Raw genomic sequence first — 57,487 nt, forward strand, 5'->3', positions numbered from 1 at the left:
ATCCCTGCCATAAGCGAACCCGCCATGATCGTAGAACGGTTGCCCATTTTTTGTGCCACGCCCGGCGCGACCAGTGTCGCTATCATGATCGCGACGGTGAGGGCCATCATGTGCAGCCCCGTTTCAGTCGCAGTCAAATGATTGACCTGCTGAAAGTAAATCGGTAGCAGAAACAGCGCGCTAAAAACACCGAACAAGGACAAAAAGTTGACCAAGCAAGCAGTCGTAAAAATCGGGCTGCCAAACAGCGAGAGCGGCAGCATCGGATCGTCAAAACGTTTCTCCCTCCACAGAAAAAGGCTAAAGAACAGGACAAAGCCCGCCAATGCACCGATAATCGTCACCGAACTCCAGCCCGCGGCATTCCCTTCGATCAAGGCATAGGTCAGTTCAAAAACAGCCGCTATAAAGAGGAGCTGGCCCACCACATCGATTTTTCGCCGGCGCATCGCGCTCCCTTCCGCCCGGAACAGCGTGAGGACAAGCAGCGTGAGCACACCGATCGGTACATTGATCCAGAAAATGCTTTGCCAGCCGAAATGATCAATGAAAAATCCGCCGACAGCAGGGCGGGCAGCCAGCGCAATCGCGCTTGCTCCACCCCAAATCCCGATAGCCCGCGAGCGCTCGCGCGGATTTTCATACAGCTCGGAAATGAGCGCAAGCGAGACTGGAATCATGGCAGCCGCACTGATGCCCTGCAAGATTCGACCGACGATCAACACCTCGATGGACTGGGCCAGCGCGCACAGCACAGAGGTAACGGTGAAGCCAATCAGCCCGGCGGCAAACACGTGCTTTTTGCCGAGGCGGTCCCCCAACGTGCCGGCTGTCAGCAAAAGGCACGCATACGTGAGCGCGTAGGAATCAAAGACCCATTGCAGCTTGGTGAGCGATGCGCCAAGATCGTTTTGAATCGAGGTCAACGCCACATTTACGATGGCCGTATCCAAAAAAACGAAAAACAGCCCTACACATAAGCATGCCAGAAACAAATCCGGATGTTCTTTCATTGCCAATCGGTTCATTTGTCAGATCCCCCTTGATCCTCTGTCATCCGGATCACCGCTCTGATCGCTTCTGCGACCGCTGACGGTTCATCTCGCTGCATGCTGTGCCCGCTCGATTCGACAATGAGATGGCGGCTGTTATGCGAAAGTGCCGCGATATCGGCATGCAGCTGGCGCCACATCGCAAACGATGTATCCGAATGGAATTCCTTGCGCCCGGCGGAGAGGACGATCAGCGGCAGGCTGCCGAAATGCTTTCGCTCTGCTTTCACCTGATCCAGGCTCTGCAAAAAGTCGTCGTACGTCCCTTCGATCGCAAACTGCGCCAAAAAGGTTTTGCGAAAATCTTCCTCGACAAGCGGCAGCCATTTTTCATGCTGCTCCTCGTGCGACGGTTCCGCCAATACAAGCCCAGCCACTTCCCCGGGAAATAGATGCGCGTATAGACGAGCGTTGAGCGCACCGAATGAATGCCCCACCATGATATAGGGCGGCGCAATGTTTTCTGCAGCCAGCAATCGGTGCAGGTTCTCCACGATCTTCCGGCTGTGCATCGGATGCGTTCCCCGCTCGCTTTGACCAACCCCCGCCCTGTCATAGCGGAACACATTCGCGATGCCGCTGATTTCGCCGCACACCTTTGACCATGTACGCAAAGGGGCGCCGTATCCCGATTCAAAAATTACAGTCGGAAGATTCTGACATATATCTTCGTACATACAAAACAGTGCGCCGCCGTCGATCGCTACTTTCTTTTCCGTTGTCATCTTGTTCTTGAGCCTCCATTCCCGCTTCTGTATCGCTTCTTCCTATGGCAAGTATAAATTGCCCCAAAAAATTCCATCAATCGCGTGTTTCCGATTATAATGAGTAGTGCGAGCGATAACTGGCGTATTTGAGAGGAGAATCCCATGGAACTGAGGCAATTGGAGTATTTCATGGCTGTCTGTGATGAGCTGCATTTTTCCCGCGCCGCCGAAAAAATGTGCACGACACAGTCGAATTTGAGCCAGCAGATCAAGCTTTTGGAGGGCGAGCTCGGCGTCTTGCTGTTTGACCGGCTGGGTAAGCGAATCGCCATTACGGAAGCGGGCCGTTTGCTGTATGAGCAGAGCCAGCATGTTTTTTCTCATTTGCAGTATGCGCGCGACGCCATTGCAGCATTGCAAACCGCCCAGGGCGGAACATTGTCGATTGGCGTGCTTCCCGGCGATGCCGACCTGCTGTTCAACGCCCTGCTCGTCGAATTCCACAAAACGTATCCGCAGCTCTCCCTGTCCGTGCTGGAAACGACCAAAATTACGGAGCAAATTCTCCAAGGGACGCTCGACATCGGCGTAACCACAACGCCGCCGCCCGATGAGCGGATCACCCGTATCCCGCTGATGCATGAAGAATTCGCACTGGCGATTTGCGCCGACGACCTCTTTGCGAAAAGAAGCAAAATGTCGTTTGCGCAGCTGCAGCACCTCAAATTGGCGATGTTCCCTCCGGATCATCAAGTGCGGCAGGTCATCGACCATTACTGTGCAGAAGCCGGGTTCCGCCTCCAGCCAGGGATTGAAACGACAACCGTTTCCACGCTGCTTTCGCTGGTAGAGCAAGGGATCGGGGCAAGCATCCTGCCTCGCCTGCTGCTCGAAAACCTGGGCAACAAGAAGATCGCAACCATTCCGCTCGTCGATCCTACCCCTAGTCAGGACATTTGCATCATTTACCGCTCCGACCGCTATATGAGCTTCGCTGCGCAAGCCTTCATCGAGACGCTGCAAGCCTATATCCAAAACGCCATCCAGCATGCGGCCCAAGCCCGGGCATAGCGTCCGCAGCGAACAGCCAAACGTGTTACACTGATAAAGGGATTTCGCGTTTTCATCGACGAAAACGACTGTAGATAGGGAAAAATCAGAACATTTCACAAATAAAGGAGGAATCGCAAGTATGAAAGAGAGAGTGACGCGCGAACAGGTTCCGGTAGAACAAACCTGGGATTTGACTGAACTGTTCGCAAACGTGGAAGCATGGGAAAACGAGCTGCAAGCGATTGTCCTGGACTTGCCAGCCATTACCCAATTCAAAGGACAGCTGCACAACGGAGCGGAAGAGCTCCTCGCCACGTTGGAAGCGGAAGAGACCATTGCAATCCGTCTCCAGCGGCTCTCCTCCTATGCGCGCCTTCGCACGTCTGAGGATGGAACCAATCCGGTCAATCAAGCGAATTCCGCTCGCGTAGGGGATGTCGTTTCACAGGTCAATGCAGCACTGTCGTTTATTAGCTCGGAAATTTTGGCGCTGCCGGACGGTACCGTCGAGCGCTATTTGCAAGAAGAACCGGGATTGGCTCCGTTCCGCAAAAATCTTGAGGAATTGCTTGAAACCAAGCCTCACCGTCTGTCGCCGGAAACCGAATCGGTGCTTGCCTCCTTGGGCGAGGTGCTGGGCTCCCCTTACACGGTCTATCAGCGCAGCAAGCTGACGGACATGACGTTCGCTTCCGTGGAAGACAGTGAAGGCGTGACGCGCCCGGTTTCATTCGCACTGTTCGAGACCAACTACGAAATGTCGCCTGACACGACACTGCGCCGCGCAGCCTATGAATCTTTCAGTAATACGCTCCATGCCTACCAAAACACGTTTGCTGCCGCATACGCCACAGAAGTCAAGCGCCAAACCGTGCTGTCCCGCCTGCGCGGCTATGAATCGGTCACCCATATGCTCCTCGCCCCGCAGCACGTGACGATCGACATGTATGAAAACGTGCTGGGGATCATTTTCAAAGAGCTGGCGCCGCACATGCGCCGTTATGCCAGCTTGAAAAAACGGGTGCTTGGCCTCGAGCAGATGCGCTTCTGCGATCTGAAGGCTTCGCTTGATCCTGCATTCAGCCCCACCGTTACTACGGAAGAAGCGGGCGAGCAAATTTTGGCCGCTGTTCAAATCATGGGCCCTGAATATGTGGAGATCATCGAGCAAGCCTTGGCCAATCGCTGGATCGATTACGCCGACAACGTGGGCAAATCGACGGGCGCCTTCTGCTCAAGCTCCTATGACATCCACTCCTACATACTGATCACGTGGGCAAACAATATGCGCAGCACGTTCACGCTGGCGCACGAGCTCGGCCATGCTGGACACTTGATGCTCGCGGCACGTAACCAGCGCTATGCCAACTATCGCCCGTCGCTTTCGTTCATCGAGGCGCCGTCTACAATGAACGAGCTGCTGCTGGCCCAGCACATCACCGCTCAGTCCGACGATCCGCGTCTGAAGCGCTGGGTGATTCTACAGCTGTTGAACACGTATTACCACAATTTCGTTACTCATCTGCTGGAAGGCGAGATGCAGCGCAGAGTCTATGAGGCAGCTGAAGCGAATAAACCGCTCACCGCGAAAAAGCTGTCCGAGCTAAAAGGCCAAGTGCTCGGCGAATTCTGGGGCGATGCCGTAGAATTGGATGCCGGAGCGAGCTTGACCTGGATGCGACAGCCGCATTACTACATGGGGCTTTATCCGTACACATACGCAGCAGGCTTGACCACCTCGACTGCTGTTGCCGCTCGCATTCGCGAGGAAGGCCAGCCTGCAGTCGACCGCTGGCTAGAGGTATTGAAAGCGGGCGGATCGTTGAAGCCGCTTGAGCTGATGAAACTGGCTGGCGTCGATATGTCCACGCCTGAACCGATTCGCACAGCTGTCGCCTATGTTGGCCAGCTGATCGACGAGTTGGAGAAGCTGTTTAACGAGTAACAGCTACTATGCAAAAAGGCTGCCGACCTTGGCAGCCTTTTTTACGTGTGCGGCCCTTTCACCGCATTGTTTTACGGATAAGGGAATAAATCGATTACACGGATGCTTTGTCCGCTCTCATTCGTGAAAACAACATGCTCTCGGTTCAACTCGCGCGGGCTCTCCAAGCCGCAGGCCGCCGCCAGCGAAAACAAGCCTTCCCGCAACTGCAAAATATAGTTCATCACGCGCCACTGCTTCTCCTCAGGCGCTAGTGCCTCCTGGTACTTGGAATCCGTTGTCGTAATCCCGGTCGGGCATTTGCCGGTGTGACATTGCATCGCCATGATGCAGCCATTTGCCATCATGAAGCCGCGTGCGGAATTGACCAAATCCGCCCCCATCGCCATAGCGATCGCCACCTTATCAGGGGTAATCAATTTGCCGGACGCGAAAATCTTCATACGGTCGCGCACGCCGTATTTCCGCGCCGTGTCGTCGAGAATGAGCAGTGCGGGATACAGCGGCAGCCCCATTCCGTCCGCCATCGCTTTGAACGTCGCACCCGAGCCGCCCTCGGAGCCGTCCACGGTGATGAAATCAGGGCAAATATCCAAGTCGACCATCGCCTGAAAAAACGGCTCAAGCCGCTTTGGATCGCCCACGACGATCTTTACGCCTACAGGTTTTCCCCCCGCTTCCTGCAAGGTACTGATGAAACGGAGCGCTTCCTCTGGATTGGTGAGGAACTCGAACCGGTTCGGCGAATTCACCGTTTTGCCTACCGGAACCAAGCGGGCCGCCGCGACTTTTTCCGTAACCTTAGTGCCTTCGAGATGCCCACCGCGGATTTTCGCACCCTGATGGAATTTCAGCTCGAACGCCTTGATATTCGGCATGCTTGCTTTGTGCTTGTACTCTTCAATGGAAAAATGACCGGAATCGTCACGGAAGCCAAACATGCCCGGCCCGATCTGGGAGATGATGTCTACTCCTGTTTCCAGGTGGACTTTGGCGACCCCACCCTCGCCCGTATTGATCCAGGAGCCGCCCGCCATCCGCGCGCCGTTTCCCGTCGATATGATATAATGCTCCCCCACGGCCCCGTAGGAGGTCGCGGAGGCACCGAACATCCCTTTCACCCGCCACGGATGCGCGCGTCTTTCCCCAACGACGATCACATCGTCATCATGCAGCAGCCACGGCTTCACCTGGTCGTCGATGAATTTTTCCCTTCTGGTAAACAGCCCTTCATCCGTAATTTCATACTTCTTCCCCTTGAGCAACGTGTCGTTATCAACCCGAAGCTCACTCGTCAATCGCGGGAACATGGCATTGGACAAGTAGAAGCCCGGTTCGTCAAAATCTCGCTTGCCCCCGAATGAAATCAAATCGGTACGGTATTTCGCTGCAAGCACGAGCCCAACGAAATCGTCCCGCGAAAACGGCTTGCTTTCTGTATCGCTGTCAAACCAATACTGGCGCAGCTCCGGTCCGAGTTTTTCAAGCAAATAGCGCACCCAACCGAGAAACGGGTGAGAACGAATGATCGAATGCTTAGGCTGCTTGGATAGCGCGTACATATAGCCGAAAAAAACAAGCGGCGGTACCAGGATGACCACCAGCACAATGACCAACAGAACATGAACCATCTAGCCTTACCTCCCGAAACGCATCAATCGAATGGAAACTCGCTATAGCATCCCACAAACTGCCAATTCCCATTCGAGCTTAGAAAACCTGGCTACGCCATGCTTTTTGGCGGAGCTGCGGTTGCACTTCTCTACAACCAAAAACGACGGCCACGCCACTTGTTGGCGCAGCCGCCGTCTCCAGCGTTTTCGTTCGTATCCGTCCTCTGTTCCGGCAGACACCCTCTAAGCTTTCCCTCTTACTGCGCGCCACACATACAATTGCGGAAGTAGTCTCACTCTGGTTCGCATTTGCAGGCGCCTTCTCGCAATCGCCTTGTATCTCGTCGTATGCCCAATGACGATATGCTTCCGGTTCAACAGCTCCTGGTCCGTGACCTTCCAAGTATGCCCAGTCCTGTTCGGCCTTCTGATATACACATAGTCGAAATGGTCTGAAGCGTAAATCCGCAGCCCTCTCGCTCGGCATTTCCGAAGGAAACCGACATCCTCGCCAAGCGATCGATCCGGGAAAGGAACGTTCAGGAATAAGCTGCGCCTTGCCATAATCGTGCCCCCAGCGATCCATTTGACGAACCGGTTCTCCTGATGGGGCCGCTGGATCACCAGCAGCTTCCTCCCCTTCAAATACAGGAAATGGGCCAGTTTGCCAACGACGTGCGCTTTTGTGACGATCAACGCACGCAGCTGCCTGACTAGGTAGTGCGGTCCGTAATAGTCATCGTCATCAAACTTGGCGACGAACGGGAAACGCGCCTGCCTGGCACCAAAATTGAGGCATCTGCCAAGTGAGTAAGATTGAGGCAATTGGTACACTCTCACGTTTTTCATAGGCCGGACGAGCGCCCGGTACTGCCCGAGACTCATGCGATCGTTATTTAAGATGATAATCAGTTCTTTATACGGCAAAATTTGATTCTGATAGTTTTCCAGCAGTCTCTTGAAAAATTGCGGACGATTTGTGCAGGTCACGACCGAGACGCCCACCCTGCTGCCTTGCCCTCCTACACTAGTTTTCGCCATCGCGCTTCCCCCTGGTCCCAAGCGCGACATCTGCCGCTTCGGTTCGCAGCACCTTCATTTTTATCAGTCCTCACCTTTCGATAAGCAGCTATCGTACATGCTATTCACGAGAAGGTGGATGTGCGTAGATGGATGAACAAGCGGGAGAGCGGAAATTGATTTATAAAACCGTCTTCCTGAGCCAATCCCCCACGCGAGAGAGCGCTTCCTCTGTTTTTACGATTGAGTCGTGATTGTGACCTGCGATGACGCGGACTTCCGCCTTGCAATGTTTTTCATAAAGCGGTTGATACGCATCAGCGTCGAAAACCTCATCATCAGCCCCGATCATGACAAAGGTAGGCTGGGTCAACCTCGCCAAATAGCTGCCATAATCGTTCCCTACCATGCGCGACAAGGCAAGCCGATAGCTCAGCTGGCACGATTCCGTTCCGTGCAGTTTTTCTACCGGGGTCAGCCTGCGGTAAACGACAGCATGGTTGAAGCGGCGAATGCCGAGCGCATTGAGCAGCATCAATGACAGGTAACGCGGGATGCTCACCTTGGATTCATTGCCGGAACCGTCCTTTCGATCGAGCGGTGCATTGGGGCTCAGTGCCGGTGCAAGCAGCAAATAGGCAAAAATCTCTTGATGGATCGGACGCATGGTTTGCCTGATGGCGGTTGCCCCTCCCGCAGAATGTCCCCCTACGATGATCTTTGCGCCGGGGTGGCGCGTTTGAACGAACCGGAACAAGTCCTCCAAATCATCATCCAGCTGCCCGATGTAATCGATGTCGCCGCGACGAAGGGGCTGATTTCCATACCCGCGTAAATCCGGAAGATACACAGTGGCAAGCCTCTGTTGGGCGATCCATTGGCCAAACTCTCGCAAATACAGGCTCGGTTCTGTAATGCCGTGCAAAAAGATCAGTACGACGTCAGAATGCCCTGCAAAAAATCGGTATGGAAGCTGCGCCCCATCGCGAGCGGTATAGGTTTGAAAGTCTTCTAGGTATGTATGCATAGTGGATGCCCCCTCTCTGAAACTATCATATATGAGGCAGGCTGGGATCGGAAGAAGGATATCTCTCGCTACCGGGTAATGACACGCAGGAAATTTTCAAAATGCCGACGAACCATGTACCTAAATTGGAATTCGTGGAAAGGATCGTCCGATTCGTGGATATTCGCGTTGTTTTTGATGGTTTCCCAGTGATAGAGAGCCAAAATCTAGTCTTGAGCAAGATTGACGTCACACATCTTGAAGAAGTTTATGACATTTACCGCAATGACATCGTATTTACCTATTGCGGAATCATCCCCAAACATAATAAAGAGACGGTTAAAACGATGATCGGTCATTTTGACCGGGATTTTCAAAAAAGGTCACGCATCAAATGGGGCATTTTCACCAAGGAAGCCCCCGGCATTCTGGTCGGGATCATGGAAGCATTTGATTTCAATCAAAAAGTGGATATGGTGACAATCGGTTACTTTTTGGCTGAGTCGCATTGGGGAAAAGGCATTGCGACGGAAGCTGTACAAGCATGCATCGGATTTTTGTTTGACCAAGCCAAGGTCAATCGGATACAGGCGGAAGTCATGCCCCCCAACGAACAGTCAAAAAAGGTCTTGCTCAAAAACGGCTTTTTGAAGGAAGGCACTTTGCGCCAAGCCGCAATTTGGTCTGGAAAAGGAATTGTCGATCTGGAGATTTACGGCATGCTCAAGCAAGATTACCGATAGCGGTACGTTTCCAATAAGAAAAACTTCATTCAGAAGTCCTTTCAAGAAGCAGATCCTTCGATTTGGGGAAGTTTTTACCGACGCCTATGCTGGAAGTGACGCTGAGGTACTCCGTCTTCCGCTCCAGAATTTATAAGCGCATTCACTTATAAATTCTTATACGATCAGAAAAGGAGCAGCTTGCCCTGGGCAACTGCTCCTTGTTTTTCTTGCTATGATCGACCCGACGCTAGCTTGTTTTCCGTTTCTTCACCGGCCGTTCGTTCTCCCGAGCATCCTGCGCAATCTCCCCGAATCCAACAAACATTTTCCGCTTCTCGCTCCACAGGCGGTAGCGCAATGCTTTTAAGCTGGAGAGGATCGTCACGCTGGGAACATCTTGAAACAGCGCGCTTTGTGCGTGAACAGACGGTAAATAGTAGTTGGGTACACGCGGGCTCAAGTGGTGGATATGGTGAAAGCCGATGTTGCCGGTAATCCAGTGCAGCACCTTGGGCAGCTTGTAAAACGAGCTTCCTTGCAGCGCCGCTTTGACATAATCCCATTCTTCTTCGTTTTCAAAATACGTCCCTTCAAACTGATGCTGAACGTAAAACAGCCAAATGCCTGCCGCACCGGAAATCAGGAAGATCGGCCCCTGCACCAGCAAAAACTGCTGCCAGCCAATCAGCATGCTGATCCCTCCCGCCGCTGCGACGATTCCGAGGTTGGTCAAGTACGTATTGAACCGCTCCTTGCGCGAAACGCGTCTGCGGTTGAAACGGTAATCGATCAGAAAAATGTAGATCGGCCCGATTACAAACAAGACGAACGGATTGCGGTAAATACGGTAGTACATGCGCTTCCATAGTGGCAGCGCGACATATTCGTCGACCGTCAGCGTCCAGACATCGCCGACGCCTCTTTTGTTCAAATTGCTGCTCGTTGCATGGTGGACCGAATGCGTATGCTTCCATTGCTCATACGGGCAGCACGTCATGACGCCGGTGAAATAGCCCACGATCGCATTCGCCCGCCTGTTTTTGAAAAAAGACTGGTGACAGCAATCGTGGAAAATAATGAAGATACGGACGAGAAATCCTCCGGCTGGGATCGCCAGCGCAAGTGTAAGCCAATAGGAGACAGACAAGCAGAGATAAGCTCCGTACCATAACAGAAAAAACGGCACGAGCGTATTAAACATCTGCCAGACACTGTGCCTCAAGTTTGATTTTTCGTAAGGAGCGACATTTTTTCGCCAATTCGCTGGTTGGTGGGGCATGCTGATGATGATCTTCCTCTCTTTGATTACTTTTTTCCGTACGTGACACATGGATTCCGAATCAAAGTAGAAGGACCTTCCGATTCATGCCCATATTGTGCTAATTTTTGATTGAACGGCACATAAGACGATGCGCATATTCACTCGTGCGCTCCCACGAGTCTATCACGTTCCGCTGCCGTCTAGAAAGATGTTTTTCGCATTTTTGTCGCAAAATGAAGAAATTTTGGCGAATTATTGATTTTTTCCTGTTCAGGATGCCGTAGTCCAAAAGAAAAGAGGAGATGCGCAAAATCCATCTCCTCTTTTTCTATCTCACTCATCTTACCGCTTACAGCCGCTCGGCTAAATCCTCTACAAACGCCACGATCAGGTTCACAGCGTTTTCCAAGTCGTCCAGATGCACTACGCCGGTAGCGGAGTGTATGTAGCGGGACGGCAGCGAAACGCAACCGGAAACAGCGCCACGGCCTGCAAGCGAAATCGACCAGGCATCGGTGCCGCCATTTAAGACGACTTCACGCTGATACGGTATGCTGTTCTTTTCCGCGACCTGGATCAGACGGCGGGTCAATTTTTTCGGAACGTTGTTGCCGTGCCCGTTGCTTGGCGTCCAGTCGTACATCTTGATCGCAGGTCCACCGCCGAGTACGATCGGCGCCACTTTTTCATCCATGCTTGGCGTGCCCCCAGCAAAAATCACGTCGATCGCCAGCCCCACATCCGGCTGGATGTCAAACGCAGCGGTCGAAGCACCACGCAGCCCAACTTCTTCCTGAACGGATGCGACACCGTAGACGGTCGGAACTAGCTGTTTACCTTGCAGCCGCTTCATTACCTCGATCAGCACCGCGCAGCTTGAGCGGTTGTCGACCGCCTTGCCGGAATAAACCTTCGTCCCGTTGAGGAACTGGCCTTCACGGTCAAACGTGATGTAGTCGCCGACCTGTACGCCTAGCGCCAGCGTCTCTTCGCGGCTTTTCGTCCCGAGGTCGAGGTGCAGCTCCTCGAGCGGAATCGCCTGCTTCGCTTCCTCCGCCGTCACGATGTGGGCAGGCTTGCCGCCTGTGATCCCTTGCACCAGGCCGGTTTCCGTCTGGATCACCAGCACCTGGTTCATCACCATCCGGCTGTCATGATAGCCGACCGGAAAGAAGTACACGAATCCGCGCTCATCGATATGGCGGACGATGAAGCCGATCTCGTCCATATGTGCGGACAGCATGATCTTAAGGTCGGGATTGCTGCCTTTTTTCACATAAATCTGGTTGCCGAGCGGATCGGCATAATGTTCGTCCACCACCGGGGCGATGTATTCGTTCATGTACTGGGCGACACGCTCTTCGTCTCCGGAAACCCCGTGGATCGCGTCCAGTTCGACAAGGTGTTGTTTCAATGTACTCATGTGCTTTCCTCCCCTTCTTCCTGTATCAAAATAACGAAGCGTCCAATTGGTTCAAAATGCGTTTCGGCACGACGAAGCGTGCAGTCATCAAAGGGTCAACCACTTGGCAGATTTGGGTCTGGCCGACCGCGCTCATCAGCATGGTCAGCTCAGCCAGCGGCAAACCTGTTGTCGGCAAAAGCCGATCGACCATCTGCTCCACCGCGATCTTCACCGCTTCGTCCAGCGTCGGAGCTGACACGATGGAGACGACCGAATCTGCATTTTCCAAAAACGGATGGGCGATCGCGAGCCCTTTGATCACTTCCACTGTGACCGTCACTTTGCCGGGGATCTCGATGCCGGACACGCCGACCTCGCCATCCCCCATCGCAGCGTGCAAATCGCCCAGTCCGAACAGCGCGCCTTCAACCCCGACTGGGAAGTACAGCGTCGCGCCCTCCGTGATCATCGTGTTGTCCATATTGCCGCCGTGCGCCCCCGGTGTTCCGCAGGATACCTCGCCTTCCGCCGGGGCGACGCCAATGACACCGATCATCGGATTGAGCGGGATTTTGATCTGATTGAAATGGGCATGACCATCTTCGATCGGAATTAGCTTCACCTCGAACTTCTCGATGCGGTGTCCCATCACGCCAAGCCCCGGGCCTGTGGCCATTACGCCTCGGTCCGCTAGCTCGATTCGCTCGATATGCACCTTCAAGACATCGCCCGGCATTGCGCCTTCGACGAAAATCGGTCCTGTCGCCGGATTGATCCGGTTCCAGTCGATTGAGTCAATCGCCGTCGCTTCCGATTGGATCTGGTTCGTAAAGCAGTCATACGTTTCGATCGTCAGTCGCGTACCCGATGCGATCCGCAAAACCGGATCATGCTTGCCGCTAAACGCATAGATGGAATCTTTGCACAAGACTTGGCTCATCACAATCATCCTCTCCGCTATTGGTCATATAAATGACAGGCAACGAAATGGCCTGGCGTTACTTCCTTCAACACAGGGGATTCTTCGGTGCAGCGTGAGAAGCATTTTTGGCAGCGCGAGGCAAAGCGGCAGCCAGCAGGAGGGTCGATCGGGCTCGGGATGTCACCTTCAAGCAAAATCTCGGTCTTTTTCCGCTTCGGGTCCGCAACCGGTATCGCCGCCATCAGCGCTTGTGTGTACGGATGGCGCGTATCGTTGAACAGCTGCTCCACGTCGCCCATCTCGACGATTTGGCCCAAATACATCACACCGACGCGATCGCTGATGTGCTCGACCACGCTCAAGTCATGCGCCACAAACAGCATCGTCAGCCCCAGCTCATCGCGCAGCTTCGCCATCAGATTGAGGATTTGCGCCTGAACCGACACATCGAGCGCCGATACTGGCTCATCGGCGAAAATGAAGCTCGGCTCCACGGACAGCGCACGTGCGATCCCGATTCGCTGAAGCTGCCCGCCGCTGAACTCGTGCGGGTGGCGGTCCATCGCATCCGCTGGCAGCCCGACCAGCTCTAAGAGCTCGGCGATGCGCTCAGTAGCCTTTTGACCGGTGGCGATGCCATGCACAGCCAGCACCTCTTCCAGCGTCTGGCGAATCGTCATGCGCGGATTGAGCGAGGAGTACGGATTTTGAAACACCATCTGCATCTCACGGCGCAGCTCTTGCAGCTCTTTGGGCGAAAATTCCGTAACTTCGCGGCCCGCAAACTGCACGCTGCCGCTCGTCGGATCATTCACGCGCAAAATGCAGCGGCCTGTGGTCGACTTTCCGCAACCGCTCTCGCCGACCAGCCCGAAAATCTCCCCTTTGTTAATCGTAAACGAAACATCGTCCACCGCTTTCAGCAGCTGCTGATGTTTGCCGAAGAAATTGGTTTTGCCTGCGGGGAAATACTTTTTCAGATTCTCAACCTTTAGCAGCGCTTGCATAGCTGTTCCCCCTCTCTTTCACAAGCTCATCGGCATGGTGGCACGATACATAATGGCTCGGACGCAGCTCGGTCAATGTCGGCTTTTCGCGGTCACACAGCTCCGTGCGATACTTGCAGCGCTTCGCGAACGCGCAGCCCTGGATTTTCTCCGCCAGATTGGGCGGTTGCCCTTCAATCGGCTTGAGGCTGCCTTTTCGTTCGCCAAGCTTGGGGATCGATTCGATCAGACCCCATGTGTACGGATGGAGCGGTTCTTCGAAAATGCTTGCTACATCCGTGCTCTCCACGATTTCACCGGCATACATGACCGACACTTTGTCGCATACTTCCGCCACCACGCCCAAATCGTGCGTGATCAAGAGGATCGCCATGTTGTATTGATCCTGCAGCTGCTTCATCAAGCGCAAAATCTGTGCCTGGATCGTCACGTCCAGCGCCGTTGTCGGCTCATCGGCGATCAGCAGCTTGGGCTTGCAGGCGAGCGAGATCGCGATCATCAGCCGTTGCAGCATCCCGCCGCTGAACTCGTGCGGGTATTGGTCATACCGTTTTTCTGCGGATGGGATCGACATGTCTTTCATGATTTTGATTGTCTCTTCTTTTGCCTGCTGCTTTGAGTATTTCTTGTGATAGCGCAGCACCTCGGCGATTTGCTCCCCCACCTTGATCAGCGGGTTGAGCGAGGTCATCGGGTCCTGAAAAATCATCGAAATGATGTTTCCGCGGATTGCCCGCATCTCTTTCTCGGATTTTTTGATCAAGTCATCGCCCTCAAGCAAAATTTCGCCCGAGCTGATGCGGCCGCCCTGGTTTTCGATGATGCGCAAAATCGAGCGGGCCGTCACGCTTTTGCCGCTGCCGCTCTCGCCGACGATGCCCATCGTTTCGCCCGGCTCCAACGAAAAATTGACCTGGCGCACAGCGTGAGCGATGCCGCGTTCCGTTTTGAATTGCGTCGACAGATTTTTCACTTCCAGCAGTTTACTCAAGCCGAAATCCCCCTTTCTCGCGTTTCATAAAGATGCTTAGCAGTCCCATTATGCTAAACGAGACGGCAAAGTCGATGATGATGCCTAGAGCCAAGCTTGCATGAATCGTATAGTAAATCCCCGTGCCAAGTCCGATCGCTGCCGTCACAAGCGCGCTGATTCCGTTCAGCTCTCTGCCCCACAGGACAGCCGGTGTGACCGCTGCCCAAATCAGGGCAAAAACGAGCATCGTATCAAGAATCGTCAAGTGCGGAAAAAGCAGTGCAACGAACGCCGACACCAAGATGATCAGCGCCCGCGTCAGCAAATCGGTCGCCTGCGCCGCTTCCGTTCCTTCTGAAAGGTAACGTGCCATCGTCACCAGCAAGATCAAGATCAGCGTGACCGTAAACAGCACGATGCCCAGCTGTCCGCCAAAGTGGCTGACGATTAGGATGCTCACCTCGTCGGCGAATACCGGCCAAACCGCTTCTGCCTTCGCTACGAATGATAGCGTGCCGATGGACAGCGGCAGAAACGCCCAAATGAGCGGCGCCAGGCTGAAGCTGAGCCCCCGGCGCGTTTCCTTGATCTGGCGGTAGATCGTGCGGATCTGGGGATTGACTAGGCTGTGCGAGGTGAACCGGATCATGAGCGCCGCTGTGAGCACCCAGCTCATCGTGTTATCGAGCCGCAACATGTCCGTCGCCAAAAATTTGACCCCGGAATAAACGGTCGGGACGCTCACCTTCAGATAGACCAGCGTCGGCAAAAGCACGGTGGAAGCCATCGACAGGATCACGATGACGAACGAAGTCCGGTTCGGTTTATTAAAGCGAATCAGCAAGATCAGCCAGAAAAAGACCGTCACGATCCCGATGGATAACAAAGTATTGACCTCGTAGACCAGATGCAAAATCATTTTGCCCGCCATCAATGCGACGAGCGTACCTTCCAGCCGATACAGGATCGAGAGCAGCTGCGGCGGCTGAACTCGCCGCTTTTTCTCCTTGTCGATCCACAGATAGACGAACAGAAAACTGACGATCCCCGCTGCGCTGTAGCCAACCATGCCGACGATCCCGTACTGATACGACACTTGTGAGGAGGCGAGAAAGGCGTACAGCCCGATCCACTGGCCGAGCAAAGCGACGACCCCTTTGCCGAGACCGAGTGATTCCTCCTCCCATTTGGAACGGTTCCGTTCGGTTACATAGATGACCAGCAGGCAAGCAACGAGCGAAAGCAGCGTGAGCCATTGGATGTTGTCAAGACTCATAGCCGCCTACACACCTTGTGCCAGACGGTATTCACGCGGCGACTGGCCTTCCAGCTTGCGAAACGTGACGGCAAAATAGTTGGGGCTGCTGAACCCGACGCGGTGGGAGATGACCTCGACAGACAGCATTGGATTGTCCAGCAATTCCTTCGCCTTTTCGATGCGCGTCTTCGTCAGAACATCGACGAATGTCAGTCCCAGCTTCTTTTTGAAGACACGGCTGAGATGGGATGGGCTCAAATGAACCTCGACCGCCAAATCATGCAGTGTCACCGCATTGGCGTAGTTGCTTTCGATATAGTCGAGACATTGCTGCATCAGCGCTTCTTCCTTGTTTTGCGCCGCATTGACCGCGGCATAGAACGATTTGCGCAGCGCTGTCAACGAATCCACCCGCTCTCCGATGCCATAGGACAGGTTGAGCTTTGGCGTGGACCGCTTCCCTTGGAGCTTCAAGCGGGAAAAGACCTCCCGGATTTTATCGAGCTCCCCGTCGCTTTTCACCTCGACCAAATACACCCAATACCCTTCCACTGTCTGCGGGGCGATGATGCCGCCGGTGATTACCTCGGATACAGCCGCAGCGCAATCGGAGAAATCAAGCGGGTTCCCCAGACTGTCCTCTACCTTCGCCACGACGACCAGATTAGGTTCGAAGGCAATATCCGCTTTCCAAGTCGCCTCCAGCACATCATCGCTCAACGCTTCCAAACCCAGCCACTTTTCTATCACCGCCTGCAGCAGCAACGGCTTCACATTTCGTTTCGCTTCCAGTTCCTTGCACATTTTCTGATACATTTTAATCAGTTCTTCCGGGACAACCGGCTTCAAAATATATCCCGATACGCCGAGCTCCATCGCAGCCTTGGCATAATGAAACTCCCCGTACGCGGAGACGAGCGCCACTTTCATATCGGGCCATCGCTCTCTGATCCGTTCCAGGGTTTCGATGCCGTTTAGGCCAGGCATGGAAATATCCAGACAGACGATGTCCGCCATTTCCTGCGCGAGCAAGTCCAGCGCTTCCATGCCGTTTTCCGCAAATCGAATTTGCATAGCTTTGTCATGCCCAAGCAAGATACTTTGCAAATTCAACAACTCCAATGGTTCGTCGTCTACAAGCAACACTTTCATGCCTCCACCTCCCTGTAGCAGATTTTGATTTGGCTGAGCGTTCCGCTTTGCAATCGCCTGATCGTAAGGCCGCTGTCATGACCGAATTGATGAATCAGACGGGAATGCACATTGCGAATGCCGATGCGCTGCATTTCTTCCGATTCCTGCCGCGTTTCCTTCCACGCCTCGAAACGTTCAATCACCTGTTCGCTCACGCCCTGCCCGTTGTCTGTCACTTCGATCAGAAGCGTATGTTGTGAGTAGCCAACCCATACCTTGATCTCGCCCCCCGCAACGGAAGGCTCGATCCCATGAACGCAGGCGTTTTCCACCAGCGGTTGGATGGTCAGAAGCGGAATCAGCATGGTCAGCGCTTCCTCGGATGTATGGAAGCTCCACTGCAGCCGCTTGCCGAACCGCAGCTTCTGGATCGTCAAGTAATGTTTGACGTACTCCAGCTCCTCTTGCAGCGTGACCAGCGGCTCGCCCTCCTTCAGGTGATAGCGCATCAGCGACGCGATCGCAAAGGTCGCCTGCTCCGCTTCTTTCTTCATATCCAGGCGAATGAGCGTAGAAATCACGTTCAATGTATTGAATAAAAAATGCGGCCTGATCTGGGACGACAGATGCAAAAACTTCGACTCGTTTAACAGTACTTCCAATTCGGCGCGCTTTTTTTCCACTTCCAAATAATCAATCTCTTTTTCCGTGATCAAAATAACGACGACCGCCGTCAGTCCAATAACCCCGCCGACGATACCGAGCACAATGAAAAATGTGAACAAATTTAACGATAGCAGCATGATTCCTCCACAAGGTTAAGCACTTTGCTCCATTATAGAAGGAAAATAAGGGAAACGGCTATTTCTTCCGCTGCTTCGGATCGAGATAATCTTGCAAACAGTCGCCAAACACGTTGAACGAAATGACCGTGACCATGATGGCGAAGCCGGAGGCAAGCGCTGCGTTCGCCGAAATCAGCATGTACTCGCGTCCCTCGGAGAGCATGTAGCCCCAGTCAGCCGTTGGTGGCTGCACGCCGAGACCGAGGAAGCTGAGCGCGGCCAGATCAAGAATCGCGTAGGCTAGGTCCATCGTCGAGTTGACCAAAATCGCCGAGTAGCAGTTCGGCAAAATATGGCGGAAAATGATGCGCGTATGGGAGAGCCCCAATGTCCGTGCGGCCTCGACATACGATTGAGATTTTTCCACCAGCGTGACCGAGCGGACGATCCGCGAGATCATCGGCACGTAGACGATCCCGAGCGAGATGATCGCATTTTCAAAGCCACGCCCGAACGTCGCCACGATGATGAAGGCGAGTAGAAGTGACGGAAATGCCAGCAGGACATCCCAGATGCGGTTGATGGTGCTGTCGATCCGCCCGCCGAAATAGCCGGATATCAGCCCAAGTGGCACGCCGATCAGCACGGAGATCAACACTACGAAAACGCCGCCCAACAAGGTGGTCTGTGCCCCGTACAGGACACGGCTGAACAAATCGCGCCCCTGTTTGTCAGTCCCGAACCAATGATCGCCCGAGGCCGACTGCATCGATTTGGCCAAATCTTGCGCATCCGGATCGTACGGTGCGAGAAACGGCGCGAACAGAGCGATGAAAATGATGATGAGAATCATGATTCCTGATGCCACCGCCATCTTGTTGCGGAAAAACGGCGAGGCCAAGAGACTTTTTTTCTTTCTCACAGCGGGGGCGATACTGCCCGGCGCGGTTTGTGTAGGAGCGCTCATCCTCTTTCTCCTCTCATATACTATTGATAGCGAATCCGCGGATCGATAACGGCATACAGGACATCAACGAGCAGGTTCAGCACCAGGAAAACGATGACCATGAACAAGGTCGTTCCTTGTACAACCGGATAATCGCTGGTCTGCACGCCATTGATGATCAAGCTGCCTAGGCCGCCGAGACCGAATGTGTACTCCACAAGCACTGTCCCGACCATCAAAAAGCCTACCTGCAAGCCAGTCACCGTCAAAAGCGGGATCAGGGCGTTGCGCAAGCCGTGCTTCAAAATGATGATGTGGCGCGGCAAACCTTTGGCGATCGCCGTTTGCATATAGTTGGTGTTCAGCACGTCGATCATCCCAGTGCGTGTGATCCGCGAGCTGAGCGCGATCATGTTGACTGCAAGCGCGAACGATGGCAGCAGCAAGTGCACCAAGTTATCCGCGAATCCGGTTCCCGCACCGAATGCAGGGAGCCAGTTGAGCTTGAAGGAAAAGAGCAGGACCATCAGCACGCCAGTGAAAAAGACGGGCGATGATACGCCTGCGAGCGCAAAGAGGGATGCCGTGTAATCGACCCATGTCTGCTTTTTAATGGCCGACATGATCCCGAGCGGAATTGCCAAAATCAGCGTCATGATGGTACTCATCACGACCAGCTGGAGCGTCAGCGGCAGTCGTTCCTTAATCATGCCTGTCACGGATTGCTTCATTTTGAAGCTCTCGCCCAAATTCCCGCCTAGCGCATCTTTGAGCCAATAGCCGTACTGCGTCCAAATCGGCTCGTTCAAATGGTACTTAACTCGGATATTTTCCAGCACCTCTGGTGTCGTCTGGTGACCGCCCACCATGATCAGTACCGGATCACCAGGTGCCATCCTGGAGATGCCGAAAATCAGCACCGACACAAAAAACATGATCGGGATAAGCAGGAGCAATCGCCTTACCACATAATTGAACACGTCAGTGCACACCACCTTCATCGTCGTATTGTGCTGCTACAGGCTCCGCCGCGATAGGCCTTGCCTTCATGCTTACTGGAAAGGGCAGGGACGTCCCCTGCCCTTGTGCATTGTCTATTACTGCGTCAGCTTGACATCCTTCATGAAGCCTTCCCAGAAGTAAAGCGGGTCGATGTCGTACCCTTCTACATTTTTGCTCATCGCCAGGAAGTTTTTCTGATGGCTGACCACGATCCATGGCGCATCGTTGGCGATCAGCTTTTCGGCCTGGATCATCAGCTCGGTCCGCTTCGCCGGATCGGTCAGGCGGTTTTGCTCATCGAGCAGCTTGTCAACTTCCGGATTTTTGTAGTTGGCGAAGTTTGAGCCTCCGTCAGCCGTGTTGGCGGAAAGGAACAGCGGCACCATGTTTCCTGCTGGGTCCGGGAAGTCGGAGCTCCAGTTTTGCACGACGATGTCGTAGTCGCGCGCGCCGCCCCATGCCCGTGTATTCAGCTCTTCGCCAGTTACTTTCTCAATCTCCAGGTTGATGCCGAGCGGTTTTACCGCGGCTTGCAGCGCCAGGGCGGTGTTCATCCGAAAGCTGTCGCTGTCCGTCAAGATTTTGCCATTGAAGCCTGTCGGCACGCTCGATTCGGACAAAAGCTGCTTCGCCTTGTCCGTATCGAAGGCGTAGTCCGGAATTTCGCTGTACGCTTTTTCCCACTTGTCTTTCTCAAACGTCCACAACGCCGGCGGGATCGGCACGGTTTTACCCGCAATCCCCGCGTCCTTGATCAGCTCGGTGACGATTTTTTGCCGGTCCAGTGCATGGCTGATCGCCTGGCGCACCTTCACATCGTTAAACGGCTTGCGCTGTGTATTGAACGCGATGAAATCGCTCAGGAAGCTGTCGGAACGACTGATTTTCACATTGTCCATCTTCGCGACCACTTCCTGCAGATCGAGCGGCAAGTTCAACGCCATGTTGATCTGGCCCGTTTTCAAGCCAGTGATCCGGGTCATGCCCTCTGGAATGACTTTGTAGACGATTTTGTCCAAATAAGGGCCGCCTTCTTTGTTCCAGTAATTCGGATTCTTTTCAAGCACCAATTCGGAGCCTGTCTGCCAGCTGACGTACTTGAATGGGCCAGTTCCCATCGTGCCGCCGTCCGGCTTGCCGAAATTGGCTTTGTGCGCTTCATAATACGCTTTGCTAATCACGTGCCCCGCGGAAGTTGCCATCGCGTACTGCCAGTTGGCATCCGGCTCTTTCAAGGTCACTTTGACCGTCCAATCGCCGGCCTTTTCGATCTTGTCCACATTCGAGAACATCCAGCCGACATAGGAAGCTGTTTTCGGATCGCGCGTCCGCTCCAGTGAGAAAATCACGTCATCCACCGTCATCGGCGTGCCGTCGGAGAACGTCACTCCTTGGCGGATCGTGTACACATACGTTTTCGGATCGGGATTATCGACCTTCTCTGCCAGATTCGGCACTACGCTCTTGCCTTTTTCGAAGCGCATCAGCGGCTCTGTGATCTGGTTCACGACAGGCCCTGTGGAAAAGTCATAGGAAAACGCTGGGTCGAGCGAAACGACCTCATGCTCCAGTGCAAACGTGACGGTGCCGCCCGCCTGCGCCTTTGCCTCGCCCCCTGCATTGGACTCCGAACCTTTTGCACTCTCTCCCCCGCTTTGAGTGGAAGGAGAGCCCGAACAGCCTGCTGCCAGGACGGAAAGCGAAACGCCGATTGTAAGCAACGCCTTTGTAAGCCTTTTCTTTTTCATTTGTTATACCCCCAGTTAGCAATGAAGCTCTTGATGTCCAAATTATAAATAATATTCAAACAAATTAGCGTTGGAATTCTATCATCTTATCTTTAAAATATGATCTTTTTTTATATATGAGAGAATATTGAAGATTAATCATCCCACTTGCGAAACAGTGGTGCCGCATCCAGATTCGATGCATATGGCATCGCCGGCTTGAACAAACGCAGATGCTTGAGCAAGTGATCTTTGTACATCGTTCCATGCTCGCGGCTGCGGCGAACAAGGCCGAGATCGAGCGGAACCGTGACAAAGCTGTCTTCCTTCCCAGCTTCCCACAAAAAATGAGCCTCGGGATCGACGATGGCGGAATGCCCGTAGTTCGTGGAGCTGTCATAGATGCCGCACGCATTGACGGACAGGTAGTACGCCTGGTTTTCTACCGCGCGCGCAGCAATGACATGTCGATACATGCGGTATAGTGGCTCTGGATCCATCGCCGGCCTGATGATCACCTCGGCCCCCATGAGCGCCAGATTGCGCGAGATTTCGGGAAAACTCAAATCGTAGCAGTTGGACACGCCGATGACCGTATTTTTTTCCGGAATCGGGAAAACCACATACTCGTGACCGGGCGTCGAGGTTTCCTCTGGGTACCACGGGCAAATCTTGCGGTACACGGCGATGATCTCTCCCTGCGGATTGATGACCGGAATCGAATTGTACCATTCGCCTTGCCCCAGCTTCTCATCCGTTTCGGACATGCTTCCCGGCACGAGGTAAATACCATGCTTTTTGGCGATCGCACAGAGGCGTTCGGTCGTCGGGCCAGGGATGGGTTCCATCACGTTGTAGCCGATGCCCCCTTCCACCCCGATCACCAGCTCCGGCTTGTGGAAGCTTTTCATCAAGGCATTGACGTAATGCTCGAACCGTTCGATGTTGGTCGCGGTATCCTTTGATACCGCCATTTGGACCACGCCTACATGCAAAATGTCTTTCATTCCTACACGCTCCTTCTCCCTAGCGAATGCAATGCGCGCTTGCAACGACCTCATTATACATAATTTTCTGAAAGTAAAGAGCGAGGATATTGGCTTTTCATCTTTAAATTTCATGCATGGAGGATGATTTCGTAAAAAAACCGCCAGCACAAAGGCTGACGGTGAATCGTCCAAACGGTTATTCTCTTTTATGTGCCTGCGCTTACAATTACTGCGCCGTATAACCGCCATCGATTACGATCGCTTGGCCGGTAACACCCTGCGCCTTGTCGCTCGCCAAAAATACGGCATAATTGGCGATCTCCTGCACAGCCAGCAGCCGCTTTTGCGGCACGAGCGGGTAAATGACCTCTTCGAGCACTTTTTCCAGCGGCACATTGCGCGTTTTTGCCAAATCAGCCAGCTGATTGCGCACGAGCGGTGTATCCACATAGCCCGGGCAGATCGCGTTTACAGTAATTCCGTCCGCAGCCCCCTCGAGCGCCGCAACCTTCGTCAGGCCGATGACGCCATGCTTTGCGCTGTTGTAAGCCGCTTTGCCGGCGAAGCCGATCAGCCCGTTGATCGAGGCCATGTTGAGGACGCGGCCAAAGCCATGCTGCTTCATCAGCGGAAAGGCATGCTTGATGCCGATGAACGGCGCGGTCAGCATAATTTTGATCATCTGCTCGAATTTTTCCGTCGGGAACTCCTCGATCGGCGACACATGCTGCAAACCGGCGTTGTTGATCAAAATATCCAGTCTGCCAAACGCCTGTGCTGCCATGTCGATGCTTGCCTTAAACTGTGCTTCGTTGGTCACGTCGCATGGGACGCCAAGCACTTCATGTCCCGCATTTTGCAGCGCTGCTGCCGCTTTCTCCAATGATTCGCGGTTCAGGTCGGTCAGCACCACCTTTGCCCCTTCCTCAGCGAAGGTGCGGGCGATCTCCAAGCCGATTCCGCTTGCGGCTCCTGTAACCAAAGCCACTTTGTTGTATAGACTCTTCTCCACTTCTATCCCTCCGTTTGTTGCTTCTAATGTATGTCTACCGTTGTTCCTTCACCGTTATGCGAAAATCGAAGCGGCGAAAGCGAGAATGAAGACGGTGAGCGTTTTGATGACGGTCACGGCGAAAATGTCTTTATACGCCTGGCGGTGCGTCAGGCCGGTAATCGCGAGCAGCGTAATGACGGCACCGTTATGCGGCAGCGTATCCATACCGCCGGATGCCATAGAAGCGATCCGGTGCAAAAGCTCGGGCGAAATCCCAGCTGCTTGTGCCAGCTCCAAGTATTGCTTGCCCATGACCTCCAAGGCGATGGACAAACCGCCGGAAGCAGAACCAGTAACCCCGGCAAGCACGTTGACGGCCAACGCTTCCGAGACGAGCGGATGGCTGCTTGCCCCGAGAATCCAGCCTTGAATCAGCTTGAAGCCAGGCAATGTTTTCACAACGTTTCCGAAGCCAACCTCTGAAGCGGTGTTGAAAATGGCGAGCAAAGCGCCCGCTGCTGCAGTCGTCAATCCGGCTGCGAGCTTGTTTTTGACTTGATTGACATTGATCAGGAGCGCAGCGATGACCCCGATCGTCAGCGCGATGATCAACGACCACGAAGACACAACCGTTTTTACTTTATCGATTTTGAACGTATCTTTCAGCATTTGCGGATCATACCAGTTTTCGACGGTCAAAAAGCCTCTGCTGAACAAATAGTTGCAGATCAGGACAAGTACCAACGGAATCAGCGCAATCCAGATATTCGGAAACTTCTGTTCAGCCGAAGCGCTCTCCGGCTCGTTGCGGTGTCCCTCGCCATACCCTTCGCCAAGCGCTGCCGCTTTGCGCCGTGCGCGCTCTAGCCAGTACAGACCAGCCGCCAATACCATGATCGCGCCGATCGTACCAACCACGGGTGCCGCATACGCGTCTGTGCCGAAATAAGCGGTAGGGATAATGTTTTGAATCTGTGGCGTTCCTGGAAGCGCATCCATGGTAAAGGTAAAAGCACCCAAGGCGATCGTACCCGGGATCAGTCGCTTCGGAATGTTCGCTTCACGGAAAATCGCAGCTGCGAACGGATAGACGGCAAACGCGACGACAAACAAGGAAACCCCGCCATAAGTCAAAATCGCACAAGCGAGCACGACTGCTAAAATCGCCCGATTGGAGCCAAGCGCCCGGACGATACTATGGGCGATGGAGGCGGCTGCACCGTTCAGCTCCATCGCTTTGCCGAATACGGCTCCCAGCAGGAAGATCGGGAAGAACGACTTGATGTAATTGGCAGCGTTCGTCATGTAGATTTCCGTATAACTTGGCATGAGTGCGAGGCCGGACAAAACGGCTGCAAGAAGCGTAAAAATAGGGGCAAAAACGATGACCGGATAACCCCGATACGCGAAAAACATCAAAAGACCGAGCGCCACGATAATGGCTAAAACCTCAATAATCATACTTTTCCTCCTCCTTCAGATGTTCGGTGACAATGCATGTGTACCGCACACGCATTCCTACATGAGTCTCTGGTATAAGTAAGCGCTTTCTTAAAATTGCATGGATCGTGCCAACCGAACCTGAAACAGGAAAAGAGCGCCGCTTCACACTTTTGCAAGCACTTCCATCGTCTTCTCTTCCACAATTCCGGAATTTCAGTCCAGAATTCTGGAATAAGAAAGGACCGAAACCCCGCCTGCCGTTTCAGTCCTTGCCGATGTAGTATTTCTCCAGCTTCGCGTACAAACTGGACTTGCTGATGCCAAGCCGCTGGGCGGCGGCGAGCTTGTTGCCTTTTTCCTCCTTGAGCGCTTTGCGGATCGCTTCTTCCTCCGCCTCGTGCAAAATGTGCTGCAGCGTTTTTTGATGGTACGCAGCTGGGCTGGCTCCCGGATTGCGCGTCAAATATGCCCGCAGCTCCTGCTCTGTAATCATGTCGCCCGATTTCACATACATCGCGCGCTCCAGCACATTGCGCAATTCGCGCACATTCCCTGGCCATTCATATGCGAGCAGCATCTCAAATGCAGCAGGCTCGATCCCGCCGACCGGAATCCCCGTCTCGATCTCCAGCTGCGTGACAAGGTGCTCTGCCAAAACAGGAATGTCTTCTTTCCGCTCGCGGAGCGCCGGAATGTGCAGTGCCACGACATTGAGGCGGTAAAACAGGTCTTTGCGGAATGCCCCTTGCTCCACCAGCTCCTCCAAGCTCTTGTTCGATGCGGCGACGATACGCACATCGATCGGCTCGGGCATTTCGGCTCCGACCGGCTCGATTTCCTTCTCTTGCAGCACGCGCAGCAGCTTCACTTGCATAGACATCGGAAGCTCGCTGATTTCATCAAGGAAGATCGTGCCGTTGTTGGCAAGCGAGAATTTGCCTTTTTGTCCGGATTTTTTTGCCCCTGTAAAGGAGCCTTCCTTGTAGCCGAACAGCTCGGACTCGAACAGCGATTCCGGAATCGCGGAACAATTAACCCGGATCAGCGGCCCATTTTTGCGGTGGCTTTCCAGATGGATGGAATGGGCGAACAGCTCTTTTCCCGTGCCGCTCTCCCCGTTAAGCAAAATCGTTGAATCGCTCTTGGCCACTTTTTTGGCGAGCGCCTTCACATCCTCAATGACTTTGCTCGTCCCGATGATGCTGTCAAACGAGTACTTGGCGCTAAGCCGCTTGTTTAATTCCTGCTTGTAAAGCTCCAGCTCCTTTTTCAGCTTCTCGTATTTGGCATTCAGCTCGAACAGCTTGCTGACGTCTTGAAACATAACTTTGCCCACGACCGCAGCAAGCTCGCCATCGGAGAAAATCGGAATGCGGCTGGCAATCATTTGGTGTCCGTTGATTTTTTGTAGCTGGGCAATCTCTGCCTTTTCCGTCTTGGCGACGATATGCATCCGCGTGTTTTCCACAACTTCGGTGACATGCCGTCCGATCATCTGGTCGAGCGTCGTGCCGATGAAGGTGGCGTACGACTGGTTGGCAGAAGTGATGTACCCTTGCGCATCCACAATGATGACTCCTTCATAGGCCTGATCCATCGCTGTCTTGACGATATGCATTTCCTTGGTGACTTCCGCTTCATTGTTCACTGCCGTACGCAGCAACCGATGAACCCAAGACCCTTTGCGGATTCGCATGACTGAACGCTCCCTCGCATTTTTTTCAGAACTTATCCACTTTTTTTAATCGTACAGGAAAACGGGCAAAATCACTAGAGGCATGGGCGGCCCGAGGGGCTATCCCATGCCCCTTTCGGTAGCGCTGTCCAGCTTTTCGGAAAAATTTTTTCACCTTGTACCATTCCATTCCTTTCCAATACGTGCTATGATAACATACGAACAAAAGTTCCTATTCTATTTTTCTGCTAATCAGCAGTTTTACACGTTCAGACGTGCAGGAATTTTTGGAAGAGTTGTATAAAATAATCAGAATGTGGCTACAAAAATAGTGTTATGCGCTGGTTGCTATTTTTTTGCCCGAAACAATCGTTACGCGAAAGAAGGTGCGCGAGTTGTGATTGACCGGTACGCCGAGATTGATGCGGTGGTCGCCTATATTCATGAAAATCTATACGAACCGCTGCCTCTGGGCCGATTGGCAAATTATGTGGCCTACAGCCCCTATCATTTTACCCGAATTTTCAAGGAACGCATCGGTCTTTCACCACTCTACTATGTATCGTCACTCCGCTTGCAAAAAGCGAAAGATTTGCTGCTGAACACCGGCCTGAGCGTCCGGGATATCGGCCTCGAAATCGGCCAGCAAAGCATGGGGACCTTTTCCACTCGCTTTACCGAGCGCGTCGGGATGACGCCGACTGATTTCCGCAATTCAGCGGAGCAGGCAGACCAGCACTTCCGTACGCTAAAGACACTGACCGACTGGCGCATGTCGCATCCTCTGCTCCGTCACGACCTGTTTGGCACTGTGGAAGGGACCATACAAACCGAGCATCCATTCCAGGGGATCATCCTGATTGGCTTGTTTGCCAAACCGATACCGGAAGGCATGCCGATTCACGGCACCCTGCTCTCGTCGCTCGGCCATTTTAGCTTTACAGGTGTTAGGCCAGGCGTCTACTACCTGATGGCTACCTCGGTGTCGTGGGGAATGCAGACAATGGATTTTTTGCTGCCACACTCGACGCTGCGAGCACGTTCGCGGGACCCGATCGTCGTCGAACCGGGCAAGCCTGTGCCTTTTCAGCACGTCACCTTGCACCCGCCGCGATTGGATGATCCGCCGATTCTCATCTCCCTGCCCGTATTGATGGACAATTTTCTCAATCGGGTCAAAAAACATAGCAATTGATAAGAAGCGCGTCACCTTGGTTGCTGCTAGAATTGAGATTGTCAGATTGCATGATTCAACCGCGTCTATCAAGCAGGTGAAAATGGGCATGATAGACACGGATGACTATAAAAACCATTTTAAGGAGCTGATTTGAACATGGCATTGAAATTGACCGCCTATTTGATGATGAACGACGGTAAGGCAAAGGACGCAATCGCCTATTACGAAAAAGTGTTGGAAGGTAAGGTACTTTTCCAACAATCGTTCGGCGAAATGCCGGCAAATCCTGAGTTCCCATTGCCAGAAGCAGCCAAAGACCTGGTCGCGCATGCGATGATGCAAATCGGCGAATCCACACTGATGTTCTCTGACACGTTCCCTGGCCAAAATGTGCCAGAAGGCGGCAACGTAACCATCTGTATCAACATTCCGACCAAAGAGAAAGCTGAGCAAATCTTTGCAGCCCTACAAGATGGCGGTCAAGTGATTATGCCATTGACAGAAACGCATTTCAGCCCTGGCTACGGCATTGTGACGGACAAATTTGGCATACCATTCCAGATTTTCACTGAATCCCAACAAGGATAAGCTTTCCTTGTCGAACGACATGTTAAGTAATCCTTTCTAAAGCAAGCATGCATCCCCTAGGGGATGCATGTTTTAGCTTCGGCACACGTCTAGCTGTAACCTGACATGCGATTCACTTGAATATAACCGCTTCCACCCCCTATACTGAGTGAGGACTTTCTCACGTTCAGGCAAGGAGGACATTATCATGTTGCGCTGGATGTTACTCGTGTTTTTAGGTGCATGCAGTTATGGAATTTTATCCACATTCGTCAAATTGGCCTATGGCGAAGGCTTTGTTGTGCAAGACGTGGTTGGCAGCCAAATGTTTTTGGGAGCGGTCATGCTTTGGGCTCTCGCCTTGTTTGCGCTGCGCCAAAAGCGGCAGTTAAGCGGCAAGACCGGCCTGTATTTGCTGATAGCCGGCGTTCCTGCCGGACTAACCGGTGTTTTGTACTATGTGTCGCTCCAATACATTCCCGCATCGCTTGCCATCGTGCTGCTGTTTCAATTTACTTGGATGGGCGTGCTGATCGATGCGGTACTGGAACGGAAGTGGCCCGGCAAGGAAAAGCTGCTGGCGCTTTTGCTGCTGGTGATCGGGACGCTTCTCGCTGGCGGCGTTTTCGAGCAAGATTTGCACGAGCTGCCGCTGATGGGTCTGCTTTTCGGCTTCCTTTCCGCGATTTCGTACTCGATGACGATTTATTTTAGCGGCAAGGCAGCGCCGCACGTGAACTTTTGGGTACGCAGCGCTGTGATGACCACAGGCTCGATGCTGATTGTCTTTTTGATCTTCCCGCCCGCCTTTTTCGTCAACGGTTCGCTTACACACGGATTGCTTCCGTACAGTCTGCTGCTTTCCATTTTTGGGGCTGTCATCCCTCCGCTGCTATTTAATCTGGGCATTCCGCGCATCGGGGTCGGCTTGGGTACCATTCTCGGCGCAGCAGAGCTGCCAACAGCCGTTATCATGTCCAGCCTGCTCCTTAGCGAGCACGTAAGTCTGCTGCAGTGGATCGGCGTTGTTATTATTCTGCTGGGGGTCGCCATTCCGGAGATGCTGAACCGTTGGCAGAACCAGAGGAAAAACGCAGGATCTTCTTGAATAATGATGCATGAGAGCGTCCTGGCTATTACACAGGACGCTCTTGTTATCCATGAACTATAGACTTCTCTCCAGCAAAGCCCCGACTTGCTTGGCCATCACTTGCGGCGGATACGGCATCCCCTTCCGTATCCACCACTCAATTACCCCTACGTAGGCGTACCCAGCATATTGCAGCATAACATCTTCACTTAAATCATTATTCCTGCCGCTTTCTCTGTCAATTTCACCTTTAAATCCCTCAATAAAAGAAGCAAAGAGTCGAGTCTGGTATGGGAGCAAATTTCAACTAATACTGGATTACGTCGGAAGCTCCGGAGGCTCCTGAGTTTGCGAATGGATTGTTTTTAACATCCGCAAACTTAGGAACAACAATGGGTACTACTGTTTGCGGTTTTTTTATCTCTGGCATTGGCATACAGTACGTTGTATTTGGAGGATTTTTATTTTTGATAGCAAGTTCTGTATCCCTATTTCTAAGGAATTCCACTAATCGTTCTATAAAACAATTCTCGTGAAGCTTTGCCCGCATAAACAGACTCGTTTACGGCCTTAGCTGCAGGTGTTCCTTCACGCTTACACTGTCAGCACAAACTGACATCACGATAAAATATCGCACAGCCGCAGCTCCCTAATGCGGAAGGCTCTTGCTGGCCAGCTCATGCATGTAAGTCGAGACTTACAGTGGCATGAGCTTTTTTATTGTAGATTCGCATGTTGCAAGGCTGGCACGGTAGTTGCTATTTTAAGTGGGCATACACCACTATCTAAGCCGTTCGATACAGGAGGAGACAAAGCATGAGTCGTAAAAAACGTGGACGCGAGTTAGGACTGCCGTTTCCCGGCACACCGGGTGCCTTCAACACCATCACCGATATTCCGGGCGTGGAGGTTGGCTTCACGACCTTGATCGAAGGAGACGGACCGGTAGAAATTGGCAAAGGTCCAGTGCGCACCGGCGTGACGGCGATCCTGCCTCGTGGAAAGGAGGAGCGCCTGCGGCCGGTCTGGGCGGGATTTTACAGCTTGAATGGCAATGGCGAAATGACGGGAACGCATTGGATCAACGATGCCGGTTATTTTGCCAGCCCGATTTGCATCACCAATACACATGGCGTCGGAATCGCGCATCATGCGACGACCAAATGGATGATCCGGCATTACCACGAGCAGTTCGCCAACCAGCATCTGTGGGCAATGCCGGTCATTGCCGAGACGTATGACGGCTCCCTGAATGACATCAATGGCCTGCACGTCAAAGAAGAGCACGTCATCGCCGCGATTGAGTCCGCATCGTCGGGACCGGTTGCGGAAGGCAACGTAGGCGGCGGCACCGGCATGATCTGCTACGAATTCAAGGGCGGCACCGGCACCTCTTCACGACAGGTCGAAATCGACGGCAACACCTACACCATCGGCGCATTGGTGCAAGCCAATCACGGCATCCGCGAATGGCTGACTGTTCTCGGCGTACCGGTTGGCAAGCATTTGACCGAAGGAGCGCACATGAAGCAGGATCGCGGCTCCATCATCGTGATCATCGGCACCGATATCCCCATGCTGCCACACCAGCTGAAACGGGTGGCCAAACGTGCAGCGATCGGGATCGGCCGCAGCGGGACGCCCGGCGGCAACAATTCTGGCGACATCTTCTTGGCCTTCTCCACAGCCAATCCGATGGAACTGCCGCAAAACGCTCCGGCCCGGCTAGCGATGGACTATGTGAATGACGAGGTGTTTGACCCCATCTATGAAGCCGCCTGCCAAGCCGTCGATGAATCGATCATCAATGCGATGCTTGCGGCAGAATCGATGACCTGCATCAAGCCGCATGGAACGACAATGGAAGCGATCGACCACGACCAGCTTCTGGCTGTCATGCGTCAGTACAATCGCATGTAGTACCCGGAACGGACGACCGGCCTTGTAATCGACGACGGGGCCGGATTTCCTTCCGCAAAAAAGAAAGGGCTTTCATTTTTTGACTAGGGGGGATTTCTATGCAAACTCATTTCAAACGAACGTTGACTTTGCTCCCGCTGATCATACTTGGACTAGCATATATGGCGCCGATGGCGGTCTTCTCTCCATACGGGATCGTCGCGCAAATGACGAACGGGATGGTAGCCGGGGCGTACGTGACGGCACTGATCATGATCCTTTTTACGGCATATAGCTACGGTAAAATGGTCAAAGCCTTTCCGTCATCAGGTTCCGCCTACACGTACACGACGCGTGCGATCAACCCTCATCTCGGCTTTCTCGTTGGCTGGTCCGTTCTGATGGATTACCTGTTTCTGCCGATGCTTAACAACATGGCCGCCGGTATCTTCCTTTCCGCTGCCTTTCCGGAAATCCCGATCTGGGCGTGGGTGCTGCTGTTTACTGTCATCGTTACGATCATCAACATTTTCGGCATCCAGGTGAATGTGAAACTCAATGGCCTTTTGCTCATCTTCCAAACACTTGTCACGCTGCTGTTCCTCATATTCGCCATTCGCGGCATCCATAACGGGATGGGCATGGCTACCCTATTTTCCACGCTCCCGTTCTACAATCCTGACGCTTCCTTTTCTGCCTTGTTCGCAGGCGCCTCAGTCGTCTGCCTGTCATTCCTCGGCTTCGACGCCGTCACGACACTATCCGAAGAAACCCTCGAGCCGACCAAAAATGTCCCGAAAGCCATCTTTTTCATTGCACTGATCGGCGGCGTCCTGTTTATCGCCGTCGCCTACTTTGCCCAGCTTGTCTACCCGGAGTACAAGTCCTTTACTGTCGCCGATTCCGCTTCCTTTGAAATCGTGCAAGCGATCGGTGGAACGCTGCTGTCCGCCATTTTTACAGCCGGCATCATCACCTCTACCTTTGCTGCTTCGCTTTCGTCACATGCCACTGCCGCCCGCCTGCTGTACGCGATGGGTCGAGAAGGGGTGCTGATGCGCAGCCTGTTCGGCTATCTGCACCCCCGCTGGAAAACTCCTGTTTTCAACGTGTTAGTCATCGGGGTGTTCTGTCTGCTCGCGCTCTTCCTGGAATTCGCTACAGCTGCATCTTTCATCAACTTCGGGGCATTGGTTGCCTTTACGTTCGTCAATCTGTCTGTCATTGCCCATTACTATGTTTCTGGCAGAGAGCGCGGGGCGCGCGGGGCGTTTTTGTTTGTGCTTCTGCCGATCGTGGGCGCTTGCTTCAACATCTGGATCTGGGCCAGTCTCGATCGGCATGCGATGCTTTTGGGCTGCTCCTGGATTGCGATCGGGCTCATCTACCTGGCGATCCTGACCCGTTTCTTTCGGCAAAAGCCCCCGCAGCTTTACCTGGAAGAGGTGGAACGGCAATCCGGCGCGTTTTCCGAGTGATGCGGCTAAGGCAGTCAGGCTCCGCACAGCCTGCGTACCTGTGATACAATGAATCAACATCACTATTCGGGAGTGAATTCGCCTGATATGCTGACCGCAGAAGAATACAAAACCATCCTCGAACATATCGAAGGGCTGATCGTCGTGGACGCCGACGCCCGCATCACCTACATCAACAAGCGGCTCGCCCAGCTGGTCGGCATCGATCCGGAAGAAGCGGTTGGCCAGCATGTCCGCGACGTGATCCCGACGACCAAGGTGCACAAAACCGTCGAAACGCGCGAGCCCTCGCCTGCCGATTTTTACTTTTTAAAAGACCATACGATCGTCAGCAGCCGGTACCCGCTCTACGTGAACAATCAGTTCAGCGGCGTCGTCGAGTACGACCTGTTTGATAATTACACGGCCTTGAAAGATTTTTTGAAAAAGGTCGACAGCCTGTCCAATGAGCTGAACTACTACAAGCAAGAGCTGAAGCGGCTGCAAGGGAACAAATACTCCATCGACAACATCGTGGGAGAAAGTCCCGCAATCCGACAGCTGCGCCAAGACATCCATACCGCTGCTCGTTCCAATTCAACCGTGCTGATCACCGGCGAATCAGGGTGCGGCAAAGAATTGGTCGCCCACTCCATCCATGCGCTCGGCGAACGGAGCAAAGGCAGCTTTGTACGGCTCAACTGCTCGGCGATCCCGCTGGAGCTGTTTGAGTCAGAATTATTCGGCTTCGAGGAAGGCACGTTCACCAACGCGCGCAAAGGCGGCCAGACGGGCAAATTCCAGCTGGCCAACAACGGCACCCTGTTTCTTGACGAGATCAATCAAATGCCGCTCAAGCTCCAGCCAAAAATACTGCGTGCCCTACAAGAAAAAGAGATCGACAAAATCGGGGCCAAATTCCCCATTCCGGTAAACGTGCGGGTGATCGCCGCCGCGAATCAAGAGTTGCGAGAGCTGGTGGCTGGCGGCGCATTTCGCGAGGATCTGTATTACCGCCTAAATGTGATCCCGATCCGCATCCCGCCGCTACGCGAGCGCAAGGAAGACATCCCGCTACTCGTGCTGGCCTGCATCGAAAACTTGAACCATTTTTTGCAGCGTTCTGTTACCGAAGTGGCGGATGAAGTGTTTGGGCTTTTGCAAAGCTACGACTGGCCTGGCAATGTGCGCGAGCTGCAAAACACGCTCGAACGAGTCTTAAACAGCATCGCCGTTGATGTCACCCGGCTGGAGGCACATCATTTCGAGCGCTTTGCCACCGAGATGCTGGCGGCAACCAACCTCTCGCCGCTCTCCTCCGCTCACCAAAATCCGCTGGAGGAAGTGAAGCGACAGGCGGAACGGCAAGCGATCCTGCAGGCGCTCACCCTATGTGGCGGCAACAAGTCGGAAACGGCCAAGCTGCTGAAAATCCCCCGTCCGCTGTTATATCAAAAAATGAAGCGGCTTGGAATCGAGCAATGACCAGCTGGAAAAATGACCGAGCTGGAAGGATTTTGCACCGAACGCGAAGAATGTAGGTCCTTCAACGAAAACATCCGGGCTGCGCCAAAGAAGGCGCAGCCTTGGTTGTACGTAGACAAAAAAGCCCAAAGGAGCGTCGAACCATGAACCCATTGCTGATCGATTTCCCCACCCAATTCACCACCGACCGCTTGTTGATACGCATGCCACAGCCAGGTGACGGCGCGGTTGTCCTTCAAGCGATCCTGGCCTCGCAGGCCGAGCTTAAGCCATGGATGCCCTTTGCCCAAAAGGAGCAAACGCCAGAGGATGTCGAGATCAACATCCGGGAAGCCCATATCCAGTTTCTCAAGCGAGAAGATTTGCGGCTGCTTGTCTTTTTGAAGGAAACAGGCGAGCTGGTCGCCTCCTCCGGCTTGCACCGCATCGATTGGGAAGTGCGTAAATTCGAGATCGGCTATTGGATCGACACTCGCCACAGCGGCAAAGGCTACATGACCGAGGCGGTCGAAGGTATCACCCGATTTGCATTTGAACACTTGCATGCGCGTCGCGTGGAGATTCGCTGTGATGCCCGAAATGTGAAAAGTCGGGCGATTCCGGAACGATTGGGGTTTGTTCTGGAAGGGATTTTGAAGCACGATGATCTTGCAATGGATGGAATCGAGCTGCGGGATACTTGCATTTTTTCCAAAGTCGTATAAACCAGGAGGAGAATAATGAGCTTCGAGCCCATTATCACATACAAGCGATTGGCGCCGAAAGAAATCGGCCCCGACCTGCTGCAGCACTTTACCCGCTATCAGGTGACGACCGAGGTTTGGGTGAAAGAAAACGACCAGTACAAAACGAAGGCCGATTCGTTCATCGATCATTGGGACGATGCCAAAAAGCAGCAGGTCATCAGGGATCTGCAAGTGTGTGTGCAAGCTGGTGGACGGGTCGTAGCCGCCATCACCGAGGGTCGCGTCATCGGCTTCGCCAATGTGGAAAGCACCCGATTCGGCAGCCAGAAGGAGTATGTCGAGCTCCCGTACATCCATGTTTCAAACGATTTTCGCAAGCGCGGGATCGGGGTACAGCTGTTTACCCGCGCCTGTGAGGAAGCGCGCCAACTACAAGCCAAAAAGCTGTACATTGCGGCACACCCCTCTGTCGAAACCCAGCATTTTTATCGGGCTGTCGGCTGCACTTACGCCGCGGAAGTCAATCAGCAGATTTTTGAAAGAGAGCCGCTCGACATTCAGATGGAATATGTGTTGTAAGTCCCCCCCTCCTGTTATGCAGCGAGGGGTTTTTTCTATCCAGCTACAAGCCGGTCAGGGCAACCCTTTCCTCAATCGAAAAGTTCGATTACTCGATCAGATTTCTCTATCGCCCTGCGCATTGACGATGGCAGTTGACGATGATACCGTAAAGGAAGAAGAATTCCGATATAGCTTATAGGTTTTATCAGGTATGTGCGTTTGGGCGATAAGGATACGTGAGGAGTGAACGACGATGACAAAAGTAGTTGCTGCAGCAGAAGATGTGCGCAGTACGGATGCGACCCTGCTGATCAAAGAGCTGAGCGCTGAGCTTGCCACTCTTTATCAAGTTTCGGACGGCAGCGCGGGATTCGCGCCGGAAGACGTGGAGGTACCCCGCTCAGCCTTTATCGTCGCACGTCTGGATGACCATCCGGTCGGATGCGGCGCAATGCGCCCTTTGGATGAAGACACCGTGGAAGTAAAACGAATGTATACGCGGGCCGACTTCCGGCGCAAAGGCGTGGCCCAAGCGATCTTGATCGAAATCGAACGGCTCGCAGGCGAGTTCGGCTACAAGAGCATCAAGCTCCAGACTGGCCCGCTGCAGCCGGAGGCCGTCGCACTTTATGAACGCGTCGGCTACTACCGCATCCCGATTTTTAGCGGCGATTGGGATCAGGTACTTGCCTTTCAAAAAGATCTGCTGCTGGTGCACGACAGATAAACAAAAAAAGATGGAGAAGCGGCTGAAGGAAACTGCTCGCTTGCTCCATCTTTTTTGTTTTGCTTACGCTTGCGCTTGGGACTCCAGGAACTTCCGACCATATTCGCCGTGATTATGGAACGATGCGTGCTCCGTTTGAATCGTCGCGTGGGTAATCCCGTATTTTTCTTTCAGCATTTCATTAATCGCCAGAACTACGCAAAACGTCTGGATGTTTTGATGGACGAACACGTGCGCCGTCAGCGAATAATGCTCAGTCGAGATGGCCCACAGATGCATTTCATGCACGTCCTCGACACCTTCGATCTTGGCGATTTCGCCGCGAATTTCATCGAGGTCGAATTGCTGCGGCACCGATTCCATCAGGATCAGGTACGACTCGCGAATGATTTTTGCCCCCCCGATAAAAATGATGACGGCAATTACCATACTGATCAATGGGTCGAAGAAATACATTCCGGTGAAGTAAATCAGAACCGACGAAATGATGACACCGATAGAGCTTAGCAAATCGCCGATAAAATGCCACAAAGCGCTTTGGACGTTCAAATTTTCCTCTTCTTTCATGCTGCGGGACAGCACGATCGTCAGCACGAGGTTGACGATGAGGCCGATCGAGGAAATGATCAGCATCAGCTTAAAATCGATCGATTGCGGCTGGATAAAACGATGGATCCCCTCAATCAAGATTCCGATCGCAATGATCGCAAGCGCAAGCCCATTCAAGAAAGAAGCGATGATCTCAAACCGCAAATAGCCAAACGTATGGCGAGCATCCGGTTCGCGTGTCGCCATATAGATGGCAAGCATGCTGAGTCCCAGTGCCAGCACGTCGGAGATCATGTGAGCCGAGTCCGACAGCAGTGCGAGCGAGTTGGAGGCGATCCCTCCGATAATTTCAACAATCGTGAAAAAAAGCGTCAGGAAAAGCGTAATCCACAGCGTCTTTTTCGATTTTGATTGTTCCTTTTTGTGTGGGAGATGATGATAATCGTACATGGCGCACCTTCTTTCCATTTTCTGCTTGATTGGAGAATGAACGAATTCGCAGAGAATGATTCTTAATTAGAATAATTTTAATCAAATATTTATTTTTATTATATGCGCTCTTGCCTTGTTTTACAATTGGACATTTTGTGGATCTTCAAAGTGAAAATCATTATCTGTCAAGGGGTTTTGAGAATTATTATCGACAAAAATGTTAACAGAAAATAAGCACAGTTCGGCGCTCCCCCTCTCCTCCCCCCGGCATATGTTGGTTGAAGAACAGTTGCTCCCCTACGCTTGCTTGCATCAACGCGTTGTGACAGTTATGCGCGAACTTGCAGGGTGCGATTGTTTTCATTATTATCTGAACAGTCAAACCTAACGGAGCGGATGCAAAGGAGTGGAACACGTGACAGACGTAATTAAATTTTGCCCCTGCAATTTTCCCGACGAGATCGCTGATGTGCGCGAGCAGCTGAAACGACTACCCGATTTGACGGTGGTCGATGATTTTTGCCTGCTGTACTGCGGTCAATGCCTGGTCCAGCCCTTCGCCTTGGTTAACAAGAAAAACGTCATAGGCGACACTCCGAAGGAGCTGCTGGACAATATTTTGGCAGCGCTTGGGCGTGCGTGACGCTCTCCCCTGTGGTGGAGTGCTTTTTTGTGCATCCACAATTCATCTCTGTACAGGCGCACGCCAACCCATTATAGTGAGTATAGAGCTAACCACTAATAAGCGAGGTCCCTTTATGGAAGATATTTTCAAGGAATTGCAGAAGCTGGGTTTCTCCCCGTATGAATGCAAAGCGTACACCACCTTGTTGAAAACGTCCCCGATCACCGGGTATGAGATCAGCAAGCGTTCCGGCGTCCCTCGCTCCATGATCTACGAGGTGCTTGGCAAGCTGCTGGATAAAGGTGCTGTCAATACGGTTCCTTCCGATCCTATTACCTATGTGCCGTTAGCCGCCAAAGAGCTGGTACAGCGGCTTCGTGCCAGCTTTGAACAGTCCTTTTCCTTTCTTGAGCAAAATCTGTCTGCATTGGAAGGCGAACGTGAAACCGATGTCATTCGCCGGATTCAAAGCGATGGTGCCGTCATGGACGAAATGCAGCAAATGATCGCGGGTGCCTCGGAAGAAATTTGGCTGTCGGTCTGGGAACCGCAGGCGCAAGCGCTTAGCAACGCTATCTCCAGACGTGAGGCGGAAGGTGTGCTGGTCTACTCGATTCTGTTTGGCGATGCCCAGACCCGCGTCGGCGTTACGTTCCATCATGACTACATGGTTCCAGAAGTGGTCGAGGAACGAATGGGCGGGCGTTTGACGATTTTGGTGCGCGATCAACAAGAGGTTCTGATCGCCAATTTTTCCGCGCAGGCTGCGGCATGGGCTGTGAAAACAGAAGACCCTGCGCTGGTTTTGGTCGCGCTGGAGTACATTCGCCATGACATCATGCTCGGCGAGGTGACCAAAGCGCTTGGCCCCGATAAAGTTGAGGCAATGTGGAAAACGAAGCCGGATTTGTTTCATATCGTGACAGGCCGACGGTTCAAATAGCTCGAACCGTATTTTTATTCACCTTTTTCTAGTCGTTAGTACCATAACACCTAAGGAGGGCATTCGAATGGGGCAGGAACAAGCCCAGTACGAATCAATTGTCGTTGCTCCTGAAAAGGAGAACCATTTTTTACGCGGGGTCAAAGATTGTATCCCGACATTATTAGGTTATTTAAGCATTGGATTCGCTGCTGGTGTCGTGGAAAAAACCGCGGGGCTCAGCGTGCTTGAAATCGCCCTGCTCAGCTTGATTCTTTATGCCGGCTCTGCACAGTTCATCGCAGCCGGCATGATTGCCGCGAACAGTTCACCTACCGGCATCATCGTCACGATTTTATTCGTCAATTTGCGGCATATCTTGTTGAGCGCGGCGCTCTCCCCACATTTTCGCCACCTCACACCGATGCGCAACATGCTGGTCGGCTCCCTTTTGACCGATGAGACGTTTGGCGTAGCGATCAATGAAGCCGCGCGCCGTAAAAATCTTGATGAGAAATGGATGCACGGATTGAACATTACGGCTTATCTCAACTGGTTCATCGCCAATCTGGCCGGAGCCTTTTTGGGCCAGTGGATCGCCAACCCAGAAACGTTCGGACTTGATTTTGCCTTGCCGGCCATGTTCATTGGCCTCTTGATCCTCGCTATGCTCAGCCGGAACTCGATCCGGCTCGATGTCATCGTCGCCGTGAGCGCCGTAGTGATCGGAGTGGCGGTCAGCTGCGTCGCCTCGGGCAGCCTCGGCGTCATCGTCGCGACGCTTGTAGCCTCTACGATCGGAATGGTGGTGGAAAAATGGAAGTGAGATGGGGGATTTTCCTTATTATTATCGGTTCCGCCCTGGTTACGTTTCTGCCTCGGGTCATTCCACTGATGGTACTGAGCCGCTTCGAACTGCCTAGCTGGGCGATGCGTTGGCTGCATTACGTGCCAATCTCGGTCATGGCTGCGCTGATTGGCCAGGAGCTGCTGCTCCATGATGGTCAGCTTGCCGGTTTGCGCGACAACATCGAGCTATTTGCCGCCTTGCCGACCTTTTTCGTCGCGATAAAAACGCGCAGCTTGCTAGGTACTGTCGTGGTGGGCGTGATTTCCACAATGGTTTTGCGATTTTTCTTTGCGCTCTAGCTTTAAACGTAAAAACAACCGCCAGGCTTTTTCTGGCGGTTATTTGCGTGTGCTACTATTCGTTTTTACATAAATTATTCAAATTAGAATAAACAGACAGCTATTGATTGGAATTTTATCCATATTTCACTGTTTTTTCTCCAACTTCATCATTGGCATATTACTTGCTGAATCTATTATGCAGAAACGACTTATTGGAGGAGATCATTATGGAAGCCGTGTTAATCCGCCCTGCAACCCAATCCGATTTGCCTCAACTGCTCGATTTGCTCCATCAGTACATCGTCGATTTTTACCAATCGCCCGATCCAGGAAAAGAAGCCCTTACAAATCTCGTGAATCATCTCATCGCTGATCCCTCAGCCGGAATCCAGTTCGTCGCTGAAGCAGATGGACAGCGACTCGTCGGGTTCGCAACCTTGTACTTTACCTTCAACACCCTTGAAGCCAAACGGATGGCCTTCCTCTATGACTTGTTCGTCGTGCCGGGCACACGTGGACAAAAAATCGGCGAGCGGCTGTTCCAAACTTGTCTGTCCCACATTAGGAAAAACGGCTATTCCCATATGATTTGGGAAACCGCACACGACAACCATACTGCCCAAGCGCTGTACGACAAAATGGGTGCCCAAAAGCAAGTTTGGCTCAACTATGAAATCAAGTGACCACAAATGGTAAAAGGTTATTTGTACGCACTGCTTTCCACCTTTTGCTTTGCGCTGCCGACCGTGTTCACCGTTTTTGCCTACCAGGACGGCTTGACCCCGCAAAGCCTTGTCTTTAACCAAACGTTGATTGCTGCCATCTTGCTTACGCTCTATATCAAATGGATCGGTGTTCCCCTTCCACGTCCGACCTTGCGCAGCACAGTCGATTTCTTCCTAGCGGGTGCGGGCAAAGCCATAACCGTCATGGCCATGTTTATGGCGATCAGTGTGATGGACGTTTCGCTGGTGATGACTCTGATTTTCATGTATCCCGCATCTGTCGTGCTGCTGGAGCTGTTCATCGACAAAAAACGGCTGAACCCCCAGCAAATCGCGGGTCTGTTCTGCACGCTAGCTGGGGAGCTTTTCGTCTTGGAGGTGTTCCAAGGCGATTTCTCGCAGCTATCGGCAATCGGCATCCTGCTGGGGCTAGTCTCCGGGCTTGCCTGGGGCTGGATGATCTATTGGAGCAACAAGCAGCTCGGCGCATTTCCACCGCTCATCGTCACCGGGTATACCACTATTGTAAGCGTTGTTCTTTATCTAATTATGATGCCTCCGCTTTACCTGTTTACGACACCAATCACGTTGCCAATGATTGGCTGGTCACTCTTTTTCGGGGTCATTGCTCAGGTGGTTGCACTGCTGTTCATGTTTACCGGAATCAATCGGATCGGCGCCGCACGGTTTTCCATCATCAGCGTCTGCGAGCTGCCGATTACCGTGCTACTCGCCTTTCTTCTGCTTGGCGAGCAAATGGATGCATGGCAGCTCATCGGCGGAGGGCTTATTTTATCAGGGATCGTGCTATTCGACTGGGCGCAATTCCATGCTGCACTCGTACGGAGCGAGGCTCTGTAAATAGGAAAATCCGCCAGCTTTCTGTTGGCGGATTTATTTCCGTAATTATTCTTCCGTCTCTCTCATGCCGTGCTTGCGAATCCGATACTGCAAGCTTTGCCTGCTGATTCCCAGCTCGCGTGCCGCTTTGGAGACGTTTCCTTTATGCTTCTCCAGCACTTTTTCCACATAATATTGTTCGAACTCGTCCATTTTGCTTTTCAAATCCATCTTGCCGTTATCGACCGCGACATCGAACTGGGTAGGCATCACGCTCGGCAATGGCGCCAGCTGCTCTTCCTTCCATTGCGATTTGCGTCGGAACTGATACGGCAAATGCGAAAACGTGATATGCGGCTCATCCGTCATCATGTTCATCGCGCCTTCCACGACATGCTCCAGCTCGCGCACGTTGCCCAGCCATTCATAATCGAAAAAGCAGCGGCGCACTTCTTCGGACATCGACTCCACCGACATTTGGAACAGGCGGTTGTATTTGTGGATGAATTTTTGCACCAGCTGCGGGATGTCGCTTTTCCGCTCGCGCAGCGGCGGGATGTACAGTGCGACTACGCTCAGGCGGTAGTACAAGTCTTTGCGCATCCGGTTTTCGTTGATGGCGTCGATTGGGTCTTCGTTGATCGTCGCGATGATACGCACATCCACATCGATGTCTTTCGTATCGCCGACCCGGCGCACCTTTTTCTCCTGCAGCACGCGCAGCAGCTTCGCCTGCAGATGCGGGCTGAGCGAGTTGATCTCATCGAGCAGCAACGTGCCTTTGTTGGCGAGCTCGAACAATCCAGGCCGCTCGATCGCCCCGGTGAATGCCCCGCGCTTTGTCCCGAACAGAATCCCTTCGATGAGCGTGTCCGGCAGTGCTGCGCAGTTTTGCGCGATGAACGGCTCGGCTGCACGGGAGCTTTCGTTGTGGATGCTCTGGGCAAACAGCTCCTTGCCTGTCCCCGTTTCCCCGATGATCAGAACGGAGGACGATGTGCGTGAAGCACGCTTCGCGTTTTCGATCACTTCCTGGAATGCCTGGCTCTCCCCGATAATTTCATCAAACGTAAAACGGGTGTCTCCCTTCAGGATGTTCCCGCGTAAAATTTGCTCCATCTTGGTAATATCATTGGCGATTTCCATCGCGCCGATAATCTCGCCATCACCATCTGTAATGGGAAAGGAATTGGTCGCGATCGTAATTTCTTTCCCTTTGTCATTGAAATAGGTTTGCTTGACGTTTTTGGTTACCTGGCCTTCCTGGAGTGCCGACAGCAGCGTGCTTTCCTCATTTTCAAGAAATTGGAACACTTCATGAATGTTTTTGTTCAGCACCACATCCCTGCTCATGGATTCAATCTCCGCCATTTTGCGGTTATAGATGATTGATTTGCCATTTTCATCGATGACATGGACGCCCTCGTTGATCTCGTCCAAAATGTACTCGAAAATTTTGCGAAACCGTTTTTCTTCCATCATCTCAGCCATGTTTTCGTCTCCATTTTCCCTGCCAAAAATTTTTGCCATTCAGCGCCTTGCAAATTGGCTTAGCACCTACCTGCAAAATTAATTACCCATTCATCACAAAATGTAAACGGAAAAACTTGATTTTGCAAGGATTTTTAGTTTGGCATCAGATTTGCAATACTAATACAGCATAACAGCGCGACAGTCTTTTACCTAGAAAGGGGAAGCTAACATGGCAGATACAAAATCGATTATCCAAAAAGCAGAGAAATTCGGTGCACATAACTACCATCCATTGCCGATCGTTATCGCGAAAGCAGAAGGCGTTTGGGTTTACGATCCAGAAGGAAACAAATACCTGGACATGCTGAGCGCATACTCCGCTCTCAACCAAGGCCATCGTCACCCACGCATCATCAAAGCGTTGAAAGACCAGGCTGACAAAGTAACTCTCTCCTCCCGCGCGTTCCACAACGAGCAACTGGGTGAGTTCTACGAAAAACTTTCCAACCTGACTGGTAAAGAAATGATCCTGCCGATGAACACTGGCGCGGAAGCTGTTGAAACCGCAATCAAAGCTGTTCGCCGTTGGGCTTACGACAAAAAAGGCGTTGCCGAAAACAGTGCGGAAATCATCGTTTGTGAAGGTAACTTCCACGGACGTACAACGACTATCACATCGTTCTCTTCCGATCCTGACTATCGCCGCGGCTTTGGTCCTTTCACACCAGGCTTCAAAATCATTCCTTACGGCGATATCGAAGCGCTCCGTGCAGCGATCACGCCAAATACCGCTGCGTTCATGTGCGAACCGATTCAAGGTGAAGCAGGCATCCTGATTCCAACAGAAGGCTTCCTCAAAGCGGCGAGCGAGCTGTGCAAAGAAAACAACGTGCTGTTCATCGCTGACGAAATTCAAACGGGCTTTGGCCGTACAGGCAAAATGTTCGCTTGCGATTGGGAAGGCGTAACACCTGATATGTACGTAATGGGGAAAGCACTGGGCGGCGGCGTACTGCCAGTATCCGCAGTAGCAGCGAGCGAAGAAATTCTCGGCGTGTTCGAACCAGGCTCCCACGGCTCCACCTTCGGCGGAAACCCGCTGGCGTGTGCAGTAGCTGTTGCCGCTATGGACGTATTGAAGGATGAAAACCTTGCTGAGCGTTCCCAAGAGCTGGGTAGCTACTTCAAAGAGCAATTGCAACAAATCAACCACCCTGACGTCAAAGAGGTTCGCGGTCGCGGTTTGTTCATCGGCCTCGAATTGAAAGGCAAAGCTCGTCCATACTGCGAGCAATTGAAAGAACTCGGCCTGCTGTGCAAAGAAACGCATGAAACAACCATCCGTTTCGCACCGCCGCTCGTGATCAGCAAAGAAGATCTGGATTGGGCAATCGCTCAAATCAAAAAAGTGTTCGCGCAATAAGTTTTTGCACATATACGATGCATCAGCCGCCAATCATTTTTGCGGCTGATGATTATCAAAAAAGAACCGCCGGGCTTCCCCGACGGTTCTTTGCTGTGTTTATCAAATTTTTTCATATACCACGTCCGGATCGGGCCCGGTTCTTTTGTCTTGGTTCAGTGCATCGATGCTTGCCATTTCTTCATCGTTCAGTGCAAAGTCGTAAATCGCAGCATTTTCGGCGATTCGGCTTGGTGTGGCCGATTTCGGGATCACGATCAGATCCCGCTGCACATGCCAGCGCAAAATGATCTGCGCCGCTGACTTGCTGTGCACCTGTGCGATCTGGGCAATCACCGGATCTTGCAGAACCGCACCTCTGCCAAGCGGACTCCACGCTTCGCCTTCGATGCCGTGTGCGTTCATGTAGTCGAGCAGCGGGCGCTGAGTCAAGTAAGGGTGGCACTCGATCTGATTGACCGCAGGCTGTACATTCGCCCGGGTTGCGAGCTTTTCCAAATGCTCGATCTGGAAGTTGCATACCCCGATCGCGCGCACTAGCTTTTCTTCATACAAGCGCTCGAACGCGCGCCATGTCTCGAAAAAATGTGTTTTGGATGGCCAATGCACAAGCAAGAGGTCGAGCTGCTTCAGCTGCATCTCCTTCATCGACTGTTCGAATGAGGATAGCGTCTGATCGTAGCCTTGCTTTTCATTGGTGATTTTGGTGGTGATGAACAGCTCGTTTTGCGGAACCGAACTGCGATGCAAGAGCGAGGCTAGCAGACCTTCGTTCTGATAAAACTGCGCCGTGTCAAACGAGCGGTACCCGACCTCCAAAGCTTTGCCGATCGCAACCTCCGCTTCGGCCTCTTCCTTGATCAAATAAACGCCAAAGCCATGCTGCGGCATCAAAACGCCATTGCTCAACTTGATGCAATCTTGTATGGATCGTTTCATCACGCTTCCTCCTCCATTTGTTTTAGCGCGGTTCCCCCGTTTTTTTGTCCCAGACAAAGCTGACCAACGCAAGTAGCAATCCGCATAACGACAACAGCGCGCCAAACCACGGCAACGCAGCCAGCCCAACATAGTTGATCACCAAACCACCGAGAAACGCGCCACCGGCATTCCCCAGATTGAGGGCGGAGTGATTCGAAGTAGATGCGAGCGCAGGTGCGTCTTTTGCCAATGTCATAATCCGTACCTGTAGGCCGGGAAGCACGCAAAACGAAGCAACACCCCAGATGAAAATGATGACCACTGTCGCGACCGGAACATGCTGGACGAGCGCGAGGATAACCAACACCACAACAAGTATGGCAAACGTTCCGATCATCGTCGGCATCAGCTTCCAGTCCGCAAGCTTACCGCCGAGAATGTTGCCGATGGTGACTCCGAATCCGAACAGGACCAGGATCCATGTCACGCTATGCTCGGCAAAGCCTGTCACTTGCTCAAGAATCGGCGCAATGTAGGTGAAGACCAAAAAGAGGCTGCTGCATCCAATCGCACCTGTCCCCAGCACCAATAGCAGCTTCGGCTGCACCAGCGCGCGGAATTGGCGGATCAGGCTCGAGGACTGCCCCTGACGCATTTTGGGTATCAGCATAGTGATCCCAATAAACGAAATGATTCCCATAATGACGACTGCACCAAACGACGCCCGCCAGCCAAGATGTTGGCCGATATAGGTGCCAAACGGGACACCGATGATATTCGCCACGGTCAATCCCGCCATCATGACGGAAACCGCGGCAGCCCGCCGATGCGGCGAAACCAGGTTGGCCGCAATCACGGAACCGACGCCGAAAAACGTTCCGTGAGCGAGTGCGGTAAACAGCCGCGCTGCCATAAGCACGGCATAATTCGGTGCAATCGCCGCGATGCCGTTGCCGATGATAAAGAGTACCATCAACAAAGAAAGCAGCAGCTTCTGAGGAAGCCGGTGCGTCGCGATGGCCAAAATCGGCGCGCCGACTGCGACACCGAGCGCATAGCTGGTGATCAGCTGCCCGGCCTGCGAAATCGTAACATGTAAATCATGCGCCACATTGGGCAACAGCCCCATGATGACGAACTCGGTCATGCCGATGGCAAAAGCGCCTGCCGTCAGCGAAAAGAGCGAAACCGGAAATCGCGCTCTCGCTGTGGAAGTGCTTGCCATCTGCTGTAACTGTTCCATTTTGTCGTACCTGCCCTTTCGATTGTGTAGAAGAAAAGCCGGCACGGCCATCGTACACGTTAACGTAAGCGAGGGACAGTTTCCTCCTGCCTTATGACAGCTGGTTGGAAATGCTCGCGGCACATTCGCGCACAAGCTGGCTGTGCAGTGGATCTTTTTCCTTGCTCACCCGCAGGGAAGGGCCGGAAATCGCGATGGCCGCAATGACGTCCCCATTTTTGCGAATCGGTGCGGCGATGCAGCGCAGACCCACTTCCCCTTCCTCGTTGTCCTCCGCAAAACCATTTTCCCTGATCCGCTGCAGCTCCGCTGTAAACGCATCCCTGGTCACAATCGTATTCTCCGTTTTTTGCACCAGCTCGATATGATCAAGCACCCACTGCTGCTTTTCTGGTGATTGAAAAGCGAGGATGCACTTACCGATGGCATCGTGGTGCAAAGAGTGGCGATCGCCGATTTTTGCATGGGTTCGTGCAGCATAGTTTCCGTCGATGACGTGCGTGGTGACCATTTCCGTGCCGCTGATGACACCGCAAAATACCGTCTCATCGGTTTTTTTGCTCAGTGCAAGCAGCTGGGGCACCGCGATCCAGTCCATTTCAAAGGATGCGCCGCCTTTTCCCTTGAGCAGCTTTTGGGTCAATGCTTCCGCTGCCTCGTAGCGATTGTTCTCGTTCCGGGCGATGAACTGCTGCTGCTCCAGCGTGCTGATCAGCCGATAGGTCGTGCTTCTGTTGATTTGCAAGGTGTCAATGATTTCCTGGATCGACATGTTGGGACGCTCCAGAATAAGCGCCAAAACATCCAATCCTTTTTTTAACGTGCCGACTTCACTTTTCAATTGCTTCACCTCAAAATGTACCGCGATGGTGGGAATCGAATCGTCTTACCCTTTTTCTGTCAGTTATTATAGTGCAAACGAAGAATTTGTGTCAATTATAGAGAATATATGATTAAAAATCTCATATATAGGGATTTTTCGTTATAGCTGCGTGAACATGAAAAAACAGCGGTAGATTCGGACTCGAAATCCGGTCTACCGCTGCTCTCTTTGCATTTCCTATAAGGTTGAATACTGCCTTGCTTTCAGACATGTGTGCCCCGTCATGGGGTTTCTTCTTCTTTTAATTCCGTGGCCTTCATGCCTTTTACACTCGTTCACACGTGAAATTTACTGACGGTTTCTCGCAGCTCTTTGGCCAAGTCACTCAAGCCAGTGGCCGAATGCGAGAGTTCACGCATGGAGTCCAGCTGATTGCCAGCGGAGGCTGCGGCGTTCGAGGCGCTGGAAGCGGACGCTTTGGAAATCGTCGAGAGCTCGACAATCGAGGCCGTCACCTGCTCTGTCGCGGCTGACATCTCTTCCGCAACTGCAGTGATTTCCTGAATCTGATCAGCCACAAATCGCGTTGACGTCTCGATTTTCCGGAATGTATCGCCAGTGTCTTGCGCTACGCTGATGCCTGTATGTACTTCACGCGTCCCTTCATCCATCGCGCTCACGGCCGATGCTGTTTCCGTCTGGATTTCCGCAATCAGTCGCCCGATCTGGCTAGCTTGTGCATTGGACTGCTCCGCGAGCTTCCTCACCTCGTCTGCCACGACAGCAAACCCTCTTCCTTGCTCGCCGGCCCGGGCCGCTTCAATTGCTGCATTAAGGGCGAGAAGATTGGTTTGCGATGCGATGCCGGCAATGACTTCAGCGATGTGCGAGATTTCTTGGGATCGGCTGTACAGTGAATTCACGATCTGTGTCGAATGGCTGACGGAATGATGGATCGCATTCATTTGCGCCATCATCTTTTGGATGGACCCATTCCCCGCCTCCGTGTATTCAGCCATCTCGGTGGAGGACTCCGCCAGCGTCGAGGAGGCTTCGGCCACCCGCTGGATTCCGATCGCCATTTCTTCCATCGCCCGCGCGCTTTCTTCCGCGGAATGCTGCTGGTTGTCCATTCCGCTGGCAACATCCTGGAACGATGCGGCCACCTGGTTGAATGCCACTTTCGCTTCACTTGCTTTCTCAGACGATTGCTGGGAAACGTCATCGACATGCAGAGCGCTATCATTAATCGTGCGGATGATCCCGAGCAGCTCCGCAATAAAACGATTGAGGGAGGATGCTACGCTGCCGATCTCGTCTTTTCGGTGAATGGCAATCTGCTTGGTCAAATCCCGCTCCTCTACCAGCTTGTCAATGCCTTGCTTCAACTGCAGCAATGGCTTGGCCACTTGCCGGTTGATGAACCAGTAGAGCACGATGAGAAAGACAACGATGCTGACCGCGAATATGGTTAGACTCGTCGAAAACAGACGGTCGATCGGCCCCATAATTTCTGCTGTCGGCAAAACGGTGACCAGCGTCAATCCCGTATCTCCGATTGGAGAGTAAGTGACCAAATTTTCGTTTCCGCCAATCGTGGTAGTAGACATTCCCGGCTCTTTTGCCTCGAGGATGGTCTTGCCGAGCTGATTGAGCCCTTCTTCAGACGAATCGGTAATTTTGGCCGCCATGTTTTTGGCACTGTCTCGATGTGAAACATATGTCCCGGAAGCCGATACAATAAATCCGTAGCCCGTCTGGCCCACTTTCAACTCCTGGATTCGCTTGCTCAAATCCGCCAAGGCTACATCCATCGTGGTTACGCCTATGATTTTTCCATTTTTGCGAATCGCGCTGACCGCTGTGGTCATCGGTACCTTGGAGACAGCATCGACATAAGGCTCCGTCCAAACATATTTCTTGTCCACGAGTCCTGCCTTGTACCAATCCTCCTCCAGATAATTGTAGGATTCATCGTTGTATTGTGGGTCGATCTTGACGTCTCCTTTGTTGTTGAGAGCGTATCGGGCCAGCATTCGTTTTGTCGGGTCAAGTGCATTCGGCTCCATCCAGAAGCCGCCGCCCACGATTAGCGAATCCGATCCGACAATTCCAGTGACTGCGCCTTCCAGCTTGCCGATATCACCTGGCGCCGCAAACGAGATCGGATACGTCAACGTTTCCGTCAATTTACCGATGCGGTCCAAAGTTCCGTAAAACTGCGCCGCTTCCTTTTCCACCTGAAGCCTCAATTTGCCCTGCTCCTCGTCAAGCACGATGCGTTTCATTTGCGTGAAGCTGAAGGCAGATTGGGCAACAAAAATAATGATCGTGATAAGGGCTAAAAGCAAAACCAGGACGCTTTTGATGCTTTTCATTCTTCCCTCACCTCTTTTCATAGATTTATAGGAATCGTTTGACTCCGTTCTAGCTGTTATTTATCGAGTACCCGAAAAGTGGAATTGATAAACACGGATTGATCGACAGCTTACATAGCCGGGTATTTTCACATGCAAAAAAAGCACTCGATTGATAGGCCCGAGCGCTTTCCTATTTGTCTGCTCATACTTTCAAAACCCCTATTGTTCCTGGCTATTACGGTCTGTTTCTCGCATTAGCTGCTCGATCTTTGCTCCTACAGACAAAAAATCCCACAAGCCATCCAAATGCAGCTTGTGGGCCATTTCCGCTATTCCTTCCCCTTCAAATGCTTCCACAAATATTTCAGCTTTTCCAGATGGAACGCCGGCATGGTCTCATGCCCGAAATAACGGTATACTTTGATCTCTTTGACTTCCGTTTGCAAGTGGTTATACGCCGCGAAGACGGTCGACGGCGGCGTGATATCATCGATGAGCCCGATGGAAATAAGCACGGGGCACGTGATCGCTGGCACATGGTTGATCAGGTCGAAATAGCTGAGCGTCTCCATCGCTTTCTCTTCAACCTCCGGAGCCGTATTGCGGCGGAAATACTCATTAATCTCCAGGTACGGCCCAGTTGGCGTAATGTCGATCGCTCTGCGGAAATCGCTGAGGTATGGATAATCAGCTACCGCAATGTGCGGGATGTCGGACAGCGCCGCTGCTGCAAGGGTTAACGCGCCACCTTGGCTGCCGCCGATCACACCAATGCGAGCGGAATCCACTTCCTCGCGTGCTGCCACTACGTCGAGCGCGCGGATCGCATCCATGTAAACGCCACGATAGTAGTACGTTTCTTTTGATAGAATCCCTTTGGTCATCCAGCCTGTCGTATTGCCATGCGGCGCGATGCTGTTGTCCTCGCTGAGCTGTTGGCCGCGCACAAGCATGCCATAGGTGGCATAACCGTGCAGCGCCCAATTGACCACGTCATGAATTTGCCCGTCGTGGCTCCAGTTGTAGCCGTGGTACATGACCAGTGCGGGATGCGGTCCAGCCGTATTAGGAACGGCATAATAGCCACGGATACGCGCCCCACCAAAACCCGCGAAACTAAGCTCATACAGCGTGACGCCATCTACAGGGTAATCGAGCGGCTTAAGCTCTGCATTGATCGGTGTTTCCGCCAGTATCCGCTTGCTTTCATCCCAAAATGCGGCAAAATCATCGCGGCGCGTCTGCTCCGGTCGATAGGCGCGGAGCTGCTCCAACGGTAAATCATAAGGCTGTCCCATGGTTTCCCCCTGCTTACGCTTTATTTTTACATGCTTGCCAAAAGCGTGATCAATGCTTGTGTACCTTTGTTCTCCCCGCCCTGCGCTGCCAGCTCGTCATAGAGCTGCTTGGACAGTGCGAGCCCTGGTGTCATCAGACCCATTTCTTGTGCTGCTTCCAGCGCAATCGTCATGTCCTTGATGAAATGCTTCACGTAAAAGCCCGGTTCGAAATTGCCTGCGATCATCCGGCGGCCCAGATTGGACAACGACCAGCTTCCGGCCGCTCCCGCTTCAATGCTCGTCAGCACACGCTCGGGATCGAGCCCAGCTTTTTGCGCGTACAAAATCGCTTCGCATACGCCGATCATATTGGTGGCAATAGCGATCTGATTGCACATTTTCGTATGCTGCCCCGCGCCCGCCGCGCCTTGCAGCACGATGTTGGTTCCCATAACGGCAAGGATTGGTTTCACTGCTTCAAACGCTTCCTCTTCGCCGCCGGCCATGATCGTGAGCCGTGCCTCACGCGCGCCTACGTCCCCGCCCGATACCGGCGCATCGAGCGCATGCATGCCGTGCGCTTTCGCTTGCGCATAAATTTTTTGGGCCAGCAATGGGGACGATGTCGTCATGTCAATGAAGTGACTGCCTGGTTTGGCATGGGCGATAATGCCTCCCTCACCCAAATAAACCTCCTCGACATCCGAAGGATAGCCTACCATCGTAATGACTACATCCGATTCCTGCGCAAGCTCTGCCACTGTTTCCTTCCAAACTGCGCCCGCTGCCAAGAGCTCGTCTGCCTTTTGTTGCGTGCGCGTATAAACCAACACAGAATAGCCTGCCTTCAGCAGATGCGATGCCATGCTTTTTCCCATCACGCCAATTCCGATAAAACCGATGACTGTTTTTTCCTGAATACTCATGTTTGCGTTCTCCCTCTCTTTACTGATCGTTTCACGTTCCGCTCGGATACAGACCGTCCCATACGATTTTGCGGTAATGTACCGGTTCCGTATCCCCTTCCGTATTGAAGCACATCACTTTTGACTGCAAGGCGGACAGCATCGTCATATTTTAGATCAGTGATCGATGCCTCTGCGCCCGTTGCCTGAATGTTCGCCAAATGGATGGCAGACAAGCCGCAGCATGTAAACGACGGCTTTCAGCCCCAGCTGCTGCAAACCAAGAAACATCCGCCTTTGGACGTGCTTCGCGTGCACTACCATTATACTTCCATTTGATTGCTTCCTTCCATACCCTACCTTTCTCACTCTTCACGCTTGCCACACTTCGGCTGCCATCAATCAGCCAAGCGGGGAACGGTGCTGATCATTTACAGTTCGATCCAAACCGAATCATTAGGGATGTACACTTATGACAACAAAAAAGGAGGTCTTCCCAATGAAACAACTTCAATCCGAACCAACTGCCATCCGTGAGATTTTCCCCAGCATCTTGTATTACGGCACCCCAGTCATTTTGCTTTCCACTCGGAATGCGGATGGAACCACCAATCTAACGCCGCTCTCCTCCTCCTGGGCTTTGGGTAAAATGGTCGTGCTTGGTGTTTCGACCATCGGCCAGGCGCTGGAAAATATGCAGCGCCACCCTGAATGCGTCATCAACGTGCCTGCTCCGACGCAATGGGAGCAAGTCGAAAGGCTCGCTCCGACCACTGGCCGCTTCCCCGTTCCTGCGCAAAGAGCTGCGATGGGATTTCGCCATGAGCCTGATAAATTTGCGACAGCCGGCTTCACGCCGCAAGCAGCCTCTGCCGTGCAAGTCGAGCGTATCCGCGAATGCCCGCTGCAAATCGAAGCGCGCGTCGAGCAAATCAATCTGCGTGAAGACGGATTTGCCATCGTCGAAACGACCGCCCTTCACGTATATGCCCATGACCAGATCATGCTTGAGCAAGGCGCACAGGTCAGCGACCGTTATGTCGATCCGCTGAAATGGAGCCCGCTGATCTATAACTTCCGCCATTATTTCGGCTTGGGCGAGCGGGTCGGGAAAACGTTCCGCGCCGAAACCTAACCCGCCTTCTGTAATCATACTGGTGTACCCGGTTTAGCCCTGCGCCGCAATCCATTTCATGACAGGCCCCAAGGGCTGCTTCTTCTTGGCATCCATAAAATCGGCAAACGGACAGCCAACCGTTGCCAACCGCTCCTTGATCGTCTCCAGTGGAAATTGCGTCGGACGTAGCGAACGGGTTACCTCATGCCAAAACAGCGGCGCTGCGAGAAGCGCTTCCTCATTTCCCCGCAGCGAGTAGGGGGAGATGACCGTTTTTCCGCGCGCATGCTGGACATAATCGACATACAGCCGATTGCCTCTGCTCGCTTTGAAACGCTCGATCGTAAACCAGTCCGGCTCCCTCGCCACCAAATAATTGGCGAAAAACTGTGTGAAGCGGCGCGTTTCCTCATAGCTGAACGTTCCGGCCGCGAGCGGGATATATAGCTGCAAGCCTTTGTTTCCTGATGTTTTGACGAAGCTTATGAGCCCGAGCCGATCAAACATCTCCTTAAGGATCAGCGCGGCTTCCACTGCCATAACGAATTCCTCGCGAGATGGCGGATCGAGATCGAAGACGATTTCGGCTGGCCCTTGATCATCAATCCGATTAAACGGGATATGAAATTCTACCGCAGCCTGATTTCCCAGCCACAGAAGCGTCGGCAGATCGCCGCACACCACATGCTCATTTCCGTCATGTGATGTGGTGCAGACAAATTTCGGCGCTTGCTGTGGCACATTTTTTTGGTAAAACGATTTTTTGCCTCCAACTCCATCTGGAAAGCGAATCACCGTCAGCGCACGCTCCGCCAAAAAGGGGAGCATATGCGGTGCAATCATGCTGAGGTAGTGCAAATAGTCAATTTTGCGTATGCCTTTCTTGGCCCACAGCTCTTTTTCCGGATGCGTGATTAACACCGTTTTTCCTTCCACTTGGATCTCATGACGATCCGCTACTCCTACTCCCATTTCCACCTCTCCCATTCAGCTTGTGATTCTTCCCTTACTATCGTTTGGCAATCCCTGCAATCCTATGTCGACCACGCGCGATTTGTCGTGTTTTTTCCTTGCTGTTCGGGAACCATGACGAGAGTGAAGCGAATGCGGAGGCGATGCTATGGAAATAAAGCCTGTCATTCCGTTTGAACCGGTCACGGTCAGTGCGCTGCCGACAAGCTCTGACTGGGTGGCGCAAATCAAGTGGGACGGCGTCAGGATGTTGACTTATTTTGATGGAAAGGAAGTTCGGCTGGTCAACCGCAAAGTAAATGACCGTACCATGCAGTACCCCGAGTTCCTCGACATATCCCGGTATTGCCGCGCATCATCGGTCATTCTCGACGGGGAATTCATTGCGTTTGACAGCAGCCGTCCCTCATTTCACGAAATCATGAAACGGGACAGCCTGCGCAAGGAACAGAGAATCCCGCTGGCGGTCAAGCAAACACCCGTTACATATATGATCTTTGACCTCTTGTACGCAAATGGCGACTGGGTGACGGAAAAGCCGCTGAAAGAACGGCAGCAGCTGCTCGCAGACATTATCATCCCTCAGCCGAATGTCCAGGTCGTGCAAAACGTGACGGACGCAGAGGCGCTTTACACGGTGATGAAACAGCATCAGATGGAAGGAATCGTCTGCAAAGATTTGAACAGCACATACATGATCAACGGGAAAGATAGGCGCTGGCAAAAGAAAAAAATCTTTCTGGACCATTATGCCGCAATCGGCGGATTCACCAGGCGCAATGGCATGATGAACGCGCTCCTGCTCGGGCTGTTTGACGCAAAAGGAGATTTTCGTTATATCGGCAGTGCGGGGATCGGAAAAATCGGCAAAGACGAGTGGCGCAAGCTCGAACAAGATATGGCCCCCCTGCCCGATAAGCCGTTTGTCAATCAGCCGGATCAAAGCAGGGACGCCGTATGGACAAAGCCTCAGTTCGTGGTAAAAGTGGAATTTTTGGAGTGGACGCCGGCCGCCACGATGCGGCAGCCCGTCATTCAAGCGATCGTGCAAATGCCTGTGGCTGATTGCAGGTTTGACCAGCATCCGGAAGGGATCATGCCTGGCAGCATTTCTTGAATTTTTTGCCGCTGCCGCATGGGCAAGGATCGTTTCTCCCAATCTTCTGGGAAGACAGTGCGGCAGAGGTGGTTTGTGGACGATTTGCCGAGAGTTCGTACGGCGCATATCCTTTGAGCGCCCACTGCCTCGTATGATTGTTTAGCTTCACAAGATGGTCCATGAAGCGATGCAAGAGCCCGATATCATCGATTTCTAATTGTGATTGGAGCACAGCCATAATGTCGTTCACCGCAACGCCCAGCTGGATGTCGTACACGCACTCCCCAACCAGCTCTTCTGCCTCTATAGTCGTTACCTGATAATTCGCCTTGATGAACTGAACAAACGACCGGAAGCTGGCATTGTGGTCCTCATATTCCGGCTCCCCAGCTAGCAGCAGTTGTGCCTTGGTAAACGGATAATAGTCAAGATCAGTCCTTGCTCGATGCTTTGCCAGAACATCTTGCGGACGGTCGACCAGCACGTTTGAAACGGTAGTGCCTTCAATCTGGATTTCATCGTAAAGCATTGCCGCTCCCTTTAAAAGCGCGGAGCAATCCTCCATGGACAACTGTGTGCCACTATGCCGCTGTACCATCTCGATCAGCTGGCTTACTTCCAGACAGCCGTAGTAAAAAACCAATCCCTGCGACAGCTTGATCCATTCCGTGTTCGCGCGTACTTTTTCGCGATAGACGGCTGAATCCGTCGTTTTGAAGCAAGCGATCACTTCTGCCGGCATCACAAGTACAGCCTTGTCGCCATGCATCCATGGAAACAACAACCCACGCTCCATAAAAAAGGCAGCCTGCGATGTCGTCCATTTCTTGCTGACCTCGGTCACACCTCCACGGTCCACCGTTTGCTTGATCAGCTTGTAGCCTGTCTCATCCAGTCTGTCGAATTGGACTGGCAACGCATCGGGCAGCGCTTGGCAGAGTGCCGCGACCAGCTCGTCTTTTTTCAGTGAGCTTGCGCCTTTCAACCCCCAGTTCATTCGAATTTTCGTCAATTCATGCTTCGGCAGTGCCCCAAGACAAGCGGCTGCTGCAATGCCCCCTTCAACCGTTGACATTGCCGTTTGTTTGGATTTAGTCAGTTGTTTCCCCACTGGCATTCCATCCTTATCGTTCATTTTTACACATGCAAGCTGCGCGTCTAATAACGCTGTTCCTTTTGATACACCGAATGGCGTCGATTGTTCAAATAATCAAGTAGCGGCTGCTCCTGGTTGATCTCCTCCAAATTGAGCACACAAACGGGAATGCTTTCGTTATTGCCCGCTTTGTATACGGTGAAACCGCTCGGGTGCACGACCTGGCTTTCACCAAAAAAGACATTTTCGCTGTCCAGACCGACCATGTTTGCTGCTGCCGTGAACAGGTGGTTTTCCAATGCCCGCGCATGCAAATAAATGTCTTGATAGTGCTGGTATGGAATCATGTTAGCTGCGAGCACCAGGATCAGGTCGGCTTCCCCGAGCGCAAGCACCCGCGCCGCCTCCGGAAATTCCATGTCATAGGTGATCATGAGGCCGATTTTCCCCTCCGGCAAAGTAAAAACCGGCAGGATATCGCCTGGCGCAAACCATTCCTTCTCTTTGTGGTACAAATGAACTTTGCGGTATTTGCCGATGATCTCTCCGTGTTTTCCGATAAACAGGGCGCAGTTGTATAGCTTATCTCCTTCACGCTCGGGGAAGCCGACAATCGCACCCACCCGAAATCGTTTCGCATGCTCGCGAATCCGCATGATGCTGGGACCGTCTTCGGTTTCCGCCATCAGCAGCAGCTGGTCGCTCATATCATAGCCGGTCAAATAGAGCTCGGGAAAAAGAACGTAGTCCGCTTTTTTCTCGGCAGCCTCCTCCAAAGCTTGCAAGATCCGCTGCAAATTCAGCTCCTTGTTCCGCAGCTCGCATCGCAGCTGAGCCAGCGCAATCGAGATTGTGCTCATCGTTTTTTACTCCTTTTATTCGCACCAGAAGCGTCCTCCCGGCGATATTCCTTCAGTTTTTTGGCGATGGTGGACTGATCCACCTGCAGTGCTTCTGCCGCGCGGTACGTATTTTCGTACAAATCGTAGGCGCGCAGGATCAACTCTTTCTCCAACTGCTTCTTGGCTTCCTTCAAGGACGGCAGCTGCTTGCCTGGCAATTCAAGCGGAAAGTCCGAATCGCAAGTCCCGATTGTCTCCTTCCACAGCTCTTCTGTATCTTCACAATACGTGACAACCATTCGCTCGACCATGTTTTCCAGCTCGCGAACATTACCTGGCCACTCATGCGCAAGCAAAGACTCCTGCACCTGCTGCGAGAGAAAAAACTGGCGGCCGTACCGTCGGTTGAACGTGTCCA

Annotated in this window: 55 protein-coding genes and 2 pseudogenes (2 of these 57 only partly in view); 22 read left to right on the forward strand and 35 right to left on the reverse strand. The window is 52.8% G+C overall.

The features are described 5' to 3' along the window. On the reverse strand, positions 1-1,028 hold the 5' portion of the coding sequence (locus EDM56_RS12085) for an MFS transporter (protein ID WP_122918144.1). 415 nt of this gene lie to the left of the window's left edge; the window shows 1,028 of its 1,443 coding nt (coding positions 1-1,028); the start codon lies at positions 1,026-1,028; its stop codon lies beyond the left edge, outside the window. Then, complete coding sequence (locus tag EDM56_RS12090; protein WP_122918145.1) at positions 1,025-1,777, reverse strand: alpha/beta fold hydrolase; 753 nt, start codon at positions 1,775-1,777, stop codon at positions 1,025-1,027. Before EDM56_RS12090 ends, EDM56_RS12085 begins: the two co-directional genes overlap by 4 nt. A 144-nt stretch (positions 1,778-1,921) precedes the next feature. On the opposite strand from EDM56_RS12090, the gene EDM56_RS12095 reads away from it, so the two are divergent. Continuing rightward, complete coding sequence (locus EDM56_RS12095) at positions 1,922-2,830, forward strand: LysR family transcriptional regulator (protein WP_122918146.1); 909 nt, start codon at positions 1,922-1,924, stop codon at positions 2,828-2,830. Positions 2,831-2,951: 121 nt separating this feature from the next. After that, entirely contained in the window at positions 2,952-4,757 is a 1,806-nt protein-coding gene (gene pepF, locus EDM56_RS12100) for an oligoendopeptidase F (RefSeq protein ID WP_122918147.1), read from the forward strand. A 71-nt stretch (positions 4,758-4,828) separates the two neighbouring features. Here the strand turns inward: pepF and EDM56_RS12105 are convergent, their stop codons facing one another. The 4 genes from EDM56_RS12105 to EDM56_RS12115 all read right to left on the reverse strand — a co-directional run bounded on the left by EDM56_RS12105 (position 4,829) and on the right by EDM56_RS12115 (position 8,417). Then, positions 4,829-6,388: an FMN-binding glutamate synthase family protein gene (locus EDM56_RS12105; protein ID WP_122918148.1), complete on the reverse strand. Its 1,560-nt coding sequence runs from the start codon at positions 6,386-6,388 to the stop codon at positions 4,829-4,831. A 42-nt stretch (positions 6,389-6,430) separates the two neighbouring features. Continuing rightward, entirely contained in the window at positions 6,431-6,610 is a 180-nt protein-coding gene (locus EDM56_RS31175; protein ID WP_148040383.1) for a hypothetical protein, read from the reverse strand. A 3-nt stretch (positions 6,611-6,613) separates the two neighbouring features. Then, a complete protein-coding gene (locus EDM56_RS12110) occupies positions 6,614-7,411 on the reverse strand; it encodes a glycosyltransferase family 2 protein (protein ID WP_122918149.1) in 798 nt (265 codons plus the stop codon). Positions 7,412-7,571: 160 nt separating this feature from the next. Then, a complete protein-coding gene (locus tag EDM56_RS12115) occupies positions 7,572-8,417 on the reverse strand; it encodes an alpha/beta hydrolase (RefSeq protein ID WP_122918150.1) in 846 nt (281 codons plus the stop codon). A 155-nt stretch (positions 8,418-8,572) separates the two neighbouring features. Here EDM56_RS12115 and EDM56_RS12120 point away from each other — a divergent pair, with 155 nt between their 5' ends. Then, a complete protein-coding gene (locus EDM56_RS12120; RefSeq protein ID WP_122918295.1) occupies positions 8,573-9,139 on the forward strand; it encodes a GNAT family N-acetyltransferase in 567 nt (188 codons plus the stop codon). A gap of 229 nt (positions 9,140-9,368) precedes the next feature. On the opposite strand, the gene desA is transcribed toward EDM56_RS12120, so the two are convergent. The 15 genes from desA to EDM56_RS12195 all read right to left on the reverse strand — a co-directional run bounded on the left by desA (position 9,369) and on the right by EDM56_RS12195 (position 26,663). After that, a complete protein-coding gene (gene desA, locus EDM56_RS12125; protein ID WP_122918151.1) occupies positions 9,369-10,400 on the reverse strand; it encodes a Delta(5) desaturase DesA in 1,032 nt (343 codons plus the stop codon). A gap of 331 nt (positions 10,401-10,731) precedes the next feature. Then, positions 10,732-11,805: a M42 family metallopeptidase gene (locus tag EDM56_RS12130; RefSeq protein ID WP_122918152.1), complete on the reverse strand. Its 1,074-nt coding sequence runs from the start codon at positions 11,803-11,805 to the stop codon at positions 10,732-10,734. A gap of 25 nt (positions 11,806-11,830) precedes the next feature. Further along, a complete protein-coding gene (locus EDM56_RS12135) occupies positions 11,831-12,727 on the reverse strand; it encodes an acetamidase/formamidase family protein (RefSeq protein WP_122918153.1) in 897 nt (298 codons plus the stop codon). A gap of 17 nt (positions 12,728-12,744) precedes the next feature. Continuing rightward, a complete protein-coding gene (locus EDM56_RS12140) occupies positions 12,745-13,716 on the reverse strand; it encodes an ABC transporter ATP-binding protein (RefSeq protein WP_122918154.1) in 972 nt (323 codons plus the stop codon). Then, positions 13,694-14,707 carry an ABC transporter ATP-binding protein gene (locus tag EDM56_RS12145; RefSeq protein WP_122918155.1) on the reverse strand — a complete coding sequence of 338 codons (1,014 nt, stop codon included), beginning with the start codon at positions 14,705-14,707 and terminating at the stop codon, positions 13,694-13,696. Before EDM56_RS12145 ends, EDM56_RS12140 begins: the two co-directional genes overlap by 23 nt. Next, positions 14,700-15,965 carry a hypothetical protein gene (locus EDM56_RS12150; protein ID WP_122918156.1) on the reverse strand — a complete coding sequence of 422 codons (1,266 nt, stop codon included), beginning with the start codon at positions 15,963-15,965 and terminating at the stop codon, positions 14,700-14,702. Before EDM56_RS12150 ends, EDM56_RS12145 begins: the two co-directional genes overlap by 8 nt. Positions 15,966-15,971: 6 nt before the next feature. Beyond that, on the reverse strand, positions 15,972-17,099 hold the full coding sequence (locus EDM56_RS12155; protein WP_122918157.1) for a response regulator transcription factor: 1,128 nt from the start codon (positions 17,097-17,099) through the stop codon (positions 15,972-15,974). Continuing rightward, entirely contained in the window at positions 17,096-17,884 is a 789-nt protein-coding gene (locus EDM56_RS12160; RefSeq protein WP_122918158.1) for a sensor histidine kinase, read from the reverse strand. Before EDM56_RS12160 ends, EDM56_RS12155 begins: the two co-directional genes overlap by 4 nt. A gap of 58 nt (positions 17,885-17,942) precedes the next feature. After that, entirely contained in the window at positions 17,943-18,833 is an 891-nt protein-coding gene (locus EDM56_RS12165; protein WP_122918159.1) for an ABC transporter permease, read from the reverse strand. 20 nt (positions 18,834-18,853) lie between these two features. Next, positions 18,854-19,792 (reverse strand): ABC transporter permease, encoded by a 939-nt coding sequence (locus tag EDM56_RS12170; RefSeq protein ID WP_122918160.1) that lies wholly within the window; start codon positions 19,790-19,792, stop codon positions 18,854-18,856. 117 nt (positions 19,793-19,909) lie between these two features. Next, positions 19,910-21,562: an ABC transporter substrate-binding protein gene (locus EDM56_RS12175; RefSeq protein WP_122918161.1), complete on the reverse strand. Its 1,653-nt coding sequence runs from the start codon at positions 21,560-21,562 to the stop codon at positions 19,910-19,912. 134 nt (positions 21,563-21,696) lie between these two features. Next, positions 21,697-22,548: a carbon-nitrogen hydrolase family protein gene (locus EDM56_RS12180; RefSeq protein ID WP_183192401.1), complete on the reverse strand. Its 852-nt coding sequence runs from the start codon at positions 22,546-22,548 to the stop codon at positions 21,697-21,699. A gap of 208 nt (positions 22,549-22,756) precedes the next feature. Then, positions 22,757-23,542, reverse strand: a complete 786-nt coding sequence (locus EDM56_RS12185; protein ID WP_122918163.1) for a 3-hydroxybutyrate dehydrogenase — start codon at positions 23,540-23,542, stop codon at positions 22,757-22,759. A gap of 54 nt (positions 23,543-23,596) precedes the next feature. Further along, positions 23,597-24,985, reverse strand: a complete 1,389-nt coding sequence (locus tag EDM56_RS12190) for a GntP family permease (RefSeq protein ID WP_122918164.1) — start codon at positions 24,983-24,985, stop codon at positions 23,597-23,599. A 244-nt stretch (positions 24,986-25,229) separates the two neighbouring features. Continuing rightward, positions 25,230-26,663: a sigma-54 interaction domain-containing protein gene (locus tag EDM56_RS12195; protein WP_183192402.1), complete on the reverse strand. Its 1,434-nt coding sequence runs from the start codon at positions 26,661-26,663 to the stop codon at positions 25,230-25,232. Positions 26,664-27,039: 376 nt separating this feature from the next. Between EDM56_RS12195 and EDM56_RS12200 the strand changes: the two genes are divergently transcribed. From EDM56_RS12200 to EDM56_RS12210, 3 genes are all read left to right on the forward strand, one after another. Continuing rightward, a complete protein-coding gene (locus EDM56_RS12200) occupies positions 27,040-27,837 on the forward strand; it encodes a helix-turn-helix domain-containing protein (RefSeq protein WP_122918165.1) in 798 nt (265 codons plus the stop codon). Positions 27,838-27,975: 138 nt separating this feature from the next. Further along, entirely contained in the window at positions 27,976-28,407 is a 432-nt protein-coding gene (locus EDM56_RS12205) for a VOC family protein (RefSeq protein ID WP_122918166.1), read from the forward strand. A gap of 187 nt (positions 28,408-28,594) precedes the next feature. Further along, positions 28,595-29,494 carry an EamA family transporter gene (locus tag EDM56_RS12210; RefSeq protein WP_342772383.1) on the forward strand — a complete coding sequence of 300 codons (900 nt, stop codon included), beginning with the start codon at positions 28,595-28,597 and terminating at the stop codon, positions 29,492-29,494. Between the two features lie 57 nt (positions 29,495-29,551). On the opposite strand, the pseudogene EDM56_RS12215 reads toward EDM56_RS12210, so the two are convergent. Next, a pseudogene (locus EDM56_RS12215) lies at positions 29,552-29,767 on the reverse strand (TetR-like C-terminal domain-containing protein); the annotation flags it as partial. On the opposite strand from EDM56_RS12215, the pseudogene EDM56_RS31845 reads away from it, so the two are divergent. From EDM56_RS31845 to EDM56_RS12250, 7 genes and pseudogenes are all read left to right on the forward strand, one after another. Next, positions 29,761-30,012 (forward strand): annotated as a pseudogene (locus EDM56_RS31845) (MFS transporter); the annotation flags it as partial. The pseudogenes EDM56_RS12215 and EDM56_RS31845 overlap by 7 nt on opposite strands. A gap of 280 nt (positions 30,013-30,292) precedes the next feature. Continuing rightward, positions 30,293-31,396, forward strand: coding sequence for a DmpA family aminopeptidase (locus tag EDM56_RS12225; protein ID WP_122918167.1), 1,104 nt, complete (start codon positions 30,293-30,295; stop codon positions 31,394-31,396). Positions 31,397-31,494: 98 nt separating this feature from the next. Continuing rightward, a complete protein-coding gene (locus EDM56_RS12230) occupies positions 31,495-32,853 on the forward strand; it encodes an APC family permease (protein ID WP_122918168.1) in 1,359 nt (452 codons plus the stop codon). 87 nt (positions 32,854-32,940) lie between these two features. Next, positions 32,941-34,317 carry a sigma-54 interaction domain-containing protein gene (locus EDM56_RS12235; protein ID WP_183192403.1) on the forward strand — a complete coding sequence of 459 codons (1,377 nt, stop codon included), beginning with the start codon at positions 32,941-32,943 and terminating at the stop codon, positions 34,315-34,317. A 143-nt stretch (positions 34,318-34,460) separates the two neighbouring features. Beyond that, complete coding sequence (locus EDM56_RS12240; RefSeq protein ID WP_122918170.1) at positions 34,461-35,021, forward strand: GNAT family N-acetyltransferase; 561 nt, start codon at positions 34,461-34,463, stop codon at positions 35,019-35,021. 15 nt (positions 35,022-35,036) lie between these two features. Continuing rightward, positions 35,037-35,582, forward strand: coding sequence for a GNAT family N-acetyltransferase (locus tag EDM56_RS12245; RefSeq protein WP_122918171.1), 546 nt, complete (start codon positions 35,037-35,039; stop codon positions 35,580-35,582). 235 nt (positions 35,583-35,817) lie between these two features. Beyond that, entirely contained in the window at positions 35,818-36,291 is a 474-nt protein-coding gene (locus EDM56_RS12250) for a GNAT family N-acetyltransferase (protein ID WP_122918172.1), read from the forward strand. 63 nt (positions 36,292-36,354) lie between these two features. Here the strand turns inward: EDM56_RS12250 and EDM56_RS12255 are convergent, their stop codons facing one another. Beyond that, positions 36,355-37,290, reverse strand: coding sequence for a cation diffusion facilitator family transporter (locus EDM56_RS12255; RefSeq protein WP_122918173.1), 936 nt, complete (start codon positions 37,288-37,290; stop codon positions 36,355-36,357). A gap of 397 nt (positions 37,291-37,687) precedes the next feature. On the opposite strand from EDM56_RS12255, the gene EDM56_RS12260 reads away from it, so the two are divergent. From EDM56_RS12260 to EDM56_RS12285, 6 genes are all read left to right on the forward strand, one after another. Then, entirely contained in the window at positions 37,688-37,915 is a 228-nt protein-coding gene (locus EDM56_RS12260; protein ID WP_122918174.1) for a DUF1450 domain-containing protein, read from the forward strand. A 115-nt stretch (positions 37,916-38,030) separates the two neighbouring features. Beyond that, positions 38,031-38,840 carry a TrmB family transcriptional regulator gene (locus tag EDM56_RS12265; protein WP_122918175.1) on the forward strand — a complete coding sequence of 270 codons (810 nt, stop codon included), beginning with the start codon at positions 38,031-38,033 and terminating at the stop codon, positions 38,838-38,840. A 67-nt stretch (positions 38,841-38,907) separates the two neighbouring features. Next, entirely contained in the window at positions 38,908-39,645 is a 738-nt protein-coding gene (locus EDM56_RS12270; protein ID WP_122918176.1) for an AzlC family ABC transporter permease, read from the forward strand. Continuing rightward, positions 39,636-39,968 carry an AzlD domain-containing protein gene (locus tag EDM56_RS12275; RefSeq protein WP_122918177.1) on the forward strand — a complete coding sequence of 111 codons (333 nt, stop codon included), beginning with the start codon at positions 39,636-39,638 and terminating at the stop codon, positions 39,966-39,968. The genes EDM56_RS12270 and EDM56_RS12275 overlap by 10 nt, the downstream gene beginning before the upstream one ends. Before the next feature lie 209 nt (positions 39,969-40,177). Further along, complete coding sequence (locus EDM56_RS12280; RefSeq protein WP_122918178.1) at positions 40,178-40,633, forward strand: GNAT family N-acetyltransferase; 456 nt, start codon at positions 40,178-40,180, stop codon at positions 40,631-40,633. Between the two features lie 6 nt (positions 40,634-40,639). After that, positions 40,640-41,536 carry a DMT family transporter gene (locus EDM56_RS12285; protein ID WP_122918179.1) on the forward strand — a complete coding sequence of 299 codons (897 nt, stop codon included), beginning with the start codon at positions 40,640-40,642 and terminating at the stop codon, positions 41,534-41,536. A gap of 45 nt (positions 41,537-41,581) precedes the next feature. Here EDM56_RS12285 and EDM56_RS12290 read toward each other — a convergent pair whose 3' ends face one another. Beyond that, entirely contained in the window at positions 41,582-42,997 is a 1,416-nt protein-coding gene (locus tag EDM56_RS12290; RefSeq protein WP_122918298.1) for a sigma-54 interaction domain-containing protein, read from the reverse strand. 220 nt (positions 42,998-43,217) lie between these two features. On the opposite strand from EDM56_RS12290, the gene EDM56_RS12295 reads away from it, so the two are divergent. Continuing rightward, on the forward strand, positions 43,218-44,411 hold the full coding sequence (locus EDM56_RS12295) for an ornithine--oxo-acid transaminase (RefSeq protein WP_122918180.1): 1,194 nt from the start codon (positions 43,218-43,220) through the stop codon (positions 44,409-44,411). Between the two features lie 102 nt (positions 44,412-44,513). Here EDM56_RS12295 and EDM56_RS12300 read toward each other — a convergent pair whose 3' ends face one another. From EDM56_RS12300 to EDM56_RS31475, 7 genes are all read right to left on the reverse strand, one after another. After that, complete coding sequence (locus EDM56_RS12300) at positions 44,514-45,350, reverse strand: aldo/keto reductase (RefSeq protein WP_122918181.1); 837 nt, start codon at positions 45,348-45,350, stop codon at positions 44,514-44,516. 22 nt (positions 45,351-45,372) lie between these two features. Further along, positions 45,373-46,575, reverse strand: a complete 1,203-nt coding sequence (locus EDM56_RS12305) for an MFS transporter (protein ID WP_122918299.1) — start codon at positions 46,573-46,575, stop codon at positions 45,373-45,375. A 91-nt stretch (positions 46,576-46,666) separates the two neighbouring features. Further along, entirely contained in the window at positions 46,667-47,416 is a 750-nt protein-coding gene (locus EDM56_RS12310; protein WP_148040384.1) for an IclR family transcriptional regulator, read from the reverse strand. A gap of 317 nt (positions 47,417-47,733) precedes the next feature. Beyond that, on the reverse strand, positions 47,734-49,776 hold the full coding sequence (locus EDM56_RS12315) for a methyl-accepting chemotaxis protein (RefSeq protein WP_122918183.1): 2,043 nt from the start codon (positions 49,774-49,776) through the stop codon (positions 47,734-47,736). Between the two features lie 311 nt (positions 49,777-50,087). After that, positions 50,088-51,056, reverse strand: coding sequence for an acetylxylan esterase (locus tag EDM56_RS12320; protein WP_122918184.1), 969 nt, complete (start codon positions 51,054-51,056; stop codon positions 50,088-50,090). Between the two features lie 26 nt (positions 51,057-51,082). Then, positions 51,083-51,991 (reverse strand): NAD(P)-dependent oxidoreductase, encoded by a 909-nt coding sequence (locus EDM56_RS12325; protein WP_281274955.1) that lies wholly within the window; start codon positions 51,989-51,991, stop codon positions 51,083-51,085. 129 nt (positions 51,992-52,120) lie between these two features. Beyond that, positions 52,121-52,267: a hypothetical protein gene (locus EDM56_RS31475; protein WP_183192404.1), complete on the reverse strand. Its 147-nt coding sequence runs from the start codon at positions 52,265-52,267 to the stop codon at positions 52,121-52,123. Positions 52,268-52,442: 175 nt separating this feature from the next. Here EDM56_RS31475 and EDM56_RS12330 point away from each other — a divergent pair, with 175 nt between their 5' ends. Continuing rightward, positions 52,443-53,078 carry a flavin reductase family protein gene (locus EDM56_RS12330; RefSeq protein ID WP_122918186.1) on the forward strand — a complete coding sequence of 212 codons (636 nt, stop codon included), beginning with the start codon at positions 52,443-52,445 and terminating at the stop codon, positions 53,076-53,078. Positions 53,079-53,111: 33 nt separating this feature from the next. On the opposite strand, the gene ligD is transcribed toward EDM56_RS12330, so the two are convergent. Beyond that, positions 53,112-54,032, reverse strand: coding sequence for a non-homologous end-joining DNA ligase (ligD, locus tag EDM56_RS12335; RefSeq protein WP_183192405.1), 921 nt, complete (start codon positions 54,030-54,032; stop codon positions 53,112-53,114). A gap of 148 nt (positions 54,033-54,180) precedes the next feature. Here ligD and EDM56_RS12340 point away from each other — a divergent pair, with 148 nt between their 5' ends. After that, positions 54,181-55,149: an ATP-dependent DNA ligase gene (locus EDM56_RS12340; RefSeq protein WP_122918188.1), complete on the forward strand. Its 969-nt coding sequence runs from the start codon at positions 54,181-54,183 to the stop codon at positions 55,147-55,149. Here the strand turns inward: EDM56_RS12340 and EDM56_RS12345 are convergent. The 3 genes in view from EDM56_RS12345 to EDM56_RS12355 are tightly spaced (at most 47 nt apart) and all read right to left on the reverse strand, a layout consistent with a single transcriptional unit that may run on beyond the window. Next, positions 55,127-56,242, reverse strand: a complete 1,116-nt coding sequence (locus EDM56_RS12345; RefSeq protein WP_183192406.1) for an SEC-C metal-binding domain-containing protein — start codon at positions 56,240-56,242, stop codon at positions 55,127-55,129. The two genes, EDM56_RS12340 and EDM56_RS12345, sit on opposite strands and share 23 nt — an antisense overlap. 47 nt (positions 56,243-56,289) lie before the next feature. Continuing rightward, positions 56,290-57,087 (reverse strand): carbon-nitrogen hydrolase family protein, encoded by a 798-nt coding sequence (locus EDM56_RS12350; protein WP_122918190.1) that lies wholly within the window; start codon positions 57,085-57,087, stop codon positions 56,290-56,292. Beyond that, positions 57,084-57,487 carry the 3' end of a sigma-54 interaction domain-containing protein gene (locus EDM56_RS12355; RefSeq protein WP_122918191.1) on the reverse strand. The gene runs 904 nt beyond the window's last position, so only the last 404 of its 1,308 coding nucleotides appear in the window; the start codon falls outside the window, past its right edge — the gene reads right to left on this strand; its stop codon occupies positions 57,084-57,086. Before EDM56_RS12355 ends, EDM56_RS12350 begins: the two co-directional genes overlap by 4 nt.

The sequence above is a fragment of the Brevibacillus fluminis genome, from assembly GCF_003710825.1.
GTDB classification, from domain to species: domain Bacteria; phylum Bacillota; class Bacilli; order Brevibacillales; family Brevibacillaceae; genus Brevibacillus_D; species Brevibacillus_D fluminis.

What these genes read in the sequence shown, in the direction of transcription:
- EDM56_RS12115 (WP_122918150.1), bottom strand. Translation starts at nt 8,417, where the DNA reads ATGCATACATACCTAGAAGACTTTCAAACCTATACCGCTCGCGATGGG.
- EDM56_RS12315 (WP_122918183.1), bottom strand. Translation starts at nt 49,776, where the DNA reads ATGAAAAGCATCAAAAGCGTCCTGGTTTTGCTTTTAGCCCTTATCACG.
- EDM56_RS12165 (WP_122918159.1), bottom strand. Translation starts at nt 18,833, where the DNA reads ATGAGCGCTCCTACACAAACCGCGCCGGGCAGTATCGCCCCCGCTGTG.
- EDM56_RS12350 (WP_122918190.1), bottom strand. Translation starts at nt 57,087, where the DNA reads ATGAGCACAATCTCGATTGCGCTGGCTCAGCTGCGATGCGAGCTGCGG.
- EDM56_RS12320 (WP_122918184.1), bottom strand. Translation starts at nt 51,056, where the DNA reads ATGGGACAGCCTTATGATTTACCGTTGGAGCAGCTCCGCGCCTATCGA.
- EDM56_RS12340 (WP_122918188.1), top strand. Translation starts at nt 54,181, where the DNA reads ATGGAAATAAAGCCTGTCATTCCGTTTGAACCGGTCACGGTCAGTGCG.
- EDM56_RS12305 (WP_122918299.1), bottom strand. Translation starts at nt 46,575, where the DNA reads ATGGAACAGTTACAGCAGATGGCAAGCACTTCCACAGCGAGAGCGCGA.
- EDM56_RS12095 (WP_122918146.1), top strand. Translation starts at nt 1,922, where the DNA reads ATGGAACTGAGGCAATTGGAGTATTTCATGGCTGTCTGTGATGAGCTG.
- EDM56_RS12105 (WP_122918148.1), bottom strand. Translation starts at nt 6,388, where the DNA reads ATGGTTCATGTTCTGTTGGTCATTGTGCTGGTGGTCATCCTGGTACCG.
- EDM56_RS12155 (WP_122918157.1), bottom strand. Translation starts at nt 17,099, where the DNA reads ATGAAAGTGTTGCTTGTAGACGACGAACCATTGGAGTTGTTGAATTTG.
- EDM56_RS12210 (WP_342772383.1), top strand. Translation starts at nt 28,595, where the DNA reads ATGTTGCGCTGGATGTTACTCGTGTTTTTAGGTGCATGCAGTTATGGA.
- EDM56_RS12140 (WP_122918154.1), bottom strand. Translation starts at nt 13,716, where the DNA reads ATGCAAGCGCTGCTAAAGGTTGAGAATCTGAAAAAGTATTTCCCCGCA.
- EDM56_RS12235 (WP_183192403.1), top strand. Translation starts at nt 32,941, where the DNA reads ATGCTGACCGCAGAAGAATACAAAACCATCCTCGAACATATCGAAGGG.
- EDM56_RS12190 (WP_122918164.1), bottom strand. Translation starts at nt 24,985, where the DNA reads ATGATTATTGAGGTTTTAGCCATTATCGTGGCGCTCGGTCTTTTGATG.
- EDM56_RS12285 (WP_122918179.1), top strand. Translation starts at nt 40,640, where the DNA reads ATGGTAAAAGGTTATTTGTACGCACTGCTTTCCACCTTTTGCTTTGCG.
- EDM56_RS12270 (WP_122918176.1), top strand. Translation starts at nt 38,908, where the DNA reads ATGGGGCAGGAACAAGCCCAGTACGAATCAATTGTCGTTGCTCCTGAA.
- EDM56_RS12135 (WP_122918153.1), bottom strand. Translation starts at nt 12,727, where the DNA reads ATGAGCCAAGTCTTGTGCAAAGATTCCATCTATGCGTTTAGCGGCAAG.
- EDM56_RS12195 (WP_183192402.1), bottom strand. Translation starts at nt 26,663, where the DNA reads ATGCGAATCCGCAAAGGGTCTTGGGTTCATCGGTTGCTGCGTACGGCA.
- EDM56_RS12090 (WP_122918145.1), bottom strand. Translation starts at nt 1,777, where the DNA reads ATGACAACGGAAAAGAAAGTAGCGATCGACGGCGGCGCACTGTTTTGT.
- ligD (WP_183192405.1), bottom strand. Translation starts at nt 54,032, where the DNA reads ATGGGAGTAGGAGTAGCGGATCGTCATGAGATCCAAGTGGAAGGAAAA.
- EDM56_RS12150 (WP_122918156.1), bottom strand. Translation starts at nt 15,965, where the DNA reads ATGAGTCTTGACAACATCCAATGGCTCACGCTGCTTTCGCTCGTTGCT.
- EDM56_RS12300 (WP_122918181.1), bottom strand. Translation starts at nt 45,350, where the DNA reads ATGAAACGATCCATACAAGATTGCATCAAGTTGAGCAATGGCGTTTTG.
- EDM56_RS12280 (WP_122918178.1), top strand. Translation starts at nt 40,178, where the DNA reads ATGGAAGCCGTGTTAATCCGCCCTGCAACCCAATCCGATTTGCCTCAA.
- EDM56_RS12295 (WP_122918180.1), top strand. Translation starts at nt 43,218, where the DNA reads ATGGCAGATACAAAATCGATTATCCAAAAAGCAGAGAAATTCGGTGCA.
- EDM56_RS12130 (WP_122918152.1), bottom strand. Translation starts at nt 11,805, where the DNA reads ATGAGTACATTGAAACAACACCTTGTCGAACTGGACGCGATCCACGGG.
- EDM56_RS12160 (WP_122918158.1), bottom strand. Translation starts at nt 17,884, where the DNA reads ATGCTGCTATCGTTAAATTTGTTCACATTTTTCATTGTGCTCGGTATC.
- EDM56_RS12175 (WP_122918161.1), bottom strand. Translation starts at nt 21,562, where the DNA reads ATGAAAAAGAAAAGGCTTACAAAGGCGTTGCTTACAATCGGCGTTTCG.
- EDM56_RS12240 (WP_122918170.1), top strand. Translation starts at nt 34,461, where the DNA reads ATGAACCCATTGCTGATCGATTTCCCCACCCAATTCACCACCGACCGC.
- EDM56_RS12290 (WP_122918298.1), bottom strand. Translation starts at nt 42,997, where the DNA reads ATGATGGAAGAAAAACGGTTTCGCAAAATTTTCGAGTACATTTTGGAC.
- EDM56_RS12205 (WP_122918166.1), top strand. Translation starts at nt 27,976, where the DNA reads ATGGCATTGAAATTGACCGCCTATTTGATGATGAACGACGGTAAGGCA.
- EDM56_RS12110 (WP_122918149.1), bottom strand. Translation starts at nt 7,411, where the DNA reads ATGGCGAAAACTAGTGTAGGAGGGCAAGGCAGCAGGGTGGGCGTCTCG.
- EDM56_RS12180 (WP_183192401.1), bottom strand. Translation starts at nt 22,548, where the DNA reads ATGAAAGACATTTTGCATGTAGGCGTGGTCCAAATGGCGGTATCAAAG.
- EDM56_RS12275 (WP_122918177.1), top strand. Translation starts at nt 39,636, where the DNA reads ATGGAAGTGAGATGGGGGATTTTCCTTATTATTATCGGTTCCGCCCTG.
- EDM56_RS12265 (WP_122918175.1), top strand. Translation starts at nt 38,031, where the DNA reads ATGGAAGATATTTTCAAGGAATTGCAGAAGCTGGGTTTCTCCCCGTAT.
- EDM56_RS12250 (WP_122918172.1), top strand. Translation starts at nt 35,818, where the DNA reads ATGACAAAAGTAGTTGCTGCAGCAGAAGATGTGCGCAGTACGGATGCG.
- EDM56_RS12225 (WP_122918167.1), top strand. Translation starts at nt 30,293, where the DNA reads ATGAGTCGTAAAAAACGTGGACGCGAGTTAGGACTGCCGTTTCCCGGC.
- EDM56_RS12255 (WP_122918173.1), bottom strand. Translation starts at nt 37,290, where the DNA reads ATGTACGATTATCATCATCTCCCACACAAAAAGGAACAATCAAAATCG.
- EDM56_RS12245 (WP_122918171.1), top strand. Translation starts at nt 35,037, where the DNA reads ATGAGCTTCGAGCCCATTATCACATACAAGCGATTGGCGCCGAAAGAA.
- desA (WP_122918151.1), bottom strand. Translation starts at nt 10,400, where the DNA reads ATGCCCCACCAACCAGCGAATTGGCGAAAAAATGTCGCTCCTTACGAA.
- EDM56_RS12230 (WP_122918168.1), top strand. Translation starts at nt 31,495, where the DNA reads ATGCAAACTCATTTCAAACGAACGTTGACTTTGCTCCCGCTGATCATA.
- pepF (WP_122918147.1), top strand. Translation starts at nt 2,952, where the DNA reads ATGAAAGAGAGAGTGACGCGCGAACAGGTTCCGGTAGAACAAACCTGG.
- EDM56_RS31475 (WP_183192404.1), bottom strand. Translation starts at nt 52,267, where the DNA reads ATGGTAGTGCACGCGAAGCACGTCCAAAGGCGGATGTTTCTTGGTTTG.
- EDM56_RS12330 (WP_122918186.1), top strand. Translation starts at nt 52,443, where the DNA reads ATGAAACAACTTCAATCCGAACCAACTGCCATCCGTGAGATTTTCCCC.